Here is a 57671-nt window from a genome sequence, read left to right on the forward strand (position 1 = left end):
AGAGTGCGTAATCTATGCTTTCCTCTGGAGAAATCGTGATGACCTCTTCTATGGTTTCTTCCCTTTTCACCCTTTTTACCATCTCCACCTGCTCATCTATGCTCATATTCCTGTGGATAACCCCTAATCCTCCTTCCCTTGCCATGGCTATTGCCATTTCCCATTCAGTAACCGTGTCCATTGCTGCACTGAGAATGGGGATGTTGAGTCGTATATTTGGAGTGATTTGGGTAGAAACGTCAACATCTTTCGGCTCCACTTCAGTTGCCTGCGGAATCAAAAGCACATCATCAAAGGTGTATCCCTTTATTGCGTTAACAAGCTTTTGTTCAAATTTTCCCATTCTTTATCTCCTCCTCACCCTTTTTATGGTGAGAAGCCATGGGTCTTTTAAAGTTTATTGTGCCAAAATTTGTGCTCAAAACCATGTGGATGATCAGGTTTTTGTTAAAAATTGGGGCTAAGGAGTGAAGCGAGGTTTTCCCGGCTCCCGTTGTGGATCCTGATTTTCCAATTTTTCTCATTTCAGTGGCCTTGTTTTCAAATCAAACTTCCCACAACGTTCTGGATGTCTTTAGTAACTAAAGGTTATTATTGGACAAAGAGTTATGATATTTTGAGGTTTTTGTAACGAAATTTTTTCGGGTTTTTGAGCGAAGGCTTCTCAGGAATTCTTTAATGTCCTCTCCTCGCGGAAATTCGACCATTTTTAGTTTAAAGTGTTTTTATTAGTCTATTTTTGATTTTAGCCTTTGTTCTGTCTCTGGAAGTCCCATGAACAAGACTGGACATGGGAGAAAAAGAGTAAGTTCAGACGAGCGAGTGTTTTAGAGTCTTTCTTAATGGCTCGAATTCGAGCTTTTTGAGGGGAGTTTTATCAACCCTTTGACGAAAAGCTTATAAGATTCAAGCCATCTAATTACTTTGCAAGGAATTTCAAGGAAAATTCACCCCTGTTCCAATAAGACTTCAAAAGAATTGAAAGTCAACGTACACACTCACGCCGTTCAAAGTATTCCCGAGGTTCCAATAAGACTTCAAAAGAATTGAAAGGCGGTGGCGGAGGGAGAGCTGTTCAAGTATATCCGCAGAGTTCCAATAAGACTTCAAAAGAATTGAAAGGCAATGGTGATGGTGAAATTGAAGGAGGGAGATTGCCAGTTCCAATAAGACTTCAAAAGAATTGAAAGATCAAGTAGTTCACGACGTTACCCCTTCTCCTCTTTCCAAAGTTCCAATAAGACTTCAAAAGAATTGAAAGTGGTGTCAAGGTCGATCATAAGAATGTTGCCCTTTTCCATGTTCCAATAAGACTTCAAAAGAATTGAAAGTACTCCTTAAACGCCTCGAGAACCTTTCTCACGGGGCAGTTCCAATAAGACTTCAAAAGAATTATAAAGAGCCTTAGTTTGGGTAGCAAAGCTAAGTTAGGATATCGCCAAGTCTATCTTCTTCGATCGCCTGCCTTATCTCTCTGGCAATTCTCCTTCCAGTGCTCATTGGCTCGTTGTATCTGAGCCATGTGTATGGGGAGCCGTTTATGAAGGGATTCGTTCCGGCAACGATTCTCGCTGAGATTTCAAAGACCACGAATTCCATGTCCTCCGTGATAACTCCCTCAAGGCAGAAAGGCCCCCAAAGTCCCCCCATAAGCTTTTCTGACGCTTTTACCACCCTCTCTCCAGCCTCGATTATATCCATGAGCAGGCTTTCTCTGAGCACTATTGGAATGTTCCCCACAACTGTGTAGCTCGTCTCCACCCCGATTTCAAGCTGCTGCTCTGCGCTTATCCTTCCTATCGCATCTGCGTTGCTTTCGTATCTCTTATCTATACTCATGAGCTCAAGCTCTTTGTTGAGCTTCGAGTAGAAGAAGTGCGGGTAAACGGGAACGCCTATGACGTATTCCTGTATCTGAACATGCTTTAAGTCTTCTTTGTCCTTAATTCCAAGCTTTGAAGCTTTTTTCCAGAACTCTTCCGGTGTTTGGGCTAAAAAATACCCTCTGCCGCCTTTCGCTCCGTAGGGCTTTACTATAACCGGTCTATCTATATCGTCGGGATCTTCAATGACCCCGGGAACCCTAATTTTTGCTTCCAAGAGCCATTTTCTCTCAAGCCCTCTGTCGCTTTCCCACTGGAGAACTTTTTTGTTTCCATAATAGAGAGCCCTCATGCTTTTAACTCTCTCGATGCCAAGATGAGCAACAAAAGAACCTGTTGGGATTATTATTGCGTTCCTCTCTACGAGTTCTTCCTCAGGATACTCTCCAATCAGGAACTCGTCTGCTACGGGGAAATATTTTGTGTACAACGGCTTTACCCTCGCCTTTCCAAAAGCTATTGTTTTGAACCCCTCTTGCTTTGCTCCGTGAAGTATTTGAAGTGCAGAGTGAGAGGCGTATGTTCCGATCCTAAACTCCATTTTATCACCAAGAAAATGTAAAAAGTTTGGGATTTTTAAGGTTTATTTTTGCATAAAAATGTTAAAAATTAGAGGGCTTTTCGGAGGAAGTATTCGTGGAGTCTTGTATCGTCGGTTAGCTCCGGATGGAATTCAAGCCCGATAATGTTCTCCTGCTCAACGCCAACTATTCTGTCTCCAAGCCACGCTATGGGCTTAACCCTACTGCTCAAAAGCTTTACAATCCTTGGGGCTCGGATGAAAACTCCCACAAAAGGTTCTCCGCTGAAAGCCAGCTTTAGTGGTGCTTCAAAGCTGTCAACCTGTCTGCCGTAGGCGTTTCTATTGACCTCGACATCAAGGAGCTCCAAGAACCTCTGCTCGGGGGTTGCCCCGATGACCTCTTTGGATAGCATTATCAAGCCAGCGCAGGTGCCCATTATTGGAGTTCCGCCCTCTCCGAGCTTTTTAACTCCTTCGAAGAGCCCGTTTTTAATCATGAGCCTTGAGATAGTTGTGCTCTCTCCACCGGGGATGATTATGGCATCTACCCCTTCCAATTGCTCCGGCTTTTTGAGCCAGAAGACTTTTCCACTAATCCCCATTTGCCCCATGGCCCTTTTTGTTGCCTCTATGTGTTCACTTACAGCTCCCTGAACTCCCACCACTCCCACTTTGAGCATCCTCTCTCCTCCGAGGAACGTCAGACTCCCCTTTCTTCCAAGCGAACATCGAGCTGGGAAATCTCAAGACCCTTCATTGGCTCACCTATCTCTCTGCTTATTTCCGCAATAACGTCTGGCTCATCGTAATGGTTAACGGCCTCAACTATTGCCCTCGCCATCTTTTCCGGATTTGAGCTCTTGAATATGCCACTCCCGACAAATACCCCATCCATTCCCATCTGCATCATCAAAGCGGCATCTGCCGGTGTAGCAACGCCTCCAGCGGCAAAGTTAACCACTGGAAGTCTTCCCAGCTTCTTGATTTCAAGAAGGATTTTGTAAAGTCCATCAACTATCTCCCGATAGGTGTACTCCTCATAAACGGGCTCGTTCTCCAGAATTCTTGGCTCAAGACCGCTTATCTCCCTTATCTCCAAGGCAAGCCTTAAATATGGCTCTGCAAACTTCTTTGCAACTGCGTAAATTCCTTCGTCTGTCATTCTCTGGAGCAGTCTTATGTTTTCGTTTACAAGCCTAACATGCCTTACCGCTTCAACGATGTTCCCTGTTCCCGCCTCACCCTTTGTTCTTATCATTGCAGCTCCTTCCCAGATTCTTCTAACGGCTTCTCCAAGGTTTCTTGCACCACAAACGAATGGCACTTTGAACTTCCTCTTATCCACGTGGAAGTAGGGATCTGCTGGAGTCAAAACTTCACTCTCGTCAATCATATCAACACCCAAGGCTTCAAGGGCGAGAGCCTCAGCATAATGGCCTATTCTTATTTTCGCCATAACCGGAATTGTGACCGCATCCATGATTTCCTGAATCTTCTCAACCGGTGCCATCCTCGCTACTCCACCGGCCTTTCTAATATCCGCTGGAACTTTGTGAAGAGCCATAACTGCAACCGCTCCGGCCTCTTCTGCTATTTTTGCCTCCTCTGCATTTGTAACATCCATTATAACGCCGCCTTTTACCATCTTAGCGAACCCTCTTTTCAGCCTTTCAGTTCCCTTTTGCTCAATAATCTCAAATTTCCCCATCTTCCTCACCTTAAGTTAATTTTTTCAGTTATATTCAAGTTAAAACTTGATATAAGCTTTGCGGCCAAGCTTTGTGAAGGGAGGCAAAAAGGGAATGGGGGGACCTTGAAAGAGAAAGGATGAAAGTCACTCCTTAAGCTTCTTAAGGATCTCCATGGCGGCTTTTCTTCCACTTAAGAACATTCCGCCGAATATTGGCCCCATTCTCGGGGCTCCACTTACTGCGTTAGCTGCCATTCCGGTGACGTATAGCCCGGGGTATATTTCTCTTGTGTTTTCTACAGTCAGCTTCTCTCCCATTTCGGCCCACATTGCACCTTCGCCCGGTATTTTCTCTATCAGTCCTCTTTTTAAGAGGTGTTGTGTTATCTGTGCCCCATGCCCGGTGGAGTCGATAACATATTTTGCCTCTATTGTTAGCGGGTCAACGTGGAGATTCGTCATTTTCACTGGCGTCCAGTTGATAACCACCCCGCAGACGCGCCCTTCCTTTATTACGAGGTCTTCCACCTCTACCATGTTGAATATCTTGACACCTTCTTTAACGGTCTTGCTTGCTAAAGTTGCGGCCGCTTCTACTGCGTCTGCAATATAAAGGCCTTTTCTGAATAGTTTGTAACTTATTCCAAGCTCATCCAGGATTTCTCTTGCCTCTTCCTGTACCACTATCTTATTGAATCCCATTCCCCCGCCCCAAATTCCCCCGCCAATTGAGAGCTTCTTTTCAAAAATCGCCACCTTTGCTCCTCCTTTGGCGAGGTAGTAGCCAGCCACCATTCCAGAAGGTCCGGCCCCTACTATGGCAACATCGAGGGTTAGGCTGTCCAGGAGCTCCTTTGTGTAAGTTTCCACTATTGCCCGGGTTATCTCAACGTCTCTTATCATTTCCCCTCACCCGTAAATTTTTAAAACTCCGGTAAAAACTTAGTTTTGGTATTTAAAAACTTTGTTATAACCGGGTTGTGGTGATTAACATGACCCAGATGGAGGAGGCAAGAAAAGGCGTAATTACTGAGGAGATGAAGTTTGTGGGTGAAAGGGAAGGTGTTGATCCAGAAAAGCTTAGAAGAAGTGTTGCAAAAGGCTATACTGTCATCTTCCGCAATGTGCGTCATGATTGGGTGAAGCCCGTTGCTGTGGGCATGGGAGTGAGGGTGAAAGTAAACGCCAACATAGGGACTTCTAGGGATATAGTGGACGTTGAGGAGGAAATAGAAAAGGCAAAAATAGCAGTGAAGTATGGCGCTGACACAATAATGGACCTCTCCACTGGGGGGGACCTCGATGCCATAAGAAAGAGGATTATGAGGGCCGTTGATGTTCCTGTTGGAACGGTTCCGATTTACCAAGCGGCTGAAGAGATGCTCGCAAAAGGGAAGGCAATTGTGGAGATGAGCGAGGATGATATGTGGAATGCCGTGGAGAAGCACTTTAGGGACGGGGTCGACTATGTCACTGTACATGTGGGCGTGACCAGAGAACTCGTTGAAAAAATGAAGCGCACCAATAGGGTAGTCGGAATGGTCTCTCGCGGTGGAACGTTTTTGGCGGCGTGGATACTCCACTGGGGAGAGGAAAACCCGTTCTACAAGAATTACGACTACCTTCTGGAACTTGCCAAAGAATACGATGTTGTTCTCAGCTTGGGAGATGGCCTAAGACCCGGTGGTTTACCGGATGCCGGGGATGAGCTTCAAATAACCGAGCTCTATACCATAGGAAAGCTTGTGAAGAGGGCAAGGGATTTTGGAGTTCAAACCATGGTTGAGGGGCCGGGTCATGTGCCGATAGACCAGATTCCAATGCACGTAAAGATTGCAAAAATCGCCACCGACAACGCTCCCTTCTACGTTCTTGGTCCAATCGTCACGGACATCTTTCCGGGCTATGACCACATTGCCGCTGCAATAGGAGGTGCTATAGCTGCTTTAAATGGAGCTGACTTCCTCTGCTATGTAACCCCCGCGGAGCACTTGGGGTTACCGGATAAGGAGCACGTTCGCCTTGGAGTGATAGCCACAAAGCTGGCAGCCCATGCCGTAAACTTAACCCGCTTTAGCGAAGATTACATGAAAGATTACCTCATGAGCCTTGCAAGGAGTTCTCTGGACTGGAGTAGGCAGTTTGAACTAGCTATGGACAAGGAGCGCTTTTTGGAAATCAGGAAAAAACGGCCGACCTCGAGCGGGACTTGCAGCATGTGTGGTGACCTCTGTGCGATAAAGCTCATAAACGGCATGCTCAAAAGGTGAGATGCATGCGTTTGATTTACAGGGGAAAGACCAAGGACGTCTATGAAGACGGTGACTTCCTAATTTTTTACTTCAAGGATAGTCTCTTGGGTTCCAATGGAGAAGAAGACACGGGTGGGAACGAGGTAGTGGGAGAAAGAGAAGGCAAGGGAAGCGCTGTTTTAAAACAAGCGGAATTTTTCTTCAAGCTGCTGGAAAAGAACGGCATAAAGACTCACTTCGTCGAGCGGATCGACGAAAGGAGAGCAAAGTTCCTGAAGACAGAAAGAATCCCCATTGAAGTTATCTATCGCTTCAAAGCCTATGGCAGTTTCCTGAGGCGCTACGGAGAGGTTGTCGAACCCCTTCAGAAGCTTGACATTGTTGAGTTCACACTGAAAAGCGATGCCCTTGGCGACCCTTTGATCTGCGATGAAGCGGTAGAAAAGCTTGGTATAGCCTCGGGGAAGGAGATCGAGGAAATGAAGAAAACGACAAGAAAAGTCGCCCAAATTTTGGGGGAATTCTTCAGAAACAGGGGGCTTGAAATAGTCGACTTCAAGCTTGAGTTTGGAAGGAGGAACGGGGGGCTCTTGGTAATCGATGAAATAAGCGGCGATACGATGAGGGTAATGAAAGACGGACAGGTTTTGAAGCAGGAAGAACTTCTGGGGGTGATTGGATGATCGTCTCGACGATAGCCTCTCATTCCTCGCTTCAAATACTCCAGGGTGCAAGGAAAGAAGGCTTTAAAACTCGCTTATATGTCTCCCCAAAGAGGAAGAACTTCTATTCCTCGCTCCCGATAATTGATGAGCTCATCCTAACTCCGGATATGAAGGCGATACTTGAGGACGATGGGATAATAGTCCCACACGGGTCTTTTGTTGCTTATCTCGGCATTGAGGCAATTGAAAAAAGCAAAGGGAAGTTCTTCGGGAACAAGAGGTTCCTAAAGTGGGAGACAAAGTTCGACTTGGTGAATAAAGCCCTAAAGAAAGCAAAAATACCGCAGGTAGAAGCAGTTGATTTGAGCGAGGTTAGGGAAGATGAGCTCTACTTCGTCAGGGTTGAGGGCCCTAAGGGGGGAAGTGATCATTTTATTGCCTATGGAAGAGAGCTTGAAGAAAGGCTTAGCGGGGTTAAAGAACCATACAGAATTGAACGTTTTGTTGATGGTGTCTTTGTTTATGTCCACTTCTTCTACTCCCCTATTTTGGAGAGACTTGAGCTCCTTGGCGTTGATGAGCGGTTGGTGATAGCGGATGCAAACAAGAGAAGACCCTTCAAACCTCTGCCCTACACAATATTGGGCAACAAGGGCATAGCCTTGAGGGAATCCCTTCTCCCGGAGCTCTACGAGTATGGTCTGGCGTTTGTTGAATCCATGAAAGAGCTTGAGCCTCCGGGGGTTATAGGGCCCTTTGCCCTGCACTTTGCTTACGATGGCGAGTTTAGGTGCGTGGGCTTTGCCTCGCGCATAGACGGTGGAAGCAATGCCAAACACTGGTACTCATCGCTTTACTGGGGTGAAGAAGTCATGATGGGTCAGAGGATTGCCAAAGAACTTCGCCTGGCATTGGATGAAGACCGCTTAGAGGAGGTGATAACTTGAGGTACGTTGGAAGAATGTTGGGGGTTGGACTGAAGGACGGTAGGCCTTTTGCCTTTTATCGCCTTAACTCTCGCTCATTTCCGGATAGAAAAGCCGTGATAAAAGAAGATGGGGTGTACATAGTGAATTTAACTGAGACTGAAAACCCCTACGTGAGCTATCCGGCGGTAAAAATTCTTTCAGACTATGCAGTTGTTGGCAATGGCTCGCACACAACCTTTATAGCCCAAGCACTTGAGTGGGAAAGCCCAAAAAAGGCTCTGATTCATGTTTTGGACGCTATGGACTATGAGAGAGATCAGTACAGCACGCCAAGGATTGCCGGGATAATCCAGAGGGACAAAGATTGGGCATTTTTGGGCTTCGCGGGAAGAGATGAGTTCTGGGTCAAAAGAGTTAAGCTCGAAGAAGGAGGGGCATTTTTCACAGCGACCTACAATATTTACGGTATTGAAACGCTGAGCTTGGATTTTAAAGATGAAAATGACCTTGTAGAGAGAGTGCTTGGACTGGAGTTTGCCAACCCGGTTCTGGCGGTTGGAATTGTTGATTTGGGAGATAAATTCAAAATTGGAGTAAAAGAAGTGAAGTGGCCTTAAGAAATCTTTTTCATCTCTTTATTCAAATTTGCCATTTCCAATGTGGCCAGAGCGTATTCGAAGCCTTTGTTTGACTTTATTCCTGCCCTATCAAGTCCTTGAAGTTCATTATCAACTGTTATAACGCCAAATATCACGGGCGTTTTGTAGGTTAAGTTTACATGTGCTATTCCCCTTGCGACCTCGTTGGCAACGAGCTCAAAATGATATGTTTCCCCTCTGACAACGGCTCCCAGGACTAAAATCGCATCGTAGCGTTCAGTCTTGGCCAGCTCTTTTGCGACGAATGGTATCTCAAATGCCCCCGGAACTTTGAAGATATCTATGTTCTCGACACCATGTCGTTTAAAACAGTCTAATGCACCGTCTAAAAGCTCCTTAGTGAATAAATCGTTAAATCTACTCACAACTATCCCAATTTTTAAGCCTTCGCCTTTATAATTCCCTTCGTAAATCATCCTCCTCCCTCCAAAAGCGGTTTTAAATTGTGTCCAAGCTTGAGCATCTTGGTCTCTAAATAAGGCCTGTTAACCTCGTTAACCTCTCCAAAAATCGGAATAACCTCAACAACCTCTATCCCAAACTCCTCCAACGCTTTAACCTTCCTTGGATTGTTCGTCAAAAGCTTAACTTTCGAGACTCCTAAAGCTTTGAGCAGTTGATAGGCAACGCTGAAATCCCTTTCATCCTCTTTAAAGCCCAGCATTTTGTTCGCTTCAACGGTGTCAAGGCCTTTGTCCTGGAGTTCATAGGCTTTGATTTTGTTTTTTAGTCCTATTCCCCTCCCTTCCTGCCTTAAATAAAGTAAAACTCCTCCCTCTTGGGCAATCATCTTTAACGCATTGGTCAATTGACTTCCGCAGTCGCACTTTAGAGAAGCCAAGGTATCGCCTGTTAAGCACTCAGAGTGAAGCCTAACAAGAGGGGCTTCCCCCAGAGGCTCCTTAACTATCGCTATGTGATCCCTAAAATCCAGCTCGTTGTCAAAGGCTATTATCTCAAAATTACCGTGATGCGAGGGAATCTTCGCCCTGGCATGAATTCTAACGAAGTTTTTTCTTTTGACAACCTCTTTCCAGACTTCTCTAATTGTTACTATTGGGAGGTCATGCTTCTCTGCAAAGCTCCGTATAAACTCAAAGTTGTGGGAATTTCCTTCTTCATCCAGGAGCTCAATTATTAATGCATATCTCTTAAATCCGAGCATTTCCATGAGTTCAAGAGAGGCTTCCGTGTGGCCTTTCCTTTTATTTATGCCCACAGCCCCTAAGAGGTGTAAATGGCCTGGATAGCGAAAGTGTCCTACGCTTAGTCCTTCGGCAATCTTTTTAGCGGTTAAAGCCCTCTCCTCCGCGCTAATCCCTGTAAGCGTCTCCTTATAATCAACGCTTATTAAAAAGTTCGTCTCGTTGTCTTTTGAGGGAAGCTTAAAGAAGCCTCTCCTTAGAGCTTCCTCTTCATCCATGGCCAGACAGAGCATCCCTTTAGCTTGGAGCATGAAGTTTAATGTTTGGGGAGTTATTTTTTCAGCGGGATAGACCAGATCTGCCTCGATTTCCCTGTCTTCGTCAATTAGAACTATTGGTTTACCCTCAAGAAGGCTTTTCCTAAGCTTTTCCAGGTCCATATCTATCACCCAAAATACCCTTCAAATATCTTGCAACAATGTCTATCTCATAGTTTACTTCCTCTCCAACCTTTAGGAACTTCAAGTTGGTGTTTTCCCAAGTGTAGGGGATTGTCTGAACCCAGAATTGGCTCTTCTCAACTCTAGCAATCGTTAGGCTTACCCCGTTTAGAGCTATGCTCCCTTTTTCCACTATGCCAAACCTTTCCTTGGGCATTTCAAAGGCCAGCCAGTAAGTATTTCCCCTCCTTAGGACTCTCCTCAGCTTTAGGGTCCCATCGACATGCCCGGTAACCAAATGTCCATCAATTCTGTCCCCAAACTTTAGGGCTCTTTCAAGGTTAACGAGCTTTGCTTTCGCCAAGTTAGTCCTCTTTAGCGTTTCCTCACCAACGTCAAAGATTATTTGATCTCTAATTTCACTCACCGTTAAGCATGCTCCATTAACGGCAACGCTGTCTCCTGAATTCACATCTATGACCTTCTCCACGTAGAGCTTTCCCCCTGAGTAGCGTGCCTTTGCAACCTTCTCTATTATCCCCGAGAACATGGCCTTGCCTCCACGTAAAAGCTGTCCCCAAAGCTTTCAAACTTAAGAAACTCGACTTTAAAGGCATCACTAACTTTGTCAACGTTTAAGCACTCAAACGGGGAAATTCCTTTTCCAAAGAGCTTGTTCCCATAAAATAAGTGTAGTTTATCCGCAAAGGTCAAGAACTGGCATGCTATTCTTCCTCCCTCAATCAAAACGCTGTCTATTCCTTTTTCGCCAAGAATTTTTAGTATTTTCTCTGGATTCGTTTCCCTAATAACTTCTCCATTCTTCCACTCTTTTTCGCTCTCAGTGAAGACTATGACTCTCCCATCCTTAAAAGCCTTGAAATTTCCGTCAGCAGTTAACCCATGCCTGTCGAGGATTATTTTCACCTTTTCACTACACCCTTCTATTCTGCAAGTCAGCCTTGGATTGTCCTTGAGGATCGTATTGGCCCCGACCATTATCGCCATATACTTTTTCCTAAGCTCCTGCACTTTCCTCCTTGCTTTTTCTCCGGTAATCCACTTTGAGGAAAAGCTTTCTGTTGCTATAAAGCCATCTAAGGTCAAAGCAAGTTTTATTGCTACAAAAGGCATTTTCGTGGATATGTACTTAAGAAACACTTCGTTTAGCTTTCTTGCGTCCTCTTCAAGGACACCAACTTTAACCTCGATGCCTGCTTTTTCGAGCTTTTCAATGCCTTTTCCATTAACCATTGGATTGGGGTCTTTCATAGCCACTACAACTCTCGAGATGCCCTCTTCTATTATTCTATCTACACAGGGTGGCTGCTTTCCCCAGTGAGAGCAGGGCTCCAGAGTAACGTACATTGTTGCTCCTTTGAGGGAATACCCCCTGCTCTTTGCCTCTTCTATGGCGTTAACCTCCGCATGTTTTCCTCCAAAGTATTGGTGGTAACCCTTGCCGATTATTTTGTTCTCCTTGACTATAACTGCACCGACCATCGGGTTTGGGTTTACTCTTCCCTCCCCTTTTTTGGCTAACTCCAAAGCTAAGCTCATGAAGTACTCATCATTCATGGCCATCGGTAATTCAACAGATGTTCCAAATTTAAAAAATTTTGTTTCAAAAATGGAACATTTAATCTCTCACGATCTCCAAGCTCACGTCGAAGTTTTTCACACTGTGCGTTAAAGCGCCGAGGCTTATGATGTCAACATCAAGCTTCGCATAGCTTTCAATATTCTCCTCGCTTATGCCACCGCTCACTTCTATTTTTACTTTTTCTCTCAGTCCTTCGCTCTTTAAAGCCTCAAGAACATCTTCGATTTGCTTCGGTGTCATGTTGTCAAGCATTATGACGTCTGCACCTGCTCTGGCGGCTTTTAAAGCATCTTCAAGGCTTTCTACCTCAACCTCAACAACCTTGTAAACACTGAACGCTCTCGCCCTTTTGATGGCCTCCTCCAGAGGTACCAAAGCAAGGTGGTTGTCCTTTATGAGAATAGCGTCACTTAGGGAAAATCTATGGGGCTCCCCACCACCTAATAGAATTGCTTTTTTATCTAAAGGTTTTAGAAGGCTTTTTCTGGTACCCGCCACTCTGACCTTTGGATTAACACCCCTGATCCTCTCGACAAGCTTTCTTGTTTGAGTTGCTACCCCACTCATTCTCCCTATAATGTTCAATGCCGTTCTCTCGACGAGTAATATTTTCCTTGCGTTGCCCTCAAGCTCCATCAAAATCTGTCCTTTCTTAACCTCTTGACCGTCTTGGACTCTCTGCTTAACCTTGACACCGCAATGTTCGAACAACATCTTTGCCTCTTCAAGGCCAGCTACCACACCACTCTGCTTTGCTATGATAACTGCCTTAGCATCCAAAGTTTTTGGAATAATGGCCTCGCTTGTTATGTCTCCAAAAGGAGCATCCTCCTCTAAAAAACGGAGGAGATATGAAAGGGAAATCACGAAATCGCCCCCTAATCACTGAGTTTGAGCATCCTTTCAATTGCCCTTCTCGCCCTCTTTGCTATTTCTTCAGGGATGGTGATTTCGTATTTTTCATCTCTCAGAGATTCATAAATGTGTTTGAGGGTTATCGCTTTCATTCCAGTGCAAAAGGCATCTTCTCTGGCGGGATAGAACTTCTTGTTGGGATAGGCCTTTTGCAGCCTATAGCACATCTCTTTCTCAGTAAACACGACCCATTCATCATGCTGGCATGCGTTTTTGATCATCCCACCCGTTGAGACTATTAGATCTGCCCTTTTCTGAACTTCTGGTATGCATTCAGGGTGAACCATCAACTTTGCATTGGGATAGAGCTTTTTGGTTCTCTCAACGTCTTCAGGTGTGAATTTTTTATGGACGTAGCAGTGCCCTCCCCTCGGAATTGGGATAATGTTCTTTCCAGTGCGCTCTGCAACGTAATATGCGAGGTTATTGTCGGGCCCAAAAATTATTGTGTCGGCATCAAGTTTTGAGATAATCTTCTCGGCGTTTGCTGAAGTTACGGTTACATCGGCATATGCCTTAGTTTCAGCGGTTGTGTTTACATAAAGCACAACGGGAGCGTCTGGGTACCTCCTTTTGGCTTCGAGAATGTGTTCAACCTTAAGCATGTTCGCCATTGCACATGTAGCCCTCCTGGTTGGGAGGAGAACTTTCTTTTCGGGGTTTAGGATTTTTGCAGTCTCTGCCATAAAATCAACACCGGCAAAGACTATGATATCAGCGTCAACATTTACAGCTTTTCTTGCCAGTTCAAGGCTATCTCCAAGGAAGTCAGCTATGTCTTGAATCTCCGGAAGCTGGTAGTTGTGAGCCAAGATTATTGCGTTTTTTTCTTCTTTGAGCCTTATAATTTCATCCACCAAATTCACAGCATACACCTCCCGTTAAAAAGACTGAACCTTTCAAACTCTTTTTTCGTAAGGGGATAATCTTCCCTGTAGTGAACGCCCCGGCTCTCCCTCCTTGCCAAGGCACACTCTAAAATTCCCCTTGCTAAGAGTTTAATCCTCTCATCGGCTGTGATGTCTTCCAGCTCTTTTAGCCCTTTCCTAAGGCCATCCTCATTCCTCACTATCCCGGCATAGTTCCAGAGGATTTCTTTAACGCTTTCAACATCTCCAAGTTCTTGACTGGTGTCTCTAACTTCTACTGGCCCTCCCTTAGGGTTATCCCTCATTATGGTCCTTGCAACTTCTAATCCACTAACTATGCACTCCAAAAGGGAGTTGCTTGCCAGTCTGTTCGCCCCATGAAAGCCGTTATCTGCAGTTTCTCCAATGGCATAGAGATTTTTGACAGTGGTTCTGTAATAAAGATCCACCTTTAGGCCGCCTATGGAGTAGTGAGCAATTGGAGTTACTGGGATGGGCTCCCTCTTAGGATTTATGCCTTCATTAGCCAGAAAAGCATAAATTTGAGGGAACCTTTCTTTAAAATCCTCAATCTTCGTGGCGTCTAAATACACCCTTTTGCCCTTTTGCATCTGGCTATAAATTGCCCTTGCAACCACGTCTCTCGGTTCAAGTTCGTTAACAAATCGCTCGCCATCCTCATTGACAAGCTTTGCCCCGGCTCCCCTCACAGCTTCGCTTACAAGCTTTACTCCATTCCTTCCGATAAATCCAGTTGGGTGAAATTGAACGAACTCCAAGTTACTCGCCAAAGCCCCTTTCATAATTGCGTCCCCAATTAGAACGCCCAGGTTAAGTGAAGAACCGGCAGTATATTTGAACAAAGCAGTGTACCCACCAGTTGCCAGTATGGTAGCATCGAATCTTAGGAACTCCCCATTAACGAATACTCCATAACATTTTCTATTTTCTATGGCCATTGAGGAGGCATAACCCTCTATGAACTGGACACCAAGCTCTTTAGCTCTTAGATAAAGAAGCTTTGTTATATGCTTTCCTGTTTCATTTTTAATTGTGAAGACCCTTGGAAAACTGTGCCCCCCTTCGATCTCATTTCCTTCAAAGCTCAGGCCCAGGGAGAGCAAAAAATCATAAGCCTCACTGGATTTTGAAATAACGTTCCAAACGGCCTCCTCATCGTTTAGATACCTTCCAGCTCGGATTGTATCCAGAACATGTGACCTCACAGAATCTCCCTCAAGAATGGGGAAGGCTATTCCTGCCTGGGCTAAATAAGAATTTGTTTTCTTTATCCCTTTTCCGATAAGAGTCACTTCAAAGCCTTTTTTGGCCAACGCTATTGCCGCAGTTAACCCTGCTATCCCATTCCCCATGATTCCTATTTTTGTCATATGTCTACCCGAACATTTATTCGGTGGTCGGGTTTTAAAAGTTTGCTAAAATATCGGGCGCGTTTTGGGTTTTTGCTGAATTTTTCTATGATCATGTTCTTGGATGGAATTTAAACTCAAACCCAAAGGCATAAAAGTCCGATGCAGTAACAAAAATCCTGCCAGAATCCGGAAGGCTCCGATAACCCACCAACACGCCCCTAAAATATTAAAAATCCAGGGAAAATTTCTATTCCCCAAGGAGCTTTGGAAGTGAGTTGTAAAGTCCTCTTACTTTTTCTAAATCAATAGAGACGTGTTCTTCTCCGCATCTGAAGACAAGCCTCTTTCCTCCAGCCCTTCCAATTACTGCAAATTCATCGAAGAGAGCTTTGACCTTTTCGAGGTTTTTTTCTTCAAAGCTTATTATAAATCGACCATGGCTCTCCGAAAACATAACCTCTATGGGATTGAGTTTTTCTTCGGCTGGAACCTTGCCTATGTCAACCTCAAATCCAATGTTCCCGCTTAAGGCCATCTCGGCAAGTGCTATAGCTATTCCCCCCTTGCTAACGTCGTGAACGGCCTTTACTACTCCAAGCTCTATTGCTTTTAAAATCCCCTCAACATTTCTTTTTTCTCTCTCCAGCTCAACCCTGGGGGCAAGCCCTCCGTTAATGTTTAAAACCCTGTAGAGCTCGCTCCCTCCAAGCTCTTTCTTTGTAACCCCAACAACAGCTATAAGGTCTCCCTCATCCTTGAAATCCATTGTTGTAATGTTTTCGAGCCTCACTTTTCCCAATCCCGCAACCACTGGGGTCGGTTTTATAGACTTACTTCCCACCTCATTGTAAAAACTCACGTTCCCGCTTACGTATGCTAATCCAAAGGCCCTTGCCGCATCGGCGAGCCCTTTAATGGTCTCGATGAAGCTCCAGTAAACCTCGGGCCTTTCAGGTGAAGCGAAGTTGAGGTTATCAACCAAGGCCAAAGGTCTTGCCCCTACGCTCGCTAAGTTCCTAACGACTTCGGCAACGGCACCCATCGCTCCGTGGTAGGGGTTGAGGTGGCTGTGAGAGGGATTTCCATCGCTAACAAAAGCCAAGCCGTATTTTTCGTTTATTTTTAGCACCGCCGCATCCTTTCCGGGCTTTACAACTGTTCTTCCTTGAACCTCATGATCATACTGCTGCCATATCCACTCCTTGCTTACTATGTTTGGGCTTGAGAGCACTTTGAAGAAAGCCTCCTCGAGCCCTATTTCAGGTGTCTCAATTTCTCTTTCAACGTTGTAGGGCTTTGCTTCCCACTCTATTGTCGGCACTTCCGTGAGGAGTTCTATGGGTAAATCGGCCACTTTTTCTTCGTTCCAGTAGACGACATACCTGGGCTCTTCTATAATCTCACCGACAACAGCCCACTCAAGCTCGTACTTCTCAAAAATCTTTGTTATCTCTTCCAGATCTTCTTTCCTAATGGCGAAGAGCATCCTCTCCTGGCTCTCGGAAATCATGACTTCCATTGGATTCATGTTTGGCTCCCTTTGGGGCACTCTGTCCGCGTAGATTATCGCCCCAAACCCTTTCTTCCCGGCCATCTCGGAGGAGGCGCAGGTTAAACCTCCTCCCCCGAGGTCTTTAAGGGCCCTGACTTTCCCGGTGTAAACAGCTTCAAGCGTCGCCTCAATCAAAAGCTTCTCGGTGAATGGGTCGGGAATCTGCACCGCGGAGCGGTCTTCCTCCTCCGCGTTCTCGCTCAGCTCTTCGCTCGCGAAGGTAACTCCATGGATTCCATCCCTTCCCGTTTTGTTGCCAACTAAAACCAGCAGAAGACCGCTCTCCTCCACGTAGCTGTGAACGAGGTGCTCCGGCCTCATTAAACCAATACAAGCAACGTTGACAAGGGTGTAATTATTGAGGCTCTCATCGAACTCTGTCTCACCGCCAACAGTAGGAACGCCTATTCTATTGCCATAATCGGCTATTCCCTTTACCACGTACTCGAACAGATAGCGGTTGCGCTCCTTCTCAAGCGGCCCGAAGCGTATGCAATCGAGCAGAGCTATCGGACGGGCCCCCATGCAGAGTACGTCCCTAACTATTCCCCCAACGCCGGTAGCTGCTCCCCCATAGGGTTCAACGGCGCTCGGATGGTTGTGGCTTTCTATCCCCACCACTATCCAAGTTTCATTGTCGAACCTCACTATTCCGGCATCTTCACCAGGGCCCAAAACCACGTGCTCGTTCTCCGTTGGAAGGAGCTTCAAAAAGGGTCTGCTCGACTTGTAAGAGACGTGCTCGCTCCACATTACTTCGAGCATCGCCCGCTCAAGTTCATTTGGCTCCCTTCCGAGCCTTTCGCGGATGAATTTTTCCTCGTGAGGGAACATCATGACACCTCCTTTTATTGACGTGTTAATGTAAAAAAGTTCTATTTTTAAGGTTTATTTTGACGAAAAAATGTTCAAAAACTTAGTACTCTCTGCGAGAAGTTTTCTGATTTTAAGAGTGGTACCACAGAAAAAAGAAAAAACGCTCATTTCGTGGTACTGTTAAGCGCTACTATGTAAGTTTGACACTTTTCTTACCCTAGTTCCCACCACCTGTAAAGTTGTATAATCCCTCCAGATTCACAGCCAGAATCGCCCCTAAAATCCTAACAGCCAACCCCCTCAAACTAACACTCCTGCCCGGTTTCAGAAGAAACTCAGAAAACTTCGAAAACAAAGTCTCAATCCTCCTCCGAAAATCAGACAGGTACTTGTAAAACTTCCTCTCCCCCAGACTACCAATCTGATTCTCCCGCTTTACCGGCGTGTAAACAACGTCAAACTTCAGGAATTCCCCTTCCAACTCCCTGCTGACATACCCCTTATCCAAAAACAAGAAAAAACCAGTGAACTGCCCTGTCCCCATATTTTTCTCAAAAAATGCAAAACAATCGTAAAATCGGCTGATCTTATCGTAAGCCTTTTTTTGCCTGAGCCTTGGTTCTATATACCCGTAATACCTTGCGATTTTTTGAATTCATTTTGTTCGCCTTTTGTAGTTTGTATTTTAAATTATTTATAACTTGTCTCACGCATTTGTGTTCATTTATTCCTTCTTTTGGGCATTCCAAAATACCTCGGAGTGCTCTCTTTATACCTCCTGTATTCCTCTCCGAATATACGCTCTAAATAGGGTTCTTCAAGCTTGACGTTATACAAGTGAATCCCAATAAGGAGTGCCACCGTAAGCAGGAGCGCGAGGAGCGAACATTCGGCAATTAATAGAAATTGCTGAAACAAAAGCTCACCCCATCTTCGCCTTCCAGTACACCAGTACGAGCACTAAAATAATCCCCGTGAGAAGAACCCCGTAGAATTTCAGGGACTCTTCTTGACACGTTGGCAGGCTGTTCTCGATGCCCTTCGTAAAATTCAACCTCCAAAGGAAGCTCCCGTCATAATAAAGCACGGTGAGGTTCTCCCAACCAAACGGAACGAAGGGGTTCTCTGGACGAAAGAACAGTAAAACACCTCCTCTCAGAAACACGGAGCTTAGGGTCACGTTATCAGGAATGTTTATGCTCAGATTGCCTGGAATTTCAATAACATAGGAAACGCTTCCATTTGAGGTGTAGATTTTAGAACCATTGATGTAGGCTGGATAATCATTACTCGATATCGAGTAGTTCTCGGAGCGCATTGCACTGACGATCTGCGAGGGGAGCTTCATCGCCCTTCTAATACATGGCCCCTCCGGATTGATGACCATTCCATTACTGATATACCACAGGCCATTATGGAAGACGTAGCGAAGCTCGTCGCCCCCGATCGTGTTTCCGAGATAATAGATCCTCCCGTCCTTGAAGTAGAAGTAGTACTTCTCCAACCATGCTCGGGGTGGGTACCCCCTGCATTCCGGGGCCCAGCGCGTCCCAGGAAAGCGTTATTATCGCGTCGTCTTCCCCGGCCTTGATGAAGGGATAGAAACTGCAGTACTCGGTGGGAGCAAGAACCGGATTCGGGCCGCAGAGGGATCTGGTGGCCGAGACGAAGGGTAGGAACGAAAGCGACAATAGAAAAAGAACAAGTCCTACCTTCCACATGCATTTACACATATGGGACCCCTCCCTTTTCAATTCTGCTTAAATTGATCTAGACATGCCTCCTAATCCCCCAGTAAACCAGTATAAACATTAGGATGGCTCCAGTAAGGATAACTAAAGACTTGGGGAGGGTTAATCTCCGGGAAAATGTACGCTACCCACATGCATTTTTAGGTGAGTTAGGTTCTTCCCGTCATAAAAGAACAGAAGCGGTAACTCTGAAGCGGGGTCTCTCCCATTAACTTTAACATCTCCGGGGTAATAGATGAGAATTCCCTTACCGACAGGTAGTGCATAAAGGGTTGAGAGTACATTGAGCGTTTTGTTCCCAAAGAAGCCTGATACATATCCGTCAAATTCAGTCACCGGAATCCCATAAGTTAAATTTGCAAGTCTAAAGACTATGAAACCGTTCTCAATGACTCCCTTGACACCTGAGGGACTTTTCTGTGGGGTGTTGGCGAAGTAGCTCAGAATCTCGGTTCTATTACATTTTGTGCGCTCTGTCCCGTTCTGAAATTCAAGTCTTGTGCAGTTCCATATGAGAGAGGCACAACCATCGAAGCGATAAACTCTCATTTCGGTTTTTTTGGCGGTGAGTGTAAGGTTCTTTGTCTCCCCGTTGATCGTCATGGTGACGTTTTTGTAGGGAACTACCATCTGCTTGCGCTGGAGAATGTAAAAAGTCCCGTTAATCTCGGCCACTACTGATGGTTCGCCGAGTAGAGGATTACTTTTTCCTAAAAACAGCAAGTCGCTTCCATTGAAAAGATAGTAAAGGTCGTACTCCCCATCGGGCATGTTACGCCTAAGTGTTTCTTCCCCCGCAACCCTCTCGCATATCCATTCAGAATGGTGCACAATAATAAATGCATATCCATTGCTGGGTAGGATTGAGGTTATTGAATAGGTTTCATAAGGCTCACAAGTCTCACCAGAAACTAATGGAAAAATAAGTAGCAAAACTAAAAACGAGATTTTAAAAGAGTTATACATAATTATCCCCCAATCTTCTAGTAAATCCCTCCATTTCACTAATGACATTCAGGTCAATGCTGAAATAGTATGCTCTGTTCGGATATAAACTTCCCAAGATATCCTTCTGCACTTTGGTGTAGTGGTATGCTATGATTTTAGCTTCAGTTGTGTACTGGCTTAAGCATTCTGGACTAAATGTTGGGGCACAATATTCAATAAGAGATATTCTAAAGTTTTCTTCTAGGTGCGTATGATTGATATAGTAAAAGAGCAAACTCTGATCGACTTCCATTTCTATGTAGATGTTGAACGCATCGTTCTCATTCTTTAGATTTTCAAGTTTTGTCAGCCACTCCTTAAAAATCTCATATGTGTAAGGTATGTAGTCGTTAGTTCCCCTTGCAATAGCACCTCTTTGGTAGTAATTTGGTTGTACAAAAATGTAGTCAAAGAGCCTTGACAGACTGAAAATATTAGTTTTTTCCAGTACCAATGTGCAGGCGGAAGGTATCCATATAAACTTCTTGTTTAAGTTTCTCGCATAAGTCGATATCTCTTCAATGTCTTCCTCATATACTGTCCCATCGCTCACTTGCCATACATCCTCTAGGCTCCAGTAAAAGCCCTTTAAATTTCCTCCAGTCGAGTTTAAAACTCCATCAATCCACCCTTTCCAGTAGGACACCCCCTGACACCCTTGCTGGAAACGTTTGTGTTATTCAATACAGGGATAGAAGCGAAGTAGTCAATAAAACCTTCAAAGTGTCTGTTTAACCAGCTTCCAAATTTGTTTCCATCGTAATACCCATCATCATATGAATATCCTCTCTGAGGAGTATTCCGACCTTCTCCGTTATCAAGTATCACTGCATAATCAAATCCTAACTTTTTGAAATCATCAACAGTTGCAGAAATACCCTGCCAATTCTTGTCCCTTCCATTTATCATTCTCGATTCATACTTCAAACCATTCCATCTAATCCACCAAAGGCCAAGTGTTGCCATTTGGCATCGCTAATATTTGCTACTCATGACAGTATAAAAATATTTTGAACAAAAAAGTGATACTGTTAGGATAAGCTGTGGGGCGTCAGATTTAAGTTATCAGCAATACTTCAGGAAAAGAAGGGGAACGTGAAGGCTGAAACCATTATTTACTGCTTGTTTTCAGCCTTAAAACCCTTTCGTCACAACAAAATTCCAGCGGAAAAGAAAATCAGGGCAGTAGAATTATTGCAGGGCCTCAGTTACCGGCAAGTCTCCAAGATACTAGAAATCAGCCACACAAGAGCCGAAACAGTTCAAAAACTAGCGGAAGCAATTTACAAGCCAAAAATCCTCACAGTGAGGAAACAGAGGAATTTTATCGCAGTTGATGAGACTGTAATAAAAATCAATGGACAGAAAAGATTTCTCTGGGCTGCGATTGATGTTGAAAGCGAAGAAATCCTCGCAGTCTGGATTACAGCCACCAGAAACTGGTGGGTTGCTAGGGAGTTTATTCTGGTTGTTTTAAAGTCCTGTGAAGGGCGGCCTGTTTTTCTGGTTGATAATGCTAGGGTACAAGTCTGCTTTTAAATCCCTTGGGCTGGCTTATGTTCACGTAACTTTCGGGCCAAGGAATAGTATTGAGCGCTGGTTTAGGACTGTGAAGGAGCGGACAAAGCGTTTCTGGAATAATTTAGGAGTAGCGATTGGAGGGGGGTTCAGAGGTTTGTTTTTCTGTTTGCCTTCTGGTATAATTTTGTCAGGATTCATTCTCGGTTTAATGCTCCGCCTGGAAACATCGCTGAATGGGTTCAGGAGGGGATACCCAAGTTATCCTAACAGTATGGATTGGTGGTTGTTGTGAATTTTCAGGAGGAAATCTTGCTCATAAAATCCGAGATTTACCCAATAATCAGCGAACGAGTGTTAGTTTGAGGGGTTTGACTGTCAGGATTTTAGGAGCAATTCTGGCCGTGAATCTGGATAGATTATACAACTTCACAGGTGGTGGGAATTAGGATACAACTTATAATTATTAACTACAAGTTTACGAAAAAATTAAATATAATCAAAACTTAAGTAAATTTGCTGAGGTAACAATGAAGCAGATAAAGAAGGTGATTAGAGATTGAAGAAAGGAGGTATATCCCTCCAGTAATTAGTAGAGATATCGACAGAATTGGACCTATTTGTGCCCCAGAAGCCCATTGGAAAAGTGGCACTTTTACGAATGAATACATACCCCCACAATAACAAGGGAACCCGATAGAATTGGACCTATATGCGCTCCAGAGGCCCATTGGAAGTCAGGAGGAATTAATTGACTACCTATCTTAGTTTTTGTTTTTAACTATATCTCCCCTCTCGTCGCTATATCTTTGGAAGTCAATTGAAAAAGTAACTGAGGGAAGCCCCTATGCGGAAAGACATACCATCACTTGATATCGTGGAGATAGACTTAACAAATAAATGTAATTTCATGTGTCGTCATTGTCGTGCTAATGCCAAAAATAAAGAGTATCACGAATTGGAGTATAATTTGTTACTCAAAACTATTGATGAACTAATAGACATGGATGTCCCAACAATAGTCCTTGCAGGAGGAGAACCATTACTTTATCCAAAAATTATCGAATTTGTGAATTACATAGTCTCTAATGGTAGTGAAGCGCATGTAACTACCAACGGATATTTCCATAGCACTTTGCAGGCTTTAATAGACAATGTGGAAAATCCAGAGCTTCTTAGAGTTGCTGTAAGCATTTACGGTCCAGAGAGATATCATGATGAAGTTCTGTGATGTGCAAGGGGCATACAATAAAGCTATTAAATCTCTTGAGCTTTGCATTGAACATGGAATAATAACGACAGTGAACTTCACAATAACTGGGGAAAACATAAGATATGTTTTTGATTACTTAAATATGGCAGAAAACATGAAGGCAAATGTATTCAAAGTTAGAACTCCAAACCCAATTGGGAGAGCAACCATAAGTAAAAACATCTTATTGAGTACAGATGAATGGTTCAATATTTTATCGAAATTAGTCAATGAAAAAGAAAAAAGAAACATTGAGATAGAATTTGCAGACCCCCTGTGGGGGAGATTTGACAAAGAACTTATCAGTACATTAAAACCAAGATACTGCCTAAAGGTATAAAAATTATTGCTGGGTGCACAGCAGGTATTTCTTCCCTATATATAAGTTCTGATGGCTCTGTTAGACTTGTGCATACTTCCCATACAACTTGGGATCCATAAAAGAAACTACCATATCTATGCTATGGGAAGAACACCCTTTACTCAACTCACTAAGAAAAAGAGAATTACATGGGGAATGCGGAGAATGCGCACTAAAGAGCATTTGTGGGGGATGTAGAGGAAGAACCTTCTGTTTAACTGGTGATCCAATGGCTTCGGATCCATATTGTATGAGACCAGTGCAACTTTAAAACAGCCAGGGGGTATGGAATTTGGAGTGGATATATAGTAAAAAACCCAAAGTGGTAGAGGGAATTATAGCGATTGAGGAAGAGGGGAAAATGAAATTGTTCAACCCTACAACCGGCAAAAAGCACGTATTGAACACTACTGGAAAGTACATATTTCAATTATGTGATGGAGAGAAAACTGTGGAGGATATATGGAAACTAGTTGTACGGGACTTCAATTGTTCAAATATCAAAAAAGTGAAAGAAGATGTTTGCAGATTCTTATACTTGCTGGCGAAGAGGGGATACATTGAATTCAAAGAATAGGTGGGTGTTAAATGGGGACATATCTCTTCCCTGAAATAGAAATAACAACGGCATGCAATCTCCAATGTAGGCATTGTAGGGTACCTATAACATCCTCCAATTTTATGAGTCTTAGTCTATTCAAAAAAATTGTCCAGAATCTTGTGAAGATGGATATTCCATATTTAACACTAAGTGGTGGCGAACCACTTTTACATCCAAATTTGTTTCAATTTTTAGATATCTGTTTTAAGAATGATATAGAGCAAGTAGGTATTATGACAAATGCTATATTACTAAATGATAATATATTAAACAAACTGGAGAAATATAAATGGTATGGGGAAGTTTGCATAGGCACCAGTATTGATGGATTTCAAGAGGTTCATGATTGGTATCGAAATAAAAGAGGAGCATTCAACAAAACACTAGAGTCCGTGAAAAAGCTTGTGCAGAGGGATTTCGAGGTTGGCATTAATGTCACCATCCATAAAAGAAATTTTCGTACCATTTATGAACTGTTAGAGTTACTTAGTACTCTAAACATAGCGACTATAAGAATACGCCCAGTTTTGCCCGTAGGAAAAGCAGAAAATAATAAGGATATCCTCCTAAACAAAGATGAGTTAGTTGATGTGGCACAGCAGTTAAAACTGTTCATAAAAAGAAACAAGAACAAGCCAGCAATAAGAATAGTTGATCCTGTTTTGTATACTTTGGTTTATCTCAAAGGGCGAAAACCTCCTAAAAACGTCCTTAATGGATGTAGCGCTGGAGTATTTCAAGTCTATATAGATATCTCTGGAAATATAAAGCCCTGTCCTTTTTTGAACAATAGCGTAGGGAATATAATGGTCCAAAATATTGAGGAAATTACAAACAAGGGTATCGCTAAGAAACGAGACCGACTAGTCGGAAAATGTGGCAGATGTGTATACAAGTACGCATGCGGGGGTTGTAGAGCAAGAGCCTTAATTTATTCAGGAAACATCTGGGGAAGTGATCCACTATGTCCATTAGAGATTTAGTGAACCTCTCAAAATACTCCAAGATAACATTGTTGTTAGCAACAATAGTATCACTCGGTAAAAGTATAATTGATCCCGTTTATATAGCATTCTTAGCATCAAGAGCAATCTCCAAAGAGCAGATTGGATTGCTCTTGACAATTTATTTTGTTTGCCTTTCAATATTCGACTTCCCTACTGGTGCCATCGCAGATAAATGGGGAAGAAAGAGGACTTATCTCTCAGGTGTTGGAATGTATGGAAGTGGATTAGTTCTATACGGCACGTCGACAAAATTTGAATTATTTGCAATTTCCGAAATTCTGTTAGCACTGGGTTCCGCATTTATGAGTGGCTCTTTAATTGCTTGGTACTATTCCTCTCTTGAAAAACATGGATTAACAGAAGAAGCTAAAAGCATATTCGGACTGGTTAATGCAAGCAGGACTATTTGTGGAGTTCTAGCAGGATTACTTGCGTACCCACTGGTGTCATTTGATATAGCGTATCCATTCCTTATTGGTGGGATAATTATGTTTGTAGCCACTGGTTTGGGCTTAGTGGTAATGGAGGAGAATCATGGGAATAACGAGGGGAATACATCTTTTTATCGTATTATGAAAAATGCCCTCAGGATTTCAATTCATAGGAAAAACATCCGCTATTTACTCCTCGGTGATGCAATATTCTCTTTTGCACTAATCTATTATATATACTCTTGGCAATTACTTTTTATTGATGAGCTTAAGATACCTGCCAGAATGCTTGGGATTTTGTATATAATTGGGATTTTTGGATCACTCTTTGGAAATCTCCTTTCAGGATTTTTATTGAAGAAGAGCAACAACTTTAAAGTCAGTATCCTTAGCCAATCATTGATACTCGCATCGTATATTGGTTTTGCACTTTCTCAGTCACTATTGCTTGCGATTCTCTGCGTTTTCACATACAATGTTGGATTTGGTACATACGGCCCTGCATTCAGTATCTGGCTTAATGAAATTATCCCAGATGACGCCAGAAGCTCAGTGTTATCCCTAAACAGTTCATTAGCTTCAATAGTTGCAGCAGTTGGAAGTAGTTTCTCAGGATTCATAGCAGCAAGTTACGGCATTAAGTTAGGATTCCTTATTCTGACACTACCATTAACCTTTGCAATAATGTTATTTTATATTTCTAGTAGATGACCCTAGTTCCCACCACCCGTGAAGTTGTATAATCTATCCAGATTCACGGCCAGAATCGCCCCTAAAATCCTGACAGCCAAACCCCTCAAACTAACACTCCTGCCCGGCTTCAGAAGAAACTCAGAAAACTTCGAAAACAGAGTCTCAATCCGCCTGCGAAAATCAGACAGGTACTTGTAAAACTTCCTCGCCCCCAGACTACTAATCTGATTCTCCCGCTTTACCGGCGTGTAAACAACGCCAAACTTCAGGAATTCCTCTTCCAACTCCCTGCTGACATACCCCTTATCCAGAAACAGAAAACAGCCAGTAAACTTCTCAACAATTACCCAGAATTTCCCCCTGACAACGCTCACATCATAAAAGCAGGGATCAACAGACAGCAAAGCCAGCAAATTTCCATCAGAGTAACAAGTCAGCTTGTACCCATAGTAGAACTTTTTTTAGAGGGAACAAACTCAACCGCGGGCTTTTCAGAGATGACTTCTGAAGAACCTACCTTCCCTTTCCTGTTTTTTCTGGCCAGCTCTTTAGTCTCAAATGGCTTTGAGTCGATTATTCTGACGTATTCCCTGGCGTGTTTTCTGAATAATTCTTCCTGAGTTATGATGGAGTTTTTCGTGCCTGTTCAAGCGTTCTGTCAGTTTGTTGTATCTGATTTTTGGGAAGGATTTCCTCGATCTAGGATTCTGCAAGCGTGCTTTGATTCGGTTAAAGTGCAAGCCGGTGTTGCGCGTTACATGTGAGGATGATTACTTCCCTGCGGGTGTTTTTCGGGTAGTGTTTGCTGACTATCGGGTAGATTTCGGATTTTATGATCAGAATTTCCTTCTGGAAGCCCATAACAATCCCCAATCAATCAAAAAAGTTAAATGCATATAAATCTAACGACCCGATGGGAACTAGGGTTATTGTTTTCTCTTTGAGAACTTTACCTCCCCATTGACAAAGAACGTTCCTAAGTTGCCGGAAGAACTGGGCCTCTTAACACTGCAAGATGTTGACATTTTTATGTAAATAGACCACCATATCACCCTCATGGTAGCCAGAAACTTTAAAAATACTCTTAACTTTAGTTATTTTGGTGACCCTTAATGAGAAGGATTTTAAAAATGCTCGGCATACTAATATTGACAGCACTCCTAATAGGAACAGGCGTATCAGCTGAATGGATGCCACCCGAAGGGGGAATGAGAGTAGTATTGACGGACGAGAACGGAAAGATGCTGAGGGGCTTTTCAGGAGACTACGAAATCCAGCTTCAGATTGACGTTGCCACGCCCTCTGGTATTAAGACCCTCGGTCACTACCGGATCAAGCGCTCTGGGTTTTGGAAGTTTGACATGACGAGGAGTGTCGTGAAAGTTGAGGGCATTAAGAGGTTCCTACCCAGCATAAGCGAGGAGAGGCGCTACGGAATCAGGGTCTCAGTATGGGTGATAGACAGGGAAAAAGGCCAGCTTTACAGGGGGATCGGCTCGGACTTTATCTCGGCGGAAGATCTAAGGGGAGCTACCAAAAGGGTTGCAGTTACACTACTGGAGAAGGAGCCCCTCCCAAAACCTGCTCGCGAAGGAGGTTATCACTACGTATGGGGGACTGCAGATGACTCCTGGGAGGCAAAAGAATACGTAAAGGTTCCCATCCTCATCATTGACAACAGGAACGGAAAGGGTGAACTCCAGGGGTCCGTGTCTCTGGAAGCCTCCTACAAGACGGAGTTCTCAGCGACCATCGCCTACGGGATTGACCTTGAGAAAAAGTTCAGAAGTGGTGATCCGGTAAATGTGCTATTATCTTCAGTGGACATATACGGAAAGAGGTGGGTTCCTGTTGAGGGCTCATACTACTTTTACAGGGCTGTAGATGTTCCTAAGGGAAGGGTGGGCTATATCTACATCTGGGCCAAACCCTACTACAGACACGAAAAGGAGTACATATGTGCTGGAGGAATGGGGTCTTACGGCTGCAGTGAAACCGGTAGGGAGAGGATAGACGTCGGCATCTACGATGTGAAAGCTAGTAAAGGAGTTCATGGATACATAATAGATGGTGGCTATGAAGTTAGATCCCCAGAGCTTGATCCATGGTTTTACAGCTTCACAAAAGAAGGTCTTCAGCTCGCTCTTCCCAAAGATGATGGGAGAAGCCTCAAATACCTTTTCCAAGGCACCAGTGGGGATTGTGGCGTCAAATTTGGAATAGGAATCCCTGTCGGGGCCATTGCCGTTGCTTTCGGAGCACCAGCCCCCGTCGCGGGACTCACAGCTTCACTTCAGTATAAGAAAGCGGGTAGCATCTCGGTAGACGGCGGAGTCCAGAATTACGGACCCACAATAACCCTTTACACTTTCAAAAGCCCCCAGAAGTATAAGTTCAAGACTGGATGGTTTAGCTCATGTTCAGCGGAAATCCCGATGGGATTCTACATAAAGAGCCGATGAAAGTTTTAATTTTCTTTTTTGCTGACGGAAGGAAAATATAGAGGATGGGAGCTTCAGCCCTTAAGCGCTTCCTCCAAGAGACTGATTCCTAACTCAAGGTACTCCTTCGCTTTCTCTTCGCTCTTGGCCTCGCTGAAGATCCTGATTATCGGCTCGGTTCCGCTCGCCCTCACGAGAACCCAGCCGTCATCGAAGATTATCTTAGTCCCGTCGGTGGTGTCTATTTTGTATCCCCTCTTCTCTGCGAGTTTGGCCACTTTATCAACGATCGCCTTCCTGGCGCCCTCAACGTGCCTCTTCGTCTTGAACTGGTAATACTTTGGAAGTCCGTCTATGAGCTCGCTGAACTTTTTACCGGATTTCGCGAATATCTCGACTATCTTTGCAGTCGTCATCGCCCCATCCCTGCCGAGAACGAAGTCAGGGAAGATAACGCCGCCGTTCTCTTCCCCACCTATGGTGCCGTTGTTTTCGAGGAGCGCCCTTGCGACGATTAAATCACCCACCTTCGTTCTCATGACCCTCGCATTGTTCCTCTTCGCTATATCGTCGAGGAGGTTGGAAGTCGCTATTGTAGTGACGAGCAGTCCCCCGCCTTTCTCCCTGAGGACTGCATCGGCAACGAGGGCGAAGGTCTTGTCTCCCTGGATGAAGCGGCCGTTCTCATCTATGAAAACCGCCCTGTCAGCGTCCCCATCCTGGGCAACGCCAAAGTCCGCTCCGAGGACCCTGACGATCTCCATGAAGCCCTTGAGGTTCTCCTCATTAGGTTCAGGATTCCTGGCAGGGAAGTGGCCGTCCGGGTGAGCGTTTACCGAAACAACTTTACAGCCGAGCTCCCTCAAGAGGTACGGCAGGGTCAAGCTGCCGGCGCCGTTGGAAGTATCGACCACGACAAAGGGCTTCCTCTTTCTTATAGCCTCCACATCTACCCTGCTCTTTATCGCCTCGATGTAGGACTTGATTATCTCCTCCTTCCTCAGTTCGCCTATCTCGTACCACTTTGCTCTGTGGAAGTCCTCCTTGAAGAACAGCTCCTCAACGATCTCTTCCCTCTCCTTCTTCAGGCCCATGCCGTTTGGTTCGAGGAGCTTTATGCCGTTGTACTCCGGCGGGTTGTGGGAGGCAGTTATGACGGCTCCACCGTCGGCCTTGAAGTGATTGGTGGCCCACTGGATTGCAGGGGTTGGGGCTATCCCAACGTCTATGACGTCGCAACCGGTACTCAAAAGTCCGCTGATGAGGGCATTTTTTAGCATCTCACCGCTCACCCTCGTGTCCCTGCCAACAACGACGAGCGGCCTCCCCACCCCTTCCCTTTTGAGGAGCGTCCCGAAGGCCATGCCGATTTTGAGGGCGAACTCCGGGGTTATCTTCTCGTTCGCTATCCCCCTGACGCCAAAGGTTCCGAAGAGCCTTCCCATTTCACTCCCTCCCGAAATCGTCTTGAACCTGACTATGTCACCCTAGTTCCCACCACCTGTGAAGTTGTATAATCTGTCCAGATTCACAGCCAGAATCGCCCCTAAAATCCTAACAGCCAAACCCCTCAAACTAACACTCCTGCTCGGTATCAGAAGAAACTCAGAAAACTTCGAAAACAAAGTCTCAATCCTCCTCCGAAAATCAGACAGGTACTTGTAAAACTTCCTCTCCCCCAGACTACCAATCTGACTCTCCCGCTTTACCGGCGTGTAAACAACGCCAAACTTCAGGAATTCCTCTTCAAACTCCCTGCTAACATACCCCTTATCCAAAAACAGAAAACAACCAGTGAACTTTTCAACAATCACCCAGAATTTCTCCCTGACAACGCTCACATCATGCTTGCTCGCCGGATCAATGGACAATAAAGCCAGCAAATTTCCATCAGAGTAACAGGGCAGCTTGTACCCATAGTAGAACTTTTTTTAGATGGAACAAACTCAACCGCGGGCTTTCAGAGATGACTTCTGAAGAACCTACCTTCCCTTTCCTGTTTTTTCTGGCCAACTCCTTGGTCTGAATGGGTTTCGAGTCCAGTATCCTAACGTATTCCCTAGCGTGTTTTCTGAATAATTCTTCCTGAGTTATGATGAGGTTTTTCGTGCCTGTTCAAGCGTTCTGTCAGTTTGTTGTACCTGATTTTTGGGAAGAGCTTCATTTCCTCAATTAAAACCCTGTAAGCGTGTTTGTAAACTCCGTTAAAGTGCAAGTGTGTCAGTATTGCGCGTTACGCGTAGAGGCTGATTACTTCCCTGCGGGTGTTTTTCGGGTAGTGTTTGCTGACTATCGGGTAAATCTCGGATTTTATGATCAGGATTTCCTTCTGGAAGTCCATAACAATCCCCAATCAATCAAAAAATTTAAATGCATATAAATCTAACGACCCGATGGGAAATGGGAACTAGGGTAAACGGGCGCTATCCCACCTCTCAATGGTCCTGCAAAAATGATAGGCCCCGAACCCAAATACCTAGCACCTCCCTGTTTGATCAAAGGAATTCCCCAACCATGGGCTCTATCCAAGTTCTCGGACCAAGTTATAAATTATAAATCTACCAACCCATTTTATAAAATTCTACTGACATTGCTAAATAATCCGATAAGTTTATATATTTTGTCCAACATCTTATAATTGCCATCCTCCAACATATAAAAAATGGAGGGAGTTATGTAATGAACAGGCAAAAGGCTCTGGCAATGTTTGTTTTGTTTTTTGTTTTAGTTGGAGTAATTGGAAGCATCCCAGCAAGCCACGCAACGACTGACACAAGCACGTACACGACGCCCACAGGGATATACTATGAGGTCAGAGGGGACACAATCTACATGATCAACCCCAGCAGCGGGGAGGAAGTTCCCATACACCTCTTTGGCGTCAACTGGTTCGGCTTTGAGACCCCGAACTACGTCGTTCACGGCCTATGGAGCAGGAACTGGGAGGATATGCTCCTCCAGATCAAGAGCCTTGGTTTCAATGCGATAAGGCTTCCCTTCTGTACCCAGTCCGTCAAACCGGGGACGATGCCAACGGGGATTGACTACGCCAAGAACCCCGACCTCCAAGGTCTTGACAGCGTTCAGATAATGGAGAAAATAATCAAGAAAGCCGGAGACCTAGGCATATTCGTGCTCCTCGACTACCACAGGATAGGATGCAACTTCATAGAGCCCCTCTGGTACACAGACAGCTTCTCGGAGCAGGACTACATAAACACCTGGGTTGAAGTCGCCCAGAGGTTCGGCAAGTACTGGAACGTTATAGGAGCTGATCTAAAGAACGAACCCCACAGCTCAAGCCCGGCACCTGCCGCCTACACTGATGGGAGTGGGGCCACCTGGGGAATGGGTAACAACGCTACCGACTGGAACTTGGCGGCTGAGAGGATAGGAAAGGCAATCTTGGAGGTTGCACCCCACTGGCTGATATTCGTCGAGGGGACCCAGTTCACTACCCCCGAGATAGACGGCAGCTACGAGTGGGGCCACAACGCCTGGTGGGGCGGAAACCTCATGGGCGTTAGGGAATACCCGGTCAACCTGCCCAGGAACAAGCTCGTCTACAGCCCCCACGTTTATGGCCCGGACGTTTACGACCAGCCCTACTTTGACCCCGCAGAGGGCTTCCCTGACAACCTACCCGACATCTGGTACCACCACTTCGGCTACGTCAAGCTCGATCTCGGTTACCCCGTTGTTATAGGTGAGTTCGGAGGCAAGTACGGCCACGGAGGAGACGCGAGGGACGTCACTTGGCAGAACAAGATAATAGACTGGATGATCCAGAACAAATTCTGCGACTTCTTCTACTGGAGCTGGAACCCCAACAGCGGTGACACCGGTGGAATTCTACAGGATGACTGGACAACAATATGGGAAGACAAGTACAACAACCTGAAGAGGCTCATGGACAGCTGTTCTGGAAACGCCATTGCCCCGCCCGTCCCCACGACAACGACTTCGACCACAACCACAACTACAACCCAGACCCCAACCACCTCTACTCCGACTACAACAACCACCACGACTACCACAACGACTACTACTCCTCCAGGGAGCATTCCCTTTGAAACCGTGAACATTCTCCCCACGAGCTCCCAGTACGAGGGAACCAGCGTGGAGGTCGTATGTGACGGAACCCAGTGTGCCTCCAGCGTTTGGGGAGCACCGAACCTCTGGGGAGTCGTTAAAATCGGAAACGCCACAATGGATCCCAACGTTTGGGGCTGGGAGGATGTTTACAGGACTGCACCTCAGGACATTGGAACCGGCAGCACAAAGATGGAGATAGGGAACGGGGTGCTCAAAGTCACGAGCCTTTGGAACATTAACATGCATCCCAAATACAACACAATGGCATACCATGAGGTCATATACGGTGCCAAGCCGTGGGGCAACCAGCCAATAAATGCCCAGAACTTCGTGCTCCCGATACAGGTCTCCCAGCTTCCAAGGATACTCGTTGACACAAAGTACACACTCGAAAAGAGCTTCCCAGGAAACAACTTCGCCTTTGAAGCGTGGCTCTTCAAAGACACCGACAACATGAGGGCCCCCGGCCAGGGGGACTACGAGATAATGGTACAGCTCTACATCGAAGGCGGCTATCCAGCAGGCTACGACAAGGGACCCGTCCTCACCGTTGATGTTCCAATAATCGTCGATGGAAAGCTTGTAAACCAGACTTTTGAGCTATACGACGTCGTAGCGGATGCTGGGTGGAGGTTCTTAACCTTCAAGTCAACCAAGAACTATAACGGTTCAGAGGTCGTATTCGACTACACCAAGTTCATAGAGATAGTTGACGGCTACCTCAGCGGTGGCAACCTCACGAACCACTACCTAATGTCCCTGGAATTCGGTACCGAGGTATACACCAACGGGTGCAGCTCGTTCCCCTGCACCGTGGACGTAAGGTGGACCCTTGACAAGTACAGGTTCATTCTGGCCCCCAATACAATGACCACTGAGGAGGCCATGAGCGTTCTCATCGGAGAGGTCCAGCCTCCCGCTTCCACCACAACATCGCAGACGACAACTTCAACCCCCACACCCACTACAACAACCACCGCACCGCCAACTACCACGCCACCAGCTCAGGATGTCATTAAGATAAGGTACCCGGACGATGGGCAGTGGCCGGAGGCCCCAATCGACGGGGACGGGGACGGGAACCCAGAGTTCTACATCGAAATAAACCCGTGGAATATACAGAGCGCTGAAGGCTACGCCGAGATGACCTACAACCTTAGCACAGGCGTCCTCCACTACGTCCAAGCCTTAGACGATATAACCCTTAAAAACGGCGGCTCGTGGGTGCACGGATATCCCGAGATATTCTACGGCAACAAGCCCTGGAACAACAACTACGCTACCGATGGGGAGGTTCCACTTCCAGGAAAAGTCTCGAACCTGAGCAACTTCTACCTGAGCGTAAGCTACAAGCTGCTGCCAAAGAACGGCCTTCCTATCAACTTTGCAATCGAGTCGTGGCTCACGAGGGAGCCCTGGAGGAACAGCGGAATAAACAGCGACGAGCAGGAGCTCATGATATGGCTGTATTACGACGGACTCCAGCCGGCTGGCTCAAAGGTCAAGGAAATCATTGTCCCGATAGTGGTGAACGGCACCCCAGTGAACGCTACCTTCGAAGTCTGGAAGGCGAACATCGGCTGGGAGTACATAGCCTTCAGGATAAAGACCCCAATAAAGGAGGGAACCGTCACTATACCGTACGGAGCCTTCATCAGCGCCGCCGCAAACGTAACGAGCCTAGCTAACTACACCGAGCTGTACCTGGAAGACGTTGAGGTTGGAACCGAATACGGAACGCCCTCAACCACTAGCGCACACCTCGAGTGGTGGTTCTACAACGTCTCGCTCGAGTACAGGCCTGGAGAGCCACTGCTCTCACAGCCACCTGCGGAAGGGTCTGCTCCATCAGAAGGCGGACAGACACCCTCAGAAGGAGGAGCCACGACAGGAACACTTGACGCAAAGCTTGTGAACTCTTGGGGCACCGGTGCACAGTATGAGGTAGCAGTCAACTTGGACACCTCAAGCACTTGGAAACTCCTCATTAAAATCAAGGACGGCAAGATCTCGGACATATGGGGTGCCACCATTGTGGGAACTCAGGGAGACTACGTAGTGGTTCAGCCGAGTTCCCCAGCGGCATCGGCTACAGTCGGTTTTGTGACCTCGGGAAATGCTCCGCTGGTGGAGGAGGCAGTCCTGCTCTCGGGTGACAAGGTGCTCGCCATGTGGACTGCACCGACGGCCTCGGCCTCGGACCTGAACGTCACTATTAAGATTGACAGCGAGTGGGACTCAGGGTTCGTGGTCAAGATATACGTAACCAACAACGGCAACGCCCCCGTCTCAAACTGGCAGATAAAGCTCAGAATGACAAGCCTTATCTCGGGCATCTGGGGCGGCACGTACACTGTCAGCGGGGACGTTGTAACAATAGTGCCTACGGGGAGCAACGCCGTCATAAACCCAGGAACCACGATCGAGATTGGCTTCGTTGCCAGCAAGCAGGGGGCCTACGTGTACCCCGAGCTCCTTGGAGTCGAAATCCTTTAATCCCTTCTCCTTTTTTCTTAATCTTGGCAGGGAGGAGGTATTATGGACAGGAAAGTCGTACTCATAGCTTACGTTGTTCTTATCTCGCTGATAAGCACATATAGCTACGCCAAATTTCTTGAAGTAAGCGACTACATAGGCGATGAGGTTTGGTACGTATCAGCGTCGAGAAACGTACTCCACAAACTCGGTTTCTCCCCAAAATATGAAGAGGGCGGCTACTACGGTGTTAACGTGATCCTTCCGGAGAACGTCGACAGAAACAACCTAAGCCTGAAGGTCAGGATATGGAGCAGCTTCTCCTCCTGCCAGAACCAGAACCCCAGCCACGCCAGACCGCCGGCGAGAACCCAGGTAGAGTATCGGAACATCAACGGCTTCTATTATGAGGTGAGAGAGGACTGCCTAGAATCCGTTTTGAATCTCGATTATGGCATAACCACTATCACTGGATACAAATACCCCGACAAGAAAAACATAGTGTCGTACCTAAACACGGAGCACCCATTCTTCGGGAAGGGTCTCATTGGACTCTCCATGCTCGTGGAGGATTCCCCATTCTTCTGGAGGCTGCCTGGATTCTTAGAGAGAATTCTGCTTATTTTCCTCGTTTCTTACGTTGCTTACGTTCTTACGGAGGATCACCTGACGTCCGCCATCGCCGCTACCATAGCTGCCTTTGACAAACTCCTGCTCTCGATGTCGGTTACAGCTATGCTGGACATACATGTCGCTTTCTTTGCGGTGCTCGCACTGGTCATGTTTTTGGAGAACCGCTACAGGCTCACGGGGATCTTTTTGGGGCTCGGGGTGGCAACAAAGATGAACCTGGCATTTCTGCCCCTGGTTTTCGCCCCCATACTGCTTAAGAGGAGGAATTATAGGGAGCTGCTGATTATGATTGTCCTTGCTTTGGCAGCTTTCATAGCCGCTCACGTCCCCCTGATGGTGGCTATCGGTCCTGCAGAGACCATAAAACAGCTCATCTCCAGTTTTGGATGGCATTTGAGCACCAAGGAGAACCACCCGGCAATATCTCCAGTGTGGACCTGGTTCTACTCTGCCAAGGCTTTCCCACTCCACTACGGGCCTAATTTAAGTGCAGAAATAAGCGAGCACCTATTCCAGGGAGCACTTGTGAGCTCGGCATTTTTCCCAGTTCTTGAGGAGAGAAGGTCTGGAGGGAACCTGGGGATCGTTTACGCTTCATTCTGGGCCGGAGTACTGTTTTACGTGATCCACTATCTCCTAGGAGGAAAAAACCAGTACTCTTTCTACGCAACACCGCTCGTTCCGCTGGCAGCGATAATGACCGCTGCTTTAATCAGAGATGCGGTGAACTGGGAGCTTTTGGGGGAGCTGAGGCACATCTTCGAGGCGAGGCTCAAAAAAGAAAGGGGAGAAGCCCACAGAGCTAAGTCAAGAAGGTAAAATGGATGGTAAACCTGCTAATCCAGCCCCTCAAGGACCTCGAGGACGTAATCAACCTCCGGGACTTCAAATCCCCTTTCATGGATTTTCCTTACGCCCTCCGCCCCCGGGTTTATCCAGACACCCCACATTCCAACCTTTACGGCACCTTCAAAGTCCTCAGCGTAAGTGTCTCCAACATGGAGCGCTTCCTCGGGCTTTACTCCAAAGGCCTGAAGGGGCCTCATAAACATCTCAGGCAAGGGCTTAAAGGTTCCAACCTCGTCCGCGAAGAAAGTTTTGTCCACGAAGTTCATAAGCCCGAAGCGCTCAAGAAGGAGTCTCGTGTAAGAGCCCGGCCAGAACATCACGTTGCCCGTGAAAGGGTTGAGTGCTTTGTTCTCATCCTTTTTTTCTGTATGTCAGTGAAAAAGAAAAACTTGCAAGATTTTAGCCGCTCTTTATGTAGAATCCCATCGGAATTTCCGCTGAACAGGAACTGAACCTCCCGGTCTTGAACTTGTATTTCTGGGAGCTTTTTGTGGCGTTGATCGTTATTGTAGGCCCATCTTCTTTTATTGTGCCGTCTATGGAGATACTTCCTGCCTTTTCGTACTGGAGTGATGCTGTGAGTCCAGCGACGGGGGCTGGTGCTCCGAACGCAACGGCAATGGCCCCAACAGGAATTCCTATTCCAAATTTGACGCCGCAGTCCCCACTGGTCCCCTTCAACAGGTATTTTAGAGTTATTCCTTTGTTCTCCTCAAGTGGATATAACATGCCCTCCTTGGTAAATTTGAAGAATGTCCAATCGAAACCAGGACTTCCAATAGATGCACCACCATCTATTATGTATCCATGAACTCCTTTACTCGCTTTCACGTCGTAGATACCGACGTCTATTCTCTCCCTGCCAGTTTCACTGCAGCCGTAGGCCCCCATTCCCCAGGCGCAGATATACTCCTTTTCGTGTCTGTAGTAGGGTTTGGCCCAGATGTAGATGTAGCCCATCCTTCCCTTGGGAACATCTATTATATCCCCGAAATAATAGTTGCCTTCAACAGGAACCCACTTCTTTCCGTAGATGTCCACTGAAGATGATAGTACCTTTACTGGATCTCCACTTCTGAACTTCTTCTCGAGGTCAGTTCCATAGGCGAGTGTCGCAGAGAACTCCGTTTTGTACGACGCCTCCAGAGAGACCGAGCCCTGGAGTTCACCCTTTCCATTCCTGTTGTCAATAATGAGGATGGGAACCTTTACGTATCTACTTGCCTCCCATGAATCGTCCGCGGGTCTCCATTCGTATTTGTACCAGCCTTCGTGGGCGGGCTTTGGAAGGGGTTCTTTCTCGAGGAGTCCGACTGATACCCTCTTGGTGGTGCCACTCAGGTCTTCTGCTGAGATGAAGTCTGAGCCAATTCCCCTATAGAGCTGACCGTTTTCCCTGTCTATCACCCATACGGAGACCCTGATTCCGTAGCGTCTCTCCTCGCTTATGCTCGGTAAGAACCTCCTGATGTTATCAACTCTCACGACACTCCTCGTCATGTCGAACTTCCACAGCCCAGAGCGCTTGATCCTGTAGTGGCCGAGGGTCTTGATTCCAGAGGGAGTTGCCACGTCAATCTGAACCTGGATTTCGTAGTCCCTGGAGAAGCCCCTCAGCATCTTTCCGTCCTCATCGGTCAGGACGACTCTCACCCCGTCCTTTGGGGATATCCATTCCGCGGATACTGTTATTACTACTAAGAATAGTATTATAATTAGTACTCCAAGCATTTTTGATATCTTGCTCATTTATATTCACCATTATAACAATACTCGATAGTATTTTTAAAATTTGTACCCTAGTTCCCGTCGGGTCGTTAGATTTATATGCATTTAACTTTTTTGGTTGATTGGGGATTGTTATGGACTTCCAGAAGGAAATCCTGATCATAAAATCCGAGATTTACCCGATAGTCAGCAAACACTACCCGAAAAACACCCGCAGGGAAGTAATCAGCCTCTACGCGTAACGCGCAATACTGACACACTTACACTTTAACGGAGTTTACAAACACGCTTACAGGGTTTTAATCGAGGAAATGAAACTCTTCCCAAAAATCAGGTACAACAAACTGACAGAACGCTTGAAGGGGCACGAAAAACTCCATCATAACTCAGGAAGAATCCTACGAATACGCCAGAGGACACGTCAGAATAATCGACTCAAAACCAGTTGAGACCAAGGAGTTGGCCAGAAAAAGCAGGAAAGGGAAGGTAGATTCTTCAGAAGTCATCTCTGAAAGCCCGCGGTTGAGTTTGTTCCATCTAAAAAAAGTTCTACTATGGGTACAAGCTGCCCTGTTACTCTGATGGGAATTTGCTGGCTTTGCTGTCCGTTGATCCCTGCTTTTATGATGTGAGCGTTGTCAGGGAGAAATTCTGGGTGATTGTTGAAAAGTTCACTGGTTGTTTTCTGTTTTTGGATAAGGGGTATGTTAGCAGGGAGTTTGAAGAGGAATTCCTGAAGTTTGGCGTTGTTTACACGCCGGTAAAGCGGGAGAGTCAGATTGGTAGTCTGGGGGAGAGGAAGTTTTACAAGTACCTGTCTGATTTTCGGAGGAGGATTGAGACTTTGTTTTCGAAGTTTTCTGAGTTTCTTCTGATACCGAGCAGGAGTGTTAGTTTGAGGGGTTTGGCTGTTAGGATTTTAGGGGCGATTCTGGCTGTGAATCTGGACAGATTATACAACTTCACAGGTGGTGGGAACTAGGGTATAAAAAATCAAAAATTCACCTTCTGGCGTAATCCACCATGCTCCTGAAGAGCCTCAATCCATCCTCGCTCCCCAGAAAGCGGTCGCTCGCCCTCTCCGGATGGGGCATCATGCCGAGAACGTTGCCCTTCTCATTGCTTATACCGGCTATGTTAAGGAGCGAGCCGTTTGGGTTCGCCTCTTCCGTTACGTTGCCCTTCTCGTCGCTGTACTGGAAAACGACTCTAACCTTCGGGGGGTCTTCAACGTAGTAGTTGCCCTCCGCGTGGGCTATGGGCATTCTAATAACTTCTCCCGGTTCGTAGAGCCCTGTGAACGGTGTTTCGGTGTCGGCAACGCGAAGGTGTACCCACTTGCATAGGAAGCTTGGAATCTTATTTGGTCTCAATGCTCCCGGCAGAAGAGCTGACTCCGTTAAGATTTGAAAGCCGTTGCATATACCCAAAACTGGCCTTCCCTCACGGGCGAACTCCTTCACTTCATCCATCACCTCTGCCCTTGCACTTATTGCTCCCGCCCTCAGGTAGTCGGCATAGCTGAAGCCTCCGGGCAAAACGACTCCATCAAAGTCCTTAAGGCTTTCCTTGTACCAAACTCTCTCCGCTTCTCCTCCAGCTTTTCTAATTGCTTCAACAGTCTCAAAATCACAGTTTGTCCCTGGGAATACTATAACGGCAAACTTTGGCATTTCACTCACCTAAGGGCTCGATTTGGTACTCGTAAGTGTGGATAACCGGGTTTGCAAGCAGGCGTTTGCACATCTCCTCGACATCTTTCTCTGGAGCTTCGCTTTCAAAAATGAGCTCGAAATATTTTGGAACCTTCAGCTCTTCAACTTTATAGCCTAAGTTTTTGAGGGCCTTTCCAATGACTCTCCCCTCGGGATCGTTAAGCCCTTCTTTTAAGCGGATTACAACCTTAGCTTTCCACTTCATGAGCATCACCTTATCAAAAAAATGTAAAAATTTAGGGTTTTTAAGGTTTATTTATGCATAAAAATGTTAATTAAAACTTTTTTCACCACTCTCATAAAAAGTGATTGTAGTAAAGCCATGAAATCGCAACAATAGATCAATCTTCACTAAGATATCAATCCCGTATCTAGGACATAATATGTCATTGCCAAGAATATGACTTAAACTGTTGTGTTAAATGCCTAGACTCCCATAATTTTAAAAACTAGCCCAAAGACATGCTTTGATTTATATCCCCTAAGATACTCTTGAGTTCTCAACGAGCGTTCTATACAGGGAGCATCTTTCGTAGAGTTCCTCATGTTTGCCAGAGTCAAGGATCTTCCCCTTATTTAAAACAAATATCTTATCAGCATTTTTTAGAGCGGTTAAACGATGCGATATTATAATTAAAGTCGAGTCCTTTAAAAACTCTCGAATCTTTTCGAGGACTTGAGCTTCATTTTGAACATCAAGACTGTTTGTGGCCTCATCAAGTATCAAAACCTCCGGTTTTCTTAAAAGTGCCCTTGCCAGTGCTATTTTTTGTTTTTGTCCTTCAGAAAGAGCTTTACTAGTTATATAATCATCAAGTTCGGCAAAATCTATTCCTACAATCTTGAGAACATGAATAACTTCGTCCTCTTGATACACTTCGTCAAGCATCAAATTCTCCTTTAAAGTTCCATCAAAAATCCAGTCTTTAGATGGTAGGTAATATATCCTCTTTCTTAAAGACCTAAGACTATAAACCCGGTAATCTTTCCCATTTATTAAAATGTGGCCAGTCTCTGGCTCACGTAACCTGATTAAAGTTAATGCCAGGGTTGTTTTTCCAGAACCTATGGGTCCAACGATTCCAATTGTTTCGTTCTTTTTGAGTTCTAGAGTCACATTACTTAAAATGCCAACACTTACATTTTTACATTCAATGCTTTTGACCGATTTTAACTCATGCCCCTTATCAAGGTCTTCTTTTTCAATGTTTACTATCTCCTTATAGCGCTCTACGTAAGGGATAAGTGCATTGAGATATGTGAATGAATTAGCCAGATTAGTAAGAGGTTCATAGAATTGCGGTAAATAGTTCGTGAAAGCTACGATTGCTCCCACTGAGGCGAGTCCTTTTGTTGCCAGCCAACCACCAACAAGCAACATTATCAGTCGAGCTATACTGCTTGTGTAATAGTACGATTTCTGGAAGAATATCCTTACCCGCAGGAATCTTGTCATATTCTTTAACCACTCTGAAAGACTCATGGAGAATCTCTCTTCAAAATATTCGTACTTATCCAAACGTTTAATAAAGAAAAGATTATCAATGCTTGTTTTGGTAACAGCAACTACTTTTGACAATGATTCTCTTTCTCGTTTTGAATACTCAATGGATTTTCCTGATGCTTTCTTATAGATAGCATAGTTTATTGGGATTATTAAGACAGCTACAAGAAGCATTGTTGGAGATAATGAATATAGGGTAAACGTTGCTACTGCAATATTAATCAACTGAACACTTAATCCAGGGATTAAACCTGCTAATCCCAGACTGAGCTCTGGTAAGTCCGAAACGAATCTCGCTATTACATCTCCACTGCTTATTTTTCCTAGTTTTGCCCTATGAATAGAGAAAACCAAATCTTGAGAAAATATTTTTAAAGCTTTGATTCCCAATCTCTGGAGCATGAACTCCCCATAAAAACTTCCTAAGTAGCTTAAAAATGTGAGAACCAGCAGAGCTAATCCAATTTTTGAGATTGTTGAAAATTCCTGTAATGATACAAGAGAATCTATAAAATTCTTCATGAGCATTGCTTGGGCGTATCCGAAAATAGAAAGAATAAGGAAAAGAATTATTGTTATGACTATGTCTCCTTTTAGATTTTTTGAGACTTTTATAGATTCCTCAAGGACATCTCTTATATTTACTGACATATATTAAGCACCTTTTATTGTTCATTGAACTCTTGGTTGTTTGTATAATGTCCCAAAGAAGTATTCTAAAGACATAACATATAACATATTTTAAAACTTTCGTAAACTTGTGGTTTATAATTTAAAGTTAATAAATTTCTAAAAAAAGTAACTAGCAAAAAGATTCTTTCTCCAAATTCGAAGTCTGTAAATAAGTAAACTCTTGAAAAGTAATCAAGAAATTGTAAATCATGTAACCACATTCTCAAGCTCGTCCAGCTCAATGGCACGCTTTATCTCAAGCGCAATTCTCCTTCCGGTGCTCATCTCCTTTCTCCAGAGAGCGTTTCCATATGGATGGCCCATCGCCATGTGGATGTTTGTTCCGCCACCGGTTCTTGGGGCGACATCGTAGATGTAGAAGTTGAGGTCTTTATCAACAGCCGTTTGGAGTGTGAAAGGCCCAATGATGCCGGGTGGGTAATATTTCTTGGTGGCCTCAACATAGCGCTCGGCCATATCGAAGACCTTCTCCAAAAGCGACTCCCTTAGTGTTGAGGATGCATGACCGCAGACGGTGTACTCTGGTTCAAACTGATGCTCGGGTAAGGTCATCTGCTGGGGGGCAGGTAATCTAACATGTCCATCCAAACTTGTCTCAAAGCGCCAGTCTATTCCAAGGAGCTCAACTTCCTCATCAATTGGGGAGTAGAAGAAGTCGAAGTTGAATACTGGGCCAATGATGTAGCGCTCAATCCTCGCCTTAGCGAGGTCTCCCTCGGTAATTACGCCAAGCTTCATGAGCTTCTCGGCTTTTTCTCTAAATTCTTTGTAAGATGCTGCCGTAAAAAATCCCCTTTCAAGTCTCTTCTTTGCATGAGGGAGTTTGACTATCACGAGACCAACGTCGTCAATCTCTTCCGGTTTCACTGGCTCAGGATAGGGTAAGCCAGCTTTCTCTAAGAGCCAGTAGTAGCTCTTCTCTTCACTTCTCTCTTCGCTCCTTAATAGATTTCTGCTTCCGAAGAGAGGAACCCTGAACTCATTCTCCACCCTATCAATTCCCGTATAGACCACAAATGAACGGTTGGGGACAAAGATAACATTCCTCTTTCTCAGTTCCTCTTGGATATCGATAATTTTACCGAACTTTTCCAACACAATGACTTCGTCAATAAAGCCTTTTGTGAGGCCATCTTTTGTTGTTTTTTGCTTAAAGTACTCAGCATATGTCCTGTGCCTTCCCCTTTGGGATACTATAACTGTTTTAAATCCTTCTGCTTTGGCGCCATCTGCTATATCTAAGGCAGAATGACTCCCAATTGCTCCGATAGCTATTTTTTCTTTATCATAGTTTTTTAAAACCTCCAGAATCTGCTCTCTTTCGATCATTTCACTCACCTCTAATTTTCTTCATGATTTCGATTCTTTTTGCAATACTTTCCTTAGTTCCCACATCTCTGCGATAGAAGATATCTCCATTAACGTGCTTTATTCCACGGGAGGCCATCTTTTCAGCTTCCTCTAAAGAATCAGCTACTCCAACAATGGCCAGGGCCCTTGAGCCGAGCATTGTGAAGTTCTCGTCAATTGATGCATAGTAAACTTTGGCTCCCTCTTCTCTGATTTTATCTTCGTTGATTTGAAGTTTAACTCCTTTTATTGGATTGGTGGGGTATCCTTTGGGGGCAACATACTTCACAACTGTTGCTTTTTGCTCGAATTCAGCTTTCTTTAGGTTACCATCGATAATATCTTCACCAATTTCCACGAGAGAGGTCTTCATAATCGGCAGGACGTTCATTGCCTCGGGATCCCCAAAGCGGGCATTGAACTCTATTATCTTTGGCTCGTCCTTAGCGAGCATGAACTGCCCGTAGAGAATTCCCTTGTAGGGGGTTCCGTTCTTTCTCATAGCTTCTACGGTCTTTTTTAAAGTCTCAAAAGCCTTTTCATAATCTTCCTCTGAGACAAAGGGGAGCAAATGGTTTTCACAGGAATAAGAACCCATGCCACCGGTTATTGGGCCTACATCGCCTTCATAGGCATGGGGGTAATCCTGGGCCAGAGGCATTGGAACGACTTTCTTTCCATCAGTAAAAACCTGAAATGTGAATTCAACTCCATCTGTGCGCTCCTCGATGAGGGCCTTTCCATCTTTTTCTATAATGGCCTTTGCATACTCTTTTGCCTCTTCGTTGTCCTTCAATTGGTATCCGACGACTTTGACTCCTTTACCCCCGGTGAGTCCGAGGGGTTTAACAACAACTGGCTTTCCAAACTCATCAATCCACGCCTTCATTTCAGCTATGTCATCAAAAACCCTGAATAGCTTTCTTCCGGGGATTTTGTATTTCTCCATTATTTGTCTTGCAAAGGCCTTATTTGTCTCAAGCATGGCAGCTTCTTTTGTTGGCCCAACTGCTGGAATTCCATTTTCTTCCAAAACATTGACAATTCCTCTCTCCAAAGGTGCTTCTGGTCCAATAAAAGCCAGATCAACACTCCACTTCAAAGCAAACTCAAGAACTTTTTGAACGTCAGTCTCTTTTGCAAGCCCATAATCCTTTGCTAGTTTCATAACTCCGGGATTCTTGTGTTTTGCCACAACATAAAGCTCTGCATCCTTTGAAAGAGCCTCGGCAATTGCACTTTCCCTTCCTCCGGCACCAACGAGTAAAACACGCATACTCTTCACCATGAATTTGTTAAAATTTAGTGTTTTTAAGTTTTATTTTGACATTTATATATCAATAAATCTCCTTGATGGGTTATTCCTAAGGTAATAAGGTATTTAAGGAGCGGCAGACCAATATACATAGGGAGGAGCTATGAATATAGAAAAACTGCTTGATTCAGTCCCAGACAATGGAGTTTTGAGCATAATTGAGAGGGACTATGAATCTGATGGAGATTTGTTTGGCCTTTTGCTCGTGAAACATCTTTTAGAACATGAAAAAACAGTATTTGCTATAGTGTATGATCCTTTGCTCGTTTTTAAGGAAAATTTAGAAGAAATTGGGATTAATTTTGACGATGTTGTAGGTAGAAGCCTGTTTATTTTCGATGTCTTTGGAAGCATTCATAAAATAGAGCGGAACTTTGAAGGAATTTATCAAATAAAAGGGTATATTGACGACATGGTATTTACAGAAAAGTTTCGAGAACTGCTCACTCGAACATTACTCCACAAAAAGCCAAGAGAGGTATGGTTCTTTACATACTTATCCTCCAGCGTCTGCAAGCTTTTCTCGGATCCCATCATCGTATATAAGCGAATGTTGCTTACAAAATGCCATTTCAAACAGTTTATAGAAACATTAAAGATAATATCGGTATATAACAGCTGTGAGTGTAGAGGGATAGAGGGGATAGCATATCCATGGTCTGATATTGTTCTGGAAACAGTCTTTAGAGAAGGGAAGGAGGTTGGAATAATAACAAAAGGACTTGAAGAGATCAGTTTTAAGTTGTTTGGGGTGTCTAATAATGTATTCTTGGGAATTTGATATTCTTGATAAGGAGATAGGGAAAATAAAACCAACCTCATACATGCTCCTTCATGAGATGGATGCCAGATCCCGAGGACGAGAAATTGTTCTTGAATTTCTAAGAAGAAAACTCGAAAAAGAGCACTTGGTTGGATTCTTCAATATAAGTTATCCTCTCCCAATTTTACTTATGATTCTCAAAAAGCATGGGATTGATGCGGAGAAGTTCTTAGAAAGCGAGAGATTTGCAATAATAGACACATTTGGCAGTATCTACGATTTAAAATACAATCTTAAGAATGTATGGTACATTGAGGGATCGGTATCAATGGAATTATTATCTCCTAAAACAGCTCGGATAGTGAGAAGAATAAAGGAAAAATGGACACAAATAGGATTAATTAATGAAAAAGAGATTTGGGGAGTTGTAATGGATATTTCTGAGTATGAGAAAATTTTTAGCGAAGATGAAACAATCAGATATTTCGAAGTTTCGGGGGAAGTTAGGAGGAGGGATGAAGCATATACAAAGTTTCCAAAAGGAACTAATATATGGGTGTATTCGGGGAACAGTGAGAAAGTTCTTCCCTCAATTTATCGAAGGGCTCAATATGTATTGAGGACAAGAAGTGAAATAACGAAGGATGGCGTTAAAAGAGAACTGATAGTTCTTAAGACTCCCAAATTAGGTGAAGTTAAGCGGTTTAGATATTCATTTACAAAAGAAGGGGTTGAATTTTGGCCAGTGGATTAACATTTATATGTCGAATTCTGTTCAAAAACTTTATTAATCTTAACTTATTTTTGCTTAATGGTGAATGCAATGAAAGTGCTTGTTGTAATGGGTAGCAAAAGTGACTCACACATAGCGGAAAAAGTCACTAAGGTGTTTGATGAGTTTGAGATTGAGTATGAGGTCGAGGTCGCTTCAGCTCACAGGAACCCTAAAAAAGTTGAGGAGCTTGCAAAGAAAGACTATGAGGTCTTCATTGCCATAGCTGGCTTAAGTGCTGCGTTACCAGGGGTGATTGCGCCCATACAACCAAACCAGTTATAGGAGTTCCCGTTTCTGCAAAGCTTGGTGGGTTGGATGCCCTCTTGAGTATTGCTCAAATGCCTCCTGGTGTTCCAGTTGCCTCAGTTGGAATCGATAATGGAAAAAATGCGGCCCTATTAGCTGTGGAAATTTTGGCATTGAAGGATGAAAGATTAAAGAAAAAGCTTGAGGAGTACAGAGAAAGGATGCGAGAGTAGTTATTTTCTCCTTTTTAATAGCAGTGGTACTAATATGAGGCCCATAATTGTAGAGGTTCCACAGATACCTTTTTCTTTTTGAGGAGTTAATGTTCGAGTAGTAGATCTTCGCATTTTGTGATGTTAAAGCCCCCTTTAATGCAGAGTTCCTCTACGTACCCTATGCTCTGTTTTTTGACATTGACATCGTAAATTAAATAAAGAAGAGAAACATGTCTTAACTTTTTACCGTCGAATATAAAAATCGAAACTGGTTTGATTGCCTCACTTATACCACTTACTTGTTCATTGAAAGAATAAAGATTAATTAAGAAGCTACCATTCTTCAGAGCGAGTGCTTGATGTTTAAGAGGGGAGTAAATTAAAAGTCTGTCATTTAGAGGCACTCCTACTAAATGTTTAGATTCCTCATTAAGCCATAAATAAGGATTAATTTCCTTTATTGGAAGTTTCCACGTATTTTTCTCAGAAGAAAACACTATTGTGTTATTTTCTAAGACACCTCTGACCCTTAAGGTGCTGTTTTCTACGATTTCCAGGAATCTTCGCTGGCCAGTTATGTTTTTGTAGAGTGGATAAAAACACTTGGTTGTTTTATTAAAAATATAAAGCCGATAATTGACATAATCTTTAGTTTCTGCCATAATCCAGGAATCATTCTGATAAAAGAACACAGGGGTTCTGTCGAGATATCTACCACCCAGAAAAATTCCACTCTCGTTTAAGTAAAGTACATAATCTTCATGAAAACTGGGAACGACTGAACACTGATATGCCATATCTTACTTTTGTTCATTTCTGGACAATGGGTATAGTCTAACGGTTCAACATGTATTGTGATAAATGCATCATTTTTGCCTCCACTGACAGATAACCATATCCTAACACCAGAGCCAGACCATTTATTAGCTGAGACAAAAGGAGAGAACAAAAAAATAAGAATAACAAAGAGAAGAATTTTCTTAAACATGCCGTTCACCTAATAGTACTTTTGTGCTTGCTTTTTGTCCTATTAAAGGAATCAAGCTCAGGAATAATAGCAAACCAACACCACAGACTCCTTTGGATTTTGTTTTATTATTCCCTGAGTTCAAAGTGTTTGTTCTGTTAGGGCATTCTTTTGGTGAAAATTTCTCCTTTAGTGCTAGCTTCCAAATGAAAGTTCCATTCCACATAGTAACATTAGGATTGTATCTAAAAGCAACAATTGGCACGGCTTGAACATCTTCTCCATCATAGATGAATACGTATTCTGGCTTTATCAACCTTTCAACTTCCGAGTTGTTGTAATATTTCTCAAAGAACCTCTCATTGCCATAGTCTTCCCAGAGTAAATATCCTCCATCTTTTACTGGAATTAAATCTCGCTTGTATGCCGGATAAATTAGTGCTCCTGATTTCCATATAACAGCCTCAAGATAATTGGCTTCCTGAGGAGACCAGAGATATGGCTCAATAGCTTTTAGCGGAATTTTATAAGTAGTGTTTCCATCGGAGAATATAATGACATCTCCTTTAACCTTTCCCCTCACAGGCACTTTATTTGGAATCCAGCGAGCTGAAAGATAGCTCGGTCTCTTCAGCTTAATCACACAGTTTTTCTCTCTTTCAAAACGGTAGAAGTAGGTTTTGTTGCCTTCATAAAACAGATAGTGCCAAGTATCGTTTATGTAGTACCAACGCCCAAACTCTTTTGGTAAAAAGAATGCACCACTTCCATTTACATAGAATTTGTAAACCGTTTCAACTGAATAATCACCTTCAAGAGGGCATGAAAACACTGTTGGGGAAGAGTTAAACCTAAAGCACATTGTAGGGAAGAATAGAGTATAAATATCAACAGTGCAGACAGCATCATATTCAGTTCCAGAACAGCTAACAGAAGATACACGAAGCCCATATCTCTGTTCATCTGCAAGATAATCTGCTCCAACTAATGGAAATACTCCAAAAAATAAAAATAATATAAGAGAAACTGAAAGCTTCTTAGACATATCTTTCACCAAGAGTATTTAGGCAGTACTCATTCATGAAATCAATAGCTTTTAAATCCGTACCAAAGTAATATGCTCTATGTGGATATTTTTTTGCATATTTTACATATTCACAAGCTCTCTCCCTATATATGCTGTTTGTGATCACTGCATTATCACATTCCAGCTCCATGAAGACATTATAGGCATTATGTTCGTTGTTTAAGGACTCTAACTTATTGGCCCAGTCTTTGAGAGAAAATTCATTACGCTGGTAATAATTAGATTGAACAAACACATAATCGAAAAATTCTGACCCACCTGGAAGTGAATAATTACTATATCCACAAACATCATGATTCCTTGGCCATATGTCAGTATACTCAAGTGACAATGTATGAGCAGTGGGGATCCAAATAAACTTTAATCCATGAGAATGTATTTTATCTGTTAAAAGTTCTATCGTTTGTGGATTTATATAGGGCATTTCTCCTTGGTTACAAAGAACGTCTTTGTAATAGTTTACGAACATCCATGCACTTTCTAATGACCAGTAAAAGCCCTTCAAGTTAGAACCTGCAAATCTCAATACTCCATCAACCCATTCAAGCCAATACTTATTGCCCCCTATTGGATCTTCTCTCGGTTCTGAGCTTTTATATTGGTAGTATGGGATTGTTATATATACTGGAATACTTGACACTATCCTAAACACATCTTCAGCAAAAGTCTCTCCATCTAACCGACCATCTCCAGTGTATTGGATGTCTTTTCCAGCTAACCCAACAATTACTGCATAGTCAAAACCTCTGTTTCTGAAATCGCTCTCTGTAGCGTTTTGATCATCGTAGGATAGTAGCGACTCGTGGAATTGCCCATTCCACTTAAAATACCAAAGTCCAAAAGTTGCCATATTATCACCCTCATTAGTTATTTTTCATTTTACACTAATATAAGTTTCATTTTTATTATAAGTATTTTCTATACATATTTTGCATACTATAAAAAGAAGTAAGCGAAAAATGAACAGTAAAACAACAGTACTTAACTAAACTTGATGTTAGTGTAGGGAATAAAACACGGAGGATCAAAGCAGGTGCTTCTCCTTTATAAACTCCTGACTCTGCCATTCACCGCTTCTCGTTTTCAGCTCAATCATATGGGCAACCATTTCCGCTTTCCTCTTAGCTTCTCCCACGTCTCTATCCCACGCTAATACAACACCAAGACGTCTTCCTTTGTATGCTTCAGGCTTCCCGAAGAGCCTTATCGTTGTGTTTGGTATTGATAGAGCTTTGAACAGCCCTCTAAACTTTGGGGCATATCCCTCTTGGTTTGAAAGGATTACGTGGGTTGCTGCGGGAGTTAAAATCGGGAACTTTCTGATGCCGTTTTCCTCAACAGCTGGAATCGGAAGGCCTAACACAGCCCTGACGTGGAGCCCAAATTCAGAAAAGCCGGTTGGATGGGAGGCCATGGTTACCATTCCGGTGTCGTGGGGTCTTGGAGAAACTTCGTTGGCCCATACTCTGTCCCCTTTAACAAACATTTCGACACCAAATATCCCAAGACCGCCGAGAACATCGGTTATGCGCTTGGCTATTCTATACACCTCGCGCTCGGCCTTTTCACTTATCTCTGCAGGCTGCCAGCTTGAGTGGTAATCTCCTTCAATTTGGTAATGGCCAACAGGCTTTGGGAAGGTCGTTACGATTTCCCCGTTCTCATCGAAGTGCCTAACCGCTAATTCGGTAATCTCGATGTCAAAGTCTATATGCTCCTCAACGATTATCTTATCGGCACTTCCCCTTGCCTTTTTCTTCGCCTCTTCCCACGCTTTGGGAACATCTTCGGGCCCTTTAACGAAGTAGGAACCCTTTCCACTGGAGCTCATTATGGCCTTAGTATGGCAGGGGTAGCCTATCTTTTCACATGCATCGTAGAGCTCGTCTATGGTTGAAGCATATGCGTAACGAGAGGTCGGAACTTTTGCCTCTTTTGCAAGGGTCTCGCGGGTTCTTTCTCTATGCATGGCTATCCAGGTGGCCCTGGCATTTGGCACTACAAAATAACCTTCTTTTTCGATCTCAAAGAGTGCATCGAGGTTTATGGCCTCGATTTCTGGTATTATGGCGTCGGGTTTTTCCCTCTCAACTATGCTCCACAGAAAATCTTTGTCTCTCATATTGCCGACGTAACTTTTATGGGCAACCTGCATAGCCGGGGCGTTTGGATACCGATCGACCGCTATAACCTCAACTCCCAATCTTTGAGCCTCTATGGCTATCTCTTTTCCAAGTTCGCCACTCCCAAGAAGGAGAATTTTAACGGCAGAATCAGTTAAGGGTGTCCCAATCTCATCTCTAATGCTTATCATGGGCATCACCTAAATTTATTGACGTTTATATGTTAAAATCTTTAAATATTTAAGAGTTTTTTAACATAAAAATGATAAAATTTTTAAAGCCTCTCCCCAAATACATTCCGGTGATGATCATGTTAACTTATGCACAAGCTGGTGTTGATGATGAAAAGACCCAGCAAGCTCTAAAGGGAATAATCTCTCTTGCAAAAGCCACTTTTGAGTTTAGGAAAGGAAAAATAGGGGAACCAAAGATTGATATAGGCCATTATGCTGCGTTGATAGACTGTAGAGACTTTTACCTTGCGATGACAACGGATGGGGTTGGAACCAAAACCTTGGTTGCAGAGGCAGTTGGGAAATATGATACCATTGGAATCGACATGATAGCAATGAATGTGAATGATTTGATATGTGTCGGGGCGGAGCCAGTGGCTTTGGTGGACTATCTCGCAGTTAAGGAACCAAATGAGGAAATTTTTAAGGAGATAGCGAGAGGTCTCTATGAGGGGGCAATGCAGGCGGGAGTAGCTATAGTTGGTGGCGAAACCGCGGTCTTACCAGAGCTTGTGAATGGCTTTGACCTTGCTGGAACGGCCATTGGGGTTGTTGAGAAAAATAAGGTGATAACTGGAAAGGAGATACAGCCTGGAGACGCAGTAATAGGGATCTCGAGCTCAGGGATTCATTCTAATGGCTTAACCCTTGCAAGAAAACTTTTAATTCCCAAATATGGACTTGACTATGAATTTGAGGGCAAAAAGCTGTGGGAGCATTTACTTGAACCTACGAGGATCTATGTTAAACCAATTCTTGAGCTTCTCAAAAAGGTAGAGGTTCATGGATTGGCCCATATTACCGGAGGTGGTCTGTTAAACCTCAAGCGTCTTACGAATTATGGATTTTCTCTAAAGATGCCTCCACTTGGTGGAATTTTTAGGTTAATTCATGACAATGGCGTTCCGTTAGGTGAGATGTTTAGAGTTTTTAATATGGGAATAGGCATGGTGGTGGTCGTTCCTCAATCGGAGAGGGATGCCGCGTTGGATATCCTAAACAAATACTTTGAGAGCTTTGACTTGGGGGTTGTGACAGAAAGGCCGGGAATTGTCGTGGAGAATTATGGGATTAGACTTTGATTTCAGCTAAAATAAAAAGTAAACAAAAAACTTCAGGATGTGAGACGCTTGTAAATTTCCTCATAGGCCGAAATCAAATTCCCTTTGTCAAAACGGAACACATCTTTGTCCAAACTTTCTTTTGTCTTTGCATCCCAGAAGCGGCAGGTATCTGGGCTTATCTCATCTCCGAGGATTATCTCACCTTTCTTGTTTTTACCAAACTCAAGCTTAAAGTCGACAAGTAAAATTCCTTTTTCTTTGAAATATTCTTGTAAAATCTCATTAACTTTGAGCGCTATCTTTTCCATCTCTTTGATTTCTTTTTCATCTATACCGAGAATTTTTGCGTGATAATAGTTTATCATTGGATCTCCAAGGGCATCGTTTTTGTAGTAGAGCTCTATTATTGGCTCCGGAAGTTCGGAGCCCTCTTCTAGGGGAAGTCTCCTTTTCAAACTCCCAGCAACTACGTTCCTAACAACAACTTCGACGGGAAACATTTGAAGCTTTTCTACGATAAGCCTGTTGTCGCCAGCAACACCTATGAAATGAGTTTTTATGCCCTTCTCTTCCAAGAGCTTGAAAAGGAGGGCACTTATCTGAGCGTTAAGCCGTCCTTTGCCTTTGAATTGTGCCCTCTTCTCTCCATTAAAAGCCGTGGCATCGTCCTTGAACTCCATTATTATCTTTCCATCGTCTATAGGTATCATCTTCTTCGCTTTCCCTTCATAAACTTGCATTTTTATCACCATATTCATGTAAAATTTTAGAGTATTTAAGTTTTATTTTACAATTTTTGTGTCAATATTTGGGCAAAGTTTTTAAGTTAAAAGTGGTAAGTTACACTGAAATAATTGTAATCAATTAACATTTAAAAGTCAAGAATTCTCGGGTGAAAACAATGAGGGAAAAATGCGGAATCTTTGCAGCCAAGGCAGAGAACGCCTCTAAAAAAGCGTATTATGCTCTCATGGCTCTTCAGCATAGGGGGCAGGAGAGTGCTGGAATAAGTGTATGGAAACATAAAATAAGAACCCTATCCGGTAGGGGGTTGGTTTCAGAAGTTTTTCGGGGCAGTGAGCTTGCAAGGCTTAGGTCAAACATGGCCATAGCCCATGTTCGCTACTCAACCTCGGGTTCCCTTAATGAGACCCAGCCCTTACAAACTTCTTGTTGTGGAAAAGAAATCGCTGTGGCACACAATGGGACTCTCACAAATTTCATACCTTTGAAGGAGGAATATGAAAAGAGGGGAGTAAAGTTTAGACATTCTGTTGATTCAGAGCTTTTGGGGATATCTTTTCTCTGGCACCTGAAGGAAACTGGTGACGAATTCGAAGCCATGAAAGCGGTTTTTAATGAGGTTAAAGGGGCCTACTCTGTGGCTTTTCTCTTCGATGGCAAAATATTGGTTGCTAGAGATCCCCTCGGCTTTAGACCCCTCAGCTATGGCATAGGGAATGGTCACTACTTTGCTTCTGAAGATTCTGCGTTGAGGCTTTTTGTAGATGAGACTAGGGATGTAAAGCCTGGGGAGGTGTTTTTGATTTCTGAAGATGTCGAGAGTAAAGTTTTGGTTAATGAAGACCATTATCATTGTGTTTTTGAGTACATCTATTTCGCGAGGCCGGATAGTGTTCTTGATGGAGTGAGTGTTTATAAAGCGAGGGTCAAGATGGGGCAGGAACTTGCACGTGAGAGCCCTGCAAGTGCTGACGTTGTCGTTCCAGTGCCGGATTCTGGTAGAGCGGCTGCATTGGGCTTTTCTCAGGTGAGCGGGATTCCGTATGCTGAAGGTTTGATAAAGAACCGTTATATTGGGAGGACCTTTATAATGCCTGGCCAATTCTACAGGGAGTTAAAAGTAAAGCTCAAACTTTCCCCTGTTAGAGATATTATTGATGGAAAGCGTGTTGTTCTTGTAGATGATTCCATAGTGAGGGGCACTACAATGAAACGGATAGTAGCGATGTTACGGAATGCCGGTGCAAAAGAAGTGCATGTAAGAATAGCCTCTCCCCCAATAAAACATCCTTGCTATATGGGAATAGACATTCCAACCAGACATGAGTTGATAGCAGCTTTTGGAGGCATAGAGAAGGTTAGAAAAGCAATCGGGGCGGATAGTTTGTCTTATCTTACTGTTGAGGGTCTAAAAAAAGCTGTAGGAAAAAGAGATCTCTGCCTAGCATGCCTTACGGGTAATTATCCTGAGTGGGCCTTTCGGTTTTGAGTTTTCTTATTCTTGCAGCTGAAAATTTAAATTCCGGAGTTCCTGCTTTGTTAAGGGCACTGCTGGTTAGTTTGTTTGCTTTAAAGTGAAAAGGGATTGCTATGACTCCTTCCCCAATTTTTCCAATTTCAGCCTTTATTCTAATTTTCCCACGCCTTGTTGCAATTTCTATTAAATCACCTGTTTTTATTCCCAGTCTTCGTGCGTCATTTTCGCTTATCACGGCTTTTGGTTCTCCCATAAGTTTGACCAGTGAAGGACTTCTCAGTGCCATTTCTCCGGTGTTGTAGTTACTCATAAGTCTAACCGTGGTCAAGGCAAAGGGATAATCGTTGTTGGTACTTTCCCATGGAAAAATCCGTTCCACAGCAACGAACCGGGCCTTCCCATCTGGCATTGCGAATTCCCATGTGTGAAGTCTTTTCTTCGGGAGGAATATTCCATCGCTCTCTTTAAGTTCTTTTATATCTCTTTCCTCAAGTTCAGGAAACAAACGAAAGTATTCTTCTGTTATTTCCTCCACTGAGGAATAGTTGAACCCGGGCAAGCCCAAAGCCTTTCCAAGCATTGTTAATATCTCCCAATCTGGTTTGGAGTCTCCCAGGGGTTCAATGACTTTTTCACTCCATTGAATTCTACGTTCACTGTTCATATATGAGCCTTCCTTTTCACAGAAACTTGAGGCGGGGAGGAGATAGTGAGCATAGCGGGCTGTTTGTGTCATAAACAAATCCTGCACAACTAGGAGATCCAGTTTTTTAAGAGCTTTTCTGACCCGAGCGAAGTTGGCTTCACTAACGGCTGGGTTTTCTCCGACAATGTAAAGAGCCATTAAATCTCCCCGCTCAATTGCATCCCAGAGTTCCGTGAGGTATAATCCTCTTTCTGTTGGAATATCCTCTACCCCCCAAAGAGAAGCAACCCTTTTTCTGAACTTTTCATCATCGAGTGGGATATAGCCGGGCAAGAACTCGCTAAGGGCGCCCATATACGCTGCTCCTTGAACGTTGTTTTGTCCGCGCATTGGATATAGGCCACCTCTCTCACCTATGTAGCCTAAGAGGAGGGCAAGGTCTACTATCGCTAGAACGTTTTCAACCCCGGAGACATGTTGTGTTACTCCCATCCCCCACATAATTGCCCCACTTCCAGCTAAAGCAAATTCCCTTGCGACTTCTCTTATAAGTGAGGCTGGGATTCCAGTAACCTTTTCTGCGTATTCGGGAGTGTATTTCATAGTGGCCATTCTAATCTCTGAAAATCCTGTTGTTCTTTTTTTAATGAAATCTGCGTTGTAGAGCTCTTCTTTAATTATAACGTGCATAATGGAATTGGCAAGAACCACATCGGTTCCGGGCTTTATTATAAGTTTGTAATCCGCAAAACGCATTGTAACTGTTTCTCGGACATCGATGACAATTATCTTTGCACCCCTCTCTTTTGCCCTTCTTATGTAGTCAACAACGACTGGATGTGTCTCTGCAGGATTGTAACCCCAGATAACTATGACCCCAAATTTTTCCAGGTCTTCATACGGGTTTGTTTGGGCTCCTGTTCCGAGTGTCATTTTAAGTGCATGAACACTGGCTTCATGGCAAAGCCGGGCACAGTTGTCTATGTTATTGGTTCCAAAGAGCCTCGCTATCTTTTGTAGAAGATAGTTTTCTTCGTTGCTTATTTTTGAGGAGGCTATAAAGGCAACGGCATCGGGGCCATAAAACTCCCTTATCTCAAGGAGTTTATGAGAAATTTCATCAATCGCTTGTCCCCAAGTTATGGGTTTTAGAGTATTTCTTTCCCGCTTCAATGGTCTCTTGAGTCTGTCTTTTGAGAGAGCAAATTCCATAGCGTAGAGGCCTTTGGGGCATATTTTTCCCCTATTTGGTTCTCCCTTGTAAGGCTGGACTGTCAACGTTTGAGGATCGATGACGAGCTTGCATCCAAAACCGCAATAAGGACATACGACTTTCACTTTATCACCCATGTACATTTAAATGGCAAAAATAAAAATATTTCTATGAGAAATTTACATATAAATGGCAATAGACTGGTTCTGAAAAGTTATTAAGTGGGTAAGATTTATAAACACCCTGCTTAATTTAACATCGGGTGCAGCCCCGTGGTGTAGCGGCCAAGCATGCGGGACTCTGGATCCCGCGACCGGGGTTCGAATCCCCGCGGGGCTACCAAATCCAGGGCTCCAGACCAAATCTTTTTTAAAACCTTTAAATTCAACAAGCCCCTTCTATATCGGGAGGTGGAAAAATGTACACTGAAGAGCAACTTTTAAGTGAAATAAAAGAGCTTTTGGAAAATGATGAACTTTACACCCTCTATGAGAGCACTTACCGGGAGTATAAGTACTATTTCGACACAACGAACTACATAGTTCTTAACGTTTATCAGTTTAACGACCACGGAGCGATACACGTTCTCCTGACCACAAGGCGAGCCCTTGAAGTTCTGAAAATCCTTAAAAAATTCGGAATTGAAACAACAGCTGAAAAACTTGGCAAACCCTTTGAGTGGAGCAAGTTCATAGTCTCTTTTGGAGCCCTCTTCCATGATGTCGGAAATATGATTCACAGGGACAACCACTACCAGTTCAGCGTTCTTCTTGCCGAGCCCATAATAGATGAACTTGCCAGAAGGTTTGAGAAAAAAGATTGGCTGCTTTTGAAGGCATTGACTTTGAATGCTATTTACACTCACGACGAGGCTGTTCCATGTACAACTGTTGAGGGAAGCTGCATAACAATAGCTGATGGCTGTGATATGGAAGAAGGGAGGAGCAGACTTGCATATAAAAAAGATAAAGTTGACATCCATGCGGTTTCAGCTTTAGCCATAGATAAGGTTGAAATAAAAGAAGGCGACAAAGACATCCCAATTCTTGTGGAGGTGTGGATGAAACACTTGGCTGGAATTTTTCAGGTTGATGAGATACTCACAAAGAAAGTTAAGAGCTCCCTCTTGAGCGGGAAAGTTAAAATTAGGATACACGCAGGAGAAGAAACTTTGGAAAAGGTGGTTTGATGTCTTCTCTCCTTTTAGCTTATGAGGATTTGAAATACCTCCTGAACAGGGGATACAGAAAGAAGTATGCCCTCGAGTTTGTTGCAAACCATTACAGGCTTTCCCAGAAAGAGAGGCATTTTTTATTCAGATGCGTCTTTTCTGATAGGGAAATTGAAGAAAGAAAAGTTAAGCTTCTCCAGCCTGGGAACTTAAAAGAGAAAGTCCTTGGGATTG

General features: G+C 44.1%; 51 protein-coding genes, 1 tRNA gene, 9 pseudogenes and 1 CRISPR repeat array (2 of these 62 running past the window's edge). Of the genes and pseudogenes, 24 read left to right on the plus strand and 37 right to left on the minus strand.

The window, feature by feature from the left end; all coding sequences use genetic code 11:
- From guaB to ADU37_RS10540, 6 genes are all read right to left on the minus strand, one after another.
- Positions 1–343, minus strand: partial view of an IMP dehydrogenase gene (gene guaB / locus ADU37_RS10515; protein WP_058947538.1) — the 5' end (the start) only. It extends 1109 nt beyond the left edge of the window; 343 of the gene's 1452 nt are visible here — the first part of the coding sequence; the start codon lies at positions 341–343; the stop codon falls past the left edge of the window.
- Positions 330–524 carry a hypothetical protein gene (locus ADU37_RS10520; RefSeq protein ID WP_058947539.1) on the minus strand — a complete coding sequence of 65 codons (195 nt, stop codon included), beginning with the start codon at positions 522–524 and terminating at the stop codon, positions 330–332. Before ADU37_RS10520 ends, guaB begins: the two co-directional genes overlap by 14 nt.
- 431 nt (positions 525–955) lie before the next feature.
- A CRISPR array of direct repeats spans positions 956–1399; the repeat unit is 30 nt; unit sequence GTTCCAATAAGACTTCAAAAGAATTGAAAG.
- A gap of 23 nt (positions 1400–1422) precedes the next feature.
- Positions 1423–2424 (minus strand): formate--phosphoribosylaminoimidazolecarboxamide ligase, encoded by a 1002-nt coding sequence (locus ADU37_RS10525; RefSeq protein ID WP_058947540.1) that lies wholly within the window; start codon positions 2422–2424, stop codon positions 1423–1425.
- A gap of 68 nt (positions 2425–2492) precedes the next feature.
- Positions 2493–3086 (minus strand): pyridoxal 5'-phosphate synthase glutaminase subunit PdxT, encoded by a 594-nt coding sequence (pdxT, locus tag ADU37_RS10530; RefSeq protein WP_058947541.1) that lies wholly within the window; start codon positions 3084–3086, stop codon positions 2493–2495.
- A 20-nt stretch (positions 3087–3106) separates the two neighbouring features.
- Positions 3107–4114, minus strand: a complete 1008-nt coding sequence (gene pdxS, locus ADU37_RS10535; protein WP_058947542.1) for a pyridoxal 5'-phosphate synthase lyase subunit PdxS — start codon at positions 4112–4114, stop codon at positions 3107–3109.
- Positions 4115–4240: 126 nt separating this feature from the next.
- Positions 4241–4999: a sulfide-dependent adenosine diphosphate thiazole synthase gene (locus tag ADU37_RS10540; RefSeq protein ID WP_058947543.1), complete on the minus strand. Its 759-nt coding sequence runs from the start codon at positions 4997–4999 to the stop codon at positions 4241–4243.
- Positions 5000–5088: 89 nt separating this feature from the next.
- Here ADU37_RS10540 and thiC point away from each other — a divergent pair, with 89 nt between their 5' ends.
- The 4 genes from thiC to ADU37_RS10560 are packed head-to-tail and all read left to right on the plus strand — an operon-like array spanning position 5089 to position 8559.
- Positions 5089–6366: a phosphomethylpyrimidine synthase ThiC gene (gene thiC / locus ADU37_RS10545; RefSeq protein ID WP_058947544.1), complete on the plus strand. Its 1278-nt coding sequence runs from the start codon at positions 5089–5091 to the stop codon at positions 6364–6366.
- Positions 6367–6371: 5 nt separating this feature from the next.
- Positions 6372–7031, plus strand: a complete 660-nt coding sequence (locus ADU37_RS10550; protein WP_058947545.1) for a phosphoribosylaminoimidazolesuccinocarboxamide synthase — start codon at positions 6372–6374, stop codon at positions 7029–7031.
- Complete coding sequence (locus ADU37_RS10555) at positions 7028–7960, plus strand: formate--phosphoribosylaminoimidazolecarboxamide ligase (RefSeq protein WP_058947546.1); 933 nt, start codon at positions 7028–7030, stop codon at positions 7958–7960. Before ADU37_RS10550 ends, ADU37_RS10555 begins: the two co-directional genes overlap by 4 nt.
- The gene (locus ADU37_RS10560) at positions 7957–8559 is read left to right on the plus strand and encodes an IMP cyclohydrolase (protein WP_058947547.1); all 603 of its coding nucleotides are present in this window, start codon (positions 7957–7959) and stop codon (positions 8557–8559) included. The genes ADU37_RS10555 and ADU37_RS10560 overlap by 4 nt, the downstream gene beginning before the upstream one ends.
- Here ADU37_RS10560 and ribH read toward each other — a convergent pair.
- The 14 genes and pseudogenes from ribH to ADU37_RS11720 form a co-directional block, all read right to left on the minus strand.
- Positions 8556–9017 carry a 6,7-dimethyl-8-ribityllumazine synthase gene (gene ribH / locus ADU37_RS10565; RefSeq protein WP_058947548.1) on the minus strand — a complete coding sequence of 154 codons (462 nt, stop codon included), beginning with the start codon at positions 9015–9017 and terminating at the stop codon, positions 8556–8558. The genes ADU37_RS10560 and ribH overlap by 4 nt on opposite strands.
- The gene (locus ADU37_RS10570; RefSeq protein WP_058947549.1) at positions 9014–10186 is read right to left on the minus strand and encodes a bifunctional 3,4-dihydroxy-2-butanone-4-phosphate synthase/GTP cyclohydrolase II; all 1173 of its coding nucleotides are present in this window, start codon (positions 10184–10186) and stop codon (positions 9014–9016) included. Before ADU37_RS10570 ends, ribH begins: the two co-directional genes overlap by 4 nt.
- Positions 10167–10736 (minus strand): riboflavin synthase, encoded by a 570-nt coding sequence (locus tag ADU37_RS10575; RefSeq protein WP_058947550.1) that lies wholly within the window; start codon positions 10734–10736, stop codon positions 10167–10169. The genes ADU37_RS10570 and ADU37_RS10575 overlap by 20 nt, the downstream gene beginning before the upstream one ends.
- On the minus strand, positions 10721–11770 hold the full coding sequence (ribD, locus tag ADU37_RS10580) for a bifunctional diaminohydroxyphosphoribosylaminopyrimidine deaminase/5-amino-6-(5-phosphoribosylamino)uracil reductase RibD (RefSeq protein ID WP_058947551.1): 1050 nt from the start codon (positions 11768–11770) through the stop codon (positions 10721–10723). The genes ADU37_RS10575 and ribD overlap by 16 nt, the downstream gene beginning before the upstream one ends.
- A gap of 55 nt (positions 11771–11825) precedes the next feature.
- Complete coding sequence (gene nadC / locus ADU37_RS10585; RefSeq protein ID WP_058947552.1) at positions 11826–12656, minus strand: carboxylating nicotinate-nucleotide diphosphorylase; 831 nt, start codon at positions 12654–12656, stop codon at positions 11826–11828.
- Between the two features lie 11 nt (positions 12657–12667).
- Complete coding sequence (gene nadA / locus ADU37_RS10590) at positions 12668–13570, minus strand: quinolinate synthase NadA (RefSeq protein ID WP_058947553.1); 903 nt, start codon at positions 13568–13570, stop codon at positions 12668–12670.
- Positions 13567–14964 (minus strand): L-aspartate oxidase, encoded by a 1398-nt coding sequence (locus ADU37_RS10595; RefSeq protein WP_058947554.1) that lies wholly within the window; start codon positions 14962–14964, stop codon positions 13567–13569. The genes nadA and ADU37_RS10595 overlap by 4 nt, the downstream gene beginning before the upstream one ends.
- Positions 14965–15193: 229 nt before the next feature.
- Complete coding sequence (gene purL, locus ADU37_RS10600) at positions 15194–17332, minus strand: phosphoribosylformylglycinamidine synthase subunit PurL (RefSeq protein ID WP_058947679.1); 2139 nt, start codon at positions 17330–17332, stop codon at positions 15194–15196.
- Positions 17333–17531: 199 nt separating this feature from the next.
- Positions 17532–17846: pseudogene (locus ADU37_RS10605) on the minus strand (IS982 family transposase); the annotation flags it as partial.
- Between the two features lie 188 nt (positions 17847–18034).
- Positions 18035–18232 (minus strand): hypothetical protein, encoded by a 198-nt coding sequence (locus ADU37_RS10610; protein ID WP_058947556.1) that lies wholly within the window; start codon positions 18230–18232, stop codon positions 18035–18037.
- A 4-nt stretch (positions 18233–18236) separates the two neighbouring features.
- Positions 18237–18818 carry a hypothetical protein gene (locus tag ADU37_RS10615; protein WP_058947557.1) on the minus strand — a complete coding sequence of 194 codons (582 nt, stop codon included), beginning with the start codon at positions 18816–18818 and terminating at the stop codon, positions 18237–18239.
- 349 nt (positions 18819–19167) lie between these two features.
- Positions 19168–20031 (minus strand): hypothetical protein, encoded by an 864-nt coding sequence (locus ADU37_RS10620; RefSeq protein ID WP_058947558.1) that lies wholly within the window; start codon positions 20029–20031, stop codon positions 19168–19170.
- Complete coding sequence (locus ADU37_RS10625) at positions 20024–20698, minus strand: DUF4855 domain-containing protein (RefSeq protein ID WP_238981972.1); 675 nt, start codon at positions 20696–20698, stop codon at positions 20024–20026. Before ADU37_RS10625 ends, ADU37_RS10620 begins: the two co-directional genes overlap by 8 nt.
- Entirely contained in the window at positions 20662–21018 is a 357-nt protein-coding gene (locus tag ADU37_RS11720; protein ID WP_238981973.1) for a hypothetical protein, read from the minus strand. Before ADU37_RS11720 ends, ADU37_RS10625 begins: the two co-directional genes overlap by 37 nt.
- A gap of 129 nt (positions 21019–21147) precedes the next feature.
- Here ADU37_RS11720 and ADU37_RS10630 point away from each other — a divergent pair.
- From ADU37_RS10630 to ADU37_RS10655, 8 genes and pseudogenes are all read left to right on the plus strand, one after another.
- A pseudogene (locus ADU37_RS10630) lies at positions 21148–21840 on the plus strand (IS6 family transposase).
- Positions 21841–21923: 83 nt separating this feature from the next.
- Positions 21924–22019 (plus strand): annotated as a pseudogene (locus ADU37_RS11370) (IS982 family transposase); the annotation flags it as partial.
- A 398-nt stretch (positions 22020–22417) separates the two neighbouring features.
- Entirely contained in the window at positions 22418–22801 is a 384-nt protein-coding gene (locus tag ADU37_RS10635; protein WP_082663062.1) for a radical SAM protein, read from the plus strand.
- Entirely contained in the window at positions 22788–23162 is a 375-nt protein-coding gene (locus ADU37_RS10640) for a radical SAM protein (protein WP_144433280.1), read from the plus strand. Before ADU37_RS10635 ends, ADU37_RS10640 begins: the two co-directional genes overlap by 14 nt.
- A gap of 118 nt (positions 23163–23280) precedes the next feature.
- Positions 23281–23454: a hypothetical protein gene (locus ADU37_RS11900; protein WP_394325721.1), complete on the plus strand. Its 174-nt coding sequence runs from the start codon at positions 23281–23283 to the stop codon at positions 23452–23454.
- A gap of 21 nt (positions 23455–23475) precedes the next feature.
- Positions 23476–23760 (plus strand): PqqD family protein, encoded by a 285-nt coding sequence (locus tag ADU37_RS10645; protein ID WP_058947561.1) that lies wholly within the window; start codon positions 23476–23478, stop codon positions 23758–23760.
- Positions 23761–23771: 11 nt separating this feature from the next.
- Positions 23772–24767 (plus strand): radical SAM/SPASM domain-containing protein, encoded by a 996-nt coding sequence (locus ADU37_RS10650; protein ID WP_058947562.1) that lies wholly within the window; start codon positions 23772–23774, stop codon positions 24765–24767.
- A complete protein-coding gene (locus ADU37_RS10655) occupies positions 24749–25933 on the plus strand; it encodes an MFS transporter (protein WP_058947563.1) in 1185 nt (394 codons plus the stop codon). Before ADU37_RS10650 ends, ADU37_RS10655 begins: the two co-directional genes overlap by 19 nt.
- Positions 25934–25935: 2 nt before the next feature.
- Here the strand turns inward: ADU37_RS10655 and ADU37_RS11160 are convergent.
- Both ADU37_RS11160 and ADU37_RS11905 read right to left on the minus strand, forming a co-directional pair.
- Positions 25936–26607 (minus strand): annotated as a pseudogene (locus ADU37_RS11160) (IS982 family transposase); the annotation flags it as partial.
- Positions 26608–26683: 76 nt separating this feature from the next.
- Positions 26684–26776: pseudogene (locus ADU37_RS11905) on the minus strand (IS982 family transposase); the annotation flags it as partial.
- 251 nt (positions 26777–27027) lie between these two features.
- Here ADU37_RS11905 and ADU37_RS10670 point away from each other — a divergent pair.
- Positions 27028–28377, plus strand: a complete 1350-nt coding sequence (locus tag ADU37_RS10670; protein WP_058947565.1) for a hypothetical protein — start codon at positions 27028–27030, stop codon at positions 28375–28377.
- Between the two features lie 53 nt (positions 28378–28430).
- Here the strand turns inward: ADU37_RS10670 and glmM are convergent, their stop codons facing one another.
- Positions 28431–29801, minus strand: coding sequence for a phosphoglucosamine mutase (glmM, locus tag ADU37_RS10675; protein ID WP_058947566.1), 1371 nt, complete (start codon positions 29799–29801; stop codon positions 28431–28433).
- A gap of 42 nt (positions 29802–29843) precedes the next feature.
- Positions 29844–30697: pseudogene (locus ADU37_RS11165) on the minus strand (IS982 family transposase).
- A gap of 338 nt (positions 30698–31035) precedes the next feature.
- On the opposite strand from ADU37_RS11165, the gene ADU37_RS11725 reads away from it, so the two are divergent.
- Both ADU37_RS11725 and ADU37_RS10700 read left to right on the plus strand, forming a co-directional pair.
- Entirely contained in the window at positions 31036–34947 is a 3912-nt protein-coding gene (locus ADU37_RS11725) for a cellulase family glycosylhydrolase (protein WP_238981974.1), read from the plus strand.
- A gap of 42 nt (positions 34948–34989) precedes the next feature.
- Positions 34990–36378 carry a glycosyltransferase 87 family protein gene (locus ADU37_RS10700; protein WP_058947568.1) on the plus strand — a complete coding sequence of 463 codons (1389 nt, stop codon included), beginning with the start codon at positions 34990–34992 and terminating at the stop codon, positions 36376–36378.
- Positions 36379–36395: 17 nt separating this feature from the next.
- On the opposite strand, the pseudogene ADU37_RS10705 reads toward ADU37_RS10700, so the two are convergent.
- Both ADU37_RS10705 and ADU37_RS10710 read right to left on the minus strand, forming a co-directional pair.
- A pseudogene (locus tag ADU37_RS10705) lies at positions 36396–36737 on the minus strand (HAD-IA family hydrolase); the annotation flags it as partial.
- 70 nt (positions 36738–36807) lie between these two features.
- On the minus strand, positions 36808–38061 hold the full coding sequence (locus tag ADU37_RS10710; protein ID WP_238981975.1) for a hypothetical protein: 1254 nt from the start codon (positions 38059–38061) through the stop codon (positions 36808–36810).
- A 209-nt stretch (positions 38062–38270) separates the two neighbouring features.
- On the opposite strand from ADU37_RS10710, the pseudogene ADU37_RS11175 reads away from it, so the two are divergent.
- A pseudogene (locus ADU37_RS11175) lies at positions 38271–39118 on the plus strand (IS982 family transposase).
- Positions 39119–39137: 19 nt separating this feature from the next.
- Here the strand turns inward: ADU37_RS11175 and purQ are convergent.
- The 5 genes from purQ to purD all read right to left on the minus strand — a co-directional run bounded on the left by purQ (position 39138) and on the right by purD (position 44674).
- On the minus strand, positions 39138–39809 hold the full coding sequence (gene purQ, locus ADU37_RS10725; protein WP_058947570.1) for a phosphoribosylformylglycinamidine synthase I: 672 nt from the start codon (positions 39807–39809) through the stop codon (positions 39138–39140).
- 1 nt (position 39810) lies between these two features.
- Positions 39811–40056 carry a phosphoribosylformylglycinamidine synthase subunit PurS gene (gene purS, locus ADU37_RS10730; protein ID WP_004067617.1) on the minus strand — a complete coding sequence of 82 codons (246 nt, stop codon included), beginning with the start codon at positions 40054–40056 and terminating at the stop codon, positions 39811–39813.
- Positions 40057–40332: 276 nt separating this feature from the next.
- Positions 40333–42006, minus strand: a complete 1674-nt coding sequence (locus ADU37_RS10735; RefSeq protein ID WP_042702001.1) for an ABC transporter ATP-binding protein — start codon at positions 42004–42006, stop codon at positions 40333–40335.
- Positions 42007–42234: 228 nt separating this feature from the next.
- Positions 42235–43377, minus strand: a complete 1143-nt coding sequence (locus ADU37_RS10740) for a formate--phosphoribosylaminoimidazolecarboxamide ligase family protein (protein ID WP_058947571.1) — start codon at positions 43375–43377, stop codon at positions 42235–42237.
- Between the two features lies 1 nt (position 43378).
- On the minus strand, positions 43379–44674 hold the full coding sequence (purD, locus tag ADU37_RS10745; RefSeq protein ID WP_058947572.1) for a phosphoribosylamine--glycine ligase: 1296 nt from the start codon (positions 44672–44674) through the stop codon (positions 43379–43381).
- A gap of 142 nt (positions 44675–44816) precedes the next feature.
- Between purD and ADU37_RS10750 the strand changes: the two genes are divergently transcribed.
- The 3 genes and pseudogenes from ADU37_RS10750 (at position 44817) to purE (ending at position 46730) form a co-directional block, all read left to right on the plus strand.
- A complete protein-coding gene (locus tag ADU37_RS10750; protein ID WP_058947573.1) occupies positions 44817–45494 on the plus strand; it encodes a hypothetical protein in 678 nt (225 codons plus the stop codon).
- Complete coding sequence (locus ADU37_RS10755) at positions 45475–46230, plus strand: hypothetical protein (protein WP_058947574.1); 756 nt, start codon at positions 45475–45477, stop codon at positions 46228–46230. Before ADU37_RS10750 ends, ADU37_RS10755 begins: the two co-directional genes overlap by 20 nt.
- Positions 46231–46299: 69 nt before the next feature.
- Positions 46300–46730, plus strand: a pseudogene (gene purE, locus ADU37_RS10760) (5-(carboxyamino)imidazole ribonucleotide mutase).
- Between the two features lie 86 nt (positions 46731–46816).
- Here the strand turns inward: purE and ADU37_RS10765 are convergent.
- The 4 genes from ADU37_RS10765 to purT form a co-directional block, all read right to left on the minus strand.
- A complete protein-coding gene (locus ADU37_RS10765; protein ID WP_144433284.1) occupies positions 46817–47509 on the minus strand; it encodes a hypothetical protein in 693 nt (230 codons plus the stop codon).
- Positions 47510–47692: 183 nt separating this feature from the next.
- Positions 47693–48724: a hypothetical protein gene (locus ADU37_RS10775; protein ID WP_058947577.1), complete on the minus strand. Its 1032-nt coding sequence runs from the start codon at positions 48722–48724 to the stop codon at positions 47693–47695.
- Positions 48717–49616: a DUF4855 domain-containing protein gene (locus ADU37_RS10780; RefSeq protein ID WP_058947578.1), complete on the minus strand. Its 900-nt coding sequence runs from the start codon at positions 49614–49616 to the stop codon at positions 48717–48719. The genes ADU37_RS10775 and ADU37_RS10780 overlap by 8 nt, the downstream gene beginning before the upstream one ends.
- A gap of 174 nt (positions 49617–49790) precedes the next feature.
- The gene (purT, locus tag ADU37_RS10785) at positions 49791–51080 is read right to left on the minus strand and encodes a phosphoribosylglycinamide formyltransferase 2 (protein ID WP_058947579.1); all 1290 of its coding nucleotides are present in this window, start codon (positions 51078–51080) and stop codon (positions 49791–49793) included.
- Positions 51081–51199: 119 nt separating this feature from the next.
- Here purT and purM point away from each other — a divergent pair, with 119 nt between their 5' ends.
- Positions 51200–52204 (plus strand): phosphoribosylformylglycinamidine cyclo-ligase, encoded by a 1005-nt coding sequence (purM, locus tag ADU37_RS10790; RefSeq protein WP_058947580.1) that lies wholly within the window; start codon positions 51200–51202, stop codon positions 52202–52204.
- Between the two features lie 32 nt (positions 52205–52236).
- Here the strand turns inward: purM and purC are convergent, their stop codons facing one another.
- A complete protein-coding gene (gene purC, locus ADU37_RS10795) occupies positions 52237–52926 on the minus strand; it encodes a phosphoribosylaminoimidazolesuccinocarboxamide synthase (RefSeq protein ID WP_082663064.1) in 690 nt (229 codons plus the stop codon).
- Between the two features lie 161 nt (positions 52927–53087).
- Here purC and purF point away from each other — a divergent pair, with 161 nt between their 5' ends.
- A complete protein-coding gene (gene purF / locus ADU37_RS10800; RefSeq protein ID WP_058947582.1) occupies positions 53088–54419 on the plus strand; it encodes an amidophosphoribosyltransferase in 1332 nt (443 codons plus the stop codon).
- On the opposite strand, the gene fdhF is transcribed toward purF, so the two are convergent.
- A complete protein-coding gene (fdhF, locus tag ADU37_RS10805; RefSeq protein WP_058947583.1) occupies positions 54382–56409 on the minus strand; it encodes a formate dehydrogenase subunit alpha in 2028 nt (675 codons plus the stop codon). The two genes, purF and fdhF, sit on opposite strands and share 38 nt — an antisense overlap.
- Positions 56410–56532: 123 nt before the next feature.
- Here fdhF and ADU37_RS10810 point away from each other — a divergent pair.
- The 3 genes from ADU37_RS10810 to ADU37_RS10820 form a co-directional block, all read left to right on the plus strand.
- Positions 56533–56608 (plus strand) — tRNA-Gln (locus ADU37_RS10810).
- Positions 56609–56684: 76 nt separating this feature from the next.
- Positions 56685–57455, plus strand: coding sequence for an HD domain-containing protein (locus tag ADU37_RS10815; RefSeq protein ID WP_058947584.1), 771 nt, complete (start codon positions 56685–56687; stop codon positions 57453–57455).
- Positions 57455–57671 carry the beginning of a DUF434 domain-containing protein gene (locus ADU37_RS10820; protein ID WP_058947585.1) on the plus strand. It continues 452 nt past the right edge of the window, so the window shows 217 of its 669 coding nt (coding positions 1–217); its start codon is at positions 57455–57457; its stop codon lies off the right edge, out of view. The genes ADU37_RS10815 and ADU37_RS10820 overlap by 1 nt, the downstream gene beginning before the upstream one ends.

Source organism: Thermococcus sp. 2319x1 (genome assembly GCF_001484685.1).
Taxonomy (GTDB): Archaea; Methanobacteriota_B; Thermococci; order Thermococcales; family Thermococcaceae; genus Thermococcus_A.

Excerpts from the sequence above, each read along its gene's own strand:
- ADU37_RS10775 (WP_058947577.1), bottom strand. The coding sequence starts at position 48,724 with ATGTCTAAGAAGCTTTCAGTTTCTCTTATATTATTTTTATTTTTTGGA.
- ADU37_RS10520 (WP_058947539.1), bottom strand. The coding sequence starts at position 524 with ATGAGAAAAATTGGAAAATCAGGATCCACAACGGGAGCCGGGAAAACC.
- ADU37_RS10575 (WP_058947550.1), bottom strand. The coding sequence starts at position 10,736 with ATGTTCTCGGGGATAATAGAGAAGGTTGCAAAGGCACGCTACTCAGGG.
- ADU37_RS10550 (WP_058947545.1), top strand. The coding sequence starts at position 6,372 with ATGCGTTTGATTTACAGGGGAAAGACCAAGGACGTCTATGAAGACGGT.
- ADU37_RS10750 (WP_058947573.1), top strand. The coding sequence starts at position 44,817 with ATGAATATAGAAAAACTGCTTGATTCAGTCCCAGACAATGGAGTTTTG.
- ADU37_RS11720 (WP_238981973.1), bottom strand. The coding sequence starts at position 21,018 with ATGGCAACACTTGGCCTTTGGTGGATTAGATGGAATGGTTTGAAGTAT.
- ADU37_RS10540 (WP_058947543.1), bottom strand. The coding sequence starts at position 4,999 with ATGATAAGAGACGTTGAGATAACCCGGGCAATAGTGGAAACTTACACA.
- thiC (WP_058947544.1), top strand. The coding sequence starts at position 5,089 with ATGACCCAGATGGAGGAGGCAAGAAAAGGCGTAATTACTGAGGAGATG.
- ADU37_RS10635 (WP_082663062.1), top strand. The coding sequence starts at position 22,418 with ATGCGGAAAGACATACCATCACTTGATATCGTGGAGATAGACTTAACA.
- ribD (WP_058947551.1), bottom strand. The coding sequence starts at position 11,770 with ATGGCCATGAATGATGAGTACTTCATGAGCTTAGCTTTGGAGTTAGCC.
- ADU37_RS11725 (WP_238981974.1), top strand. The coding sequence starts at position 31,036 with ATGAACAGGCAAAAGGCTCTGGCAATGTTTGTTTTGTTTTTTGTTTTA.
- ADU37_RS10640 (WP_144433280.1), top strand. The coding sequence starts at position 22,788 with ATGAAGTTCTGTGATGTGCAAGGGGCATACAATAAAGCTATTAAATCT.
- ADU37_RS10735 (WP_042702001.1), bottom strand. The coding sequence starts at position 42,006 with ATGTCAGTAAATATAAGAGATGTCCTTGAGGAATCTATAAAAGTCTCA.
- ADU37_RS10780 (WP_058947578.1), bottom strand. The coding sequence starts at position 49,616 with ATGGCAACTTTTGGACTTTGGTATTTTAAGTGGAATGGGCAATTCCAC.
- purT (WP_058947579.1), bottom strand. The coding sequence starts at position 51,080 with ATGATAAGCATTAGAGATGAGATTGGGACACCCTTAACTGATTCTGCC.
- ADU37_RS10700 (WP_058947568.1), top strand. The coding sequence starts at position 34,990 with ATGGACAGGAAAGTCGTACTCATAGCTTACGTTGTTCTTATCTCGCTG.
- ADU37_RS10655 (WP_058947563.1), top strand. The coding sequence starts at position 24,749 with ATGTCCATTAGAGATTTAGTGAACCTCTCAAAATACTCCAAGATAACA.
- ADU37_RS11900 (WP_394325721.1), top strand. The coding sequence starts at position 23,281 with ATGCTATGGGAAGAACACCCTTTACTCAACTCACTAAGAAAAAGAGAA.
- fdhF (WP_058947583.1), bottom strand. The coding sequence starts at position 56,409 with ATGTACATGGGTGATAAAGTGAAAGTCGTATGTCCTTATTGCGGTTTT.
- ADU37_RS10765 (WP_144433284.1), bottom strand. The coding sequence starts at position 47,509 with ATGGCATATCAGTGTTCAGTCGTTCCCAGTTTTCATGAAGATTATGTA.
- purC (WP_082663064.1), bottom strand. The coding sequence starts at position 52,926 with ATGCAAGTTTATGAAGGGAAAGCGAAGAAGATGATACCTATAGACGAT.
- glmM (WP_058947566.1), bottom strand. The coding sequence starts at position 29,801 with ATGGGAAGGCTCTTCGGAACCTTTGGCGTCAGGGGGATAGCGAACGAG.
- purD (WP_058947572.1), bottom strand. The coding sequence starts at position 44,674 with ATGCGTGTTTTACTCGTTGGTGCCGGAGGAAGGGAAAGTGCAATTGCC.
- ADU37_RS10525 (WP_058947540.1), bottom strand. The coding sequence starts at position 2,424 with ATGGAGTTTAGGATCGGAACATACGCCTCTCACTCTGCACTTCAAATA.
- ADU37_RS10815 (WP_058947584.1), top strand. The coding sequence starts at position 56,685 with ATGTACACTGAAGAGCAACTTTTAAGTGAAATAAAAGAGCTTTTGGAA.
- ribH (WP_058947548.1), bottom strand. The coding sequence starts at position 9,017 with ATGATTTACGAAGGGAATTATAAAGGCGAAGGCTTAAAAATTGGGATA.
- purM (WP_058947580.1), top strand. The coding sequence starts at position 51,200 with ATGTTAACTTATGCACAAGCTGGTGTTGATGATGAAAAGACCCAGCAA.
- purS (WP_004067617.1), bottom strand. The coding sequence starts at position 40,056 with ATGAAGTGGAAAGCTAAGGTTGTAATCCGCTTAAAAGAAGGGCTTAAC.
- ADU37_RS10740 (WP_058947571.1), bottom strand. The coding sequence starts at position 43,377 with ATGATCGAAAGAGAGCAGATTCTGGAGGTTTTAAAAAACTATGATAAA.
- ADU37_RS10650 (WP_058947562.1), top strand. The coding sequence starts at position 23,772 with ATGGGGACATATCTCTTCCCTGAAATAGAAATAACAACGGCATGCAAT.
- ADU37_RS10595 (WP_058947554.1), bottom strand. The coding sequence starts at position 14,964 with ATGACAAAAATAGGAATCATGGGGAATGGGATAGCAGGGTTAACTGCG.
- purL (WP_058947679.1), bottom strand. The coding sequence starts at position 17,332 with ATGTTCCCTCACGAGGAAAAATTCATCCGCGAAAGGCTCGGAAGGGAG.
- pdxT (WP_058947541.1), bottom strand. The coding sequence starts at position 3,086 with ATGCTCAAAGTGGGAGTGGTGGGAGTTCAGGGAGCTGTAAGTGAACAC.
- ADU37_RS10570 (WP_058947549.1), bottom strand. The coding sequence starts at position 10,186 with ATGGACCTGGAAAAGCTTAGGAAAAGCCTTCTTGAGGGTAAACCAATA.
- ADU37_RS10755 (WP_058947574.1), top strand. The coding sequence starts at position 45,475 with ATGTATTCTTGGGAATTTGATATTCTTGATAAGGAGATAGGGAAAATA.
- purF (WP_058947582.1), top strand. The coding sequence starts at position 53,088 with ATGAGGGAAAAATGCGGAATCTTTGCAGCCAAGGCAGAGAACGCCTCT.
- purQ (WP_058947570.1), bottom strand. The coding sequence starts at position 39,809 with ATGCCAAAGTTTGCCGTTATAGTATTCCCAGGGACAAACTGTGATTTT.
- ADU37_RS10670 (WP_058947565.1), top strand. The coding sequence starts at position 27,028 with ATGAGAAGGATTTTAAAAATGCTCGGCATACTAATATTGACAGCACTC.
- ADU37_RS10620 (WP_058947558.1), bottom strand. The coding sequence starts at position 20,031 with ATGTATAACTCTTTTAAAATCTCGTTTTTAGTTTTGCTACTTATTTTT.
- pdxS (WP_058947542.1), bottom strand. The coding sequence starts at position 4,114 with ATGGGGAAATTTGAGATTATTGAGCAAAAGGGAACTGAAAGGCTGAAA.
- ADU37_RS10555 (WP_058947546.1), top strand. The coding sequence starts at position 7,028 with ATGATCGTCTCGACGATAGCCTCTCATTCCTCGCTTCAAATACTCCAG.